Below are 57671 nucleotides of genomic sequence, written 5' to 3'. Positions count from 1 at the left end.
GACAAAACCGTAGAAGGCTTTGGCGAGGAATTCCGTCGCCTGTCCGCCGCCGAGATCGGATCTTCGACCGTGCAGTCACGGGCGATGGCGGGGATGGCGAACCATACGGTGATTTTCTGCCTGCCCGGCTCGACCGGTGCCTGCCGCACCGGCTGGGAAGGCATTCTCCTCAGTCAACTGGACAGCCGTCACACGCCGTGCAATTTCTCGGGCCTGGTCTTACGCAAACCCGAGAAGCCCATGCAGCGGCTCAACGAAGTGATTGGACAGCGCGCCAAGCGCTGAGGCGAGAAGACATCCTGACCGGAGTTCAGAATTGATGGCCAACCCAAACCTCACGCCCCTGGAAAATGCATTGGACCACCTGTTGTCGGAAGCACCGGTGGTTACGCAGATTGAAACCGTCGCCCTGGCCGACTCCCTGGGCCGGGTTCTTGCCGAGAACCACTATGTTCCGGCAGACGTGCCGCCGGCAGATAACAGTGCGGTGGACGGATACGCCCTGCGCAAACAGGATCTTCATGGCGATCAGCCCATACCGGTCTCGGCGCGGATTCCGGCCGGTGAAGCGCCGAAGCCCCTGGAGCCCGGCACTGCCGCGCGCATTTTTACCGGCTCAGAGATTCCCGAGGGTGCCGACTCGGTGGTGATGCAAGAGCGGATTGAGGTGACGGACGGCGGAATTCTTGTCCAGGCAGAGGTAGACCAAGGCCAGAATATTCGCCGACGGGGCCAGGATCTGACCCGGGGCGACCTTGCGCTGGCAAAAGGCACACAGGTGCGCCCGAACGAGATGGGGCTGCTGGCGTCCATGGGCGTTGCCCGGGTTGCCGTTCTGGCGCGGCTGAAAGTCGCCATTCTCTCCACCGGAGATGAGCTGGTGGACCCTGGCACGCCCCTCGGGCCGGGACAGATCTACAACAGTAACCGCTTCACTCTGATGGGGCTGCTCACCGAAGCCGGTTGCAACGTCGTGCTGTGCGAGACACTGAAGGACAAACGCGAGGCCACCCGGGAAACGCTGTTGCGTGCGGCGGAGTCTGCCGATCTGATTATCACCAGCGGGGGCGTTTCCGTGGGTGAGGAAGATCATGTACGAGCGGTGCTGGAGGAGTCCGGCAGCCTGTCGCTCTGGAAAATGGCGATCAAACCCGGCAAACCCGTGGCTTTTGGTGCCATCGGCGGAACGCCGGTGCTGGGACTGCCCGGCAATCCCGGATCCGTGCTGGTCACTTTCCTGATGGTGGGCATGCCCTACATCCGGAAACGCCAGGGGCGCAACCCGAAACCTCTCTCGGGCGAGCGGATACCCGCAGACTTTTCCATTTCCTCGGCATCGGTGCGCCGGGAGTTTGTCAGGGCCCGGAAGGAAAGCCGGGGATCCGGGCCGGTAGTAGCCGCATACCCCAATCAGAGCTCGGGCATCCTGAGCTCCACCTGCTGGGCGGACGGACTGGCCGTGGTGCCCGAAAACACCACAGTAAGCCCCGGTGACCTGCTAACCTACTATTCGTTTGCGGAACTGTTGAGCTGACCATGAGTGATAACACGATTACGGTACGTTTCTTTGCCCGCCTGCGCGAGGAGCTGAAAACCGACCAACTGGCCGTAGACGCCAGGCCCGGCCTGACCGCTGGCGATGTGCTGGCAGAGCTGGCCAGCCAGGGCGGCCCCTGGAGCCAGTTGCAGGGCGACCAGCCAGTGATGATTGCGATCAACCAGGCCATGGCGAAACCCGGTTCCGAGATAAAAGCCGGCGATGAGCTGGCCTTTTTCCCGCCGGTCACCGGAGGTTGAGATGATTTCGGTCCAGTCTGAAGATTTTGATGTTGCCACCGAGTACGCCGCGCTTCGTGACAACGGTGCCGGCACCGGCGCCATTGCGACGTTCACCGGCCTGGTAAGGGACAGCGGCGACCTGCAGGGCGTCACGGGACTTTACCTGGAGCACTACCCCCGGATGACGGAACAGGTGATCCAGGGGCTTCTTGATGAGGCCTCAAAACGCTGGGATGTGCGCAAGGTCCGAGTCATTCACCGGGTCGGGCGACTGGCGTTGTGCGACCAGATTGTCTTCGTGGGGGTGTGTAGTGCCCACCGGGGGGACGCGTTCGCGGCCTGCGAATTCATCATGGACGCCCTGAAGACCTCGGCGCCGTTCTGGAAGAAAGAAATCACCTCAGACGGAGAGCACTGGGTGGAACAGAAAGAATCCGATCTGGCGCGCTCTGGGGACTGGAAGTAACTGGCCATAAAAAAACCGCCCCTGAGCCTCGACTCAGGAGCGGTTTCTGGTGGCCCGACTGCAATCAGAGATTGCTGTCCAGGAAGGCCGCCAGCTGAGATTTGGAGAGTGCGCCGACCTTGGTGGCGTCCACATTGCCGTTCTTGAACAGCATCAGGGTGGGGATACCACGGATGTTGAACTTCGGCGGGGTCTGCTCGTTTTCGTCAATGTTGAGCTTGCAGACTTTCAGTTTGCCGTCGTATTCGTCGGCAATCTCTTCAAGCACCGGCGCAATCATCTTGCAGGGACCGCACCACTCGGCCCAGTAGTCCACCAATACGGGGACGTCGGACTGCAGTACATCCTGCTCAAAAGAAGCGTCGGTTACATTTACGATATTTCCGCTCATTACCTTTTCCTGATTCATGCACTACTGCTGCACATCGGCATGTCCCTGGTGGGATTACCATACCGGGCACAGGTGCTGTTGACTGTCGCTGAAGGCTGCCCGGGTTTGCAGACAACCTTTCACCCAAATCACGGTACGACATACTTTACGCGATTGATCAGCCGGATGTGAAGCGGTAGATCCACTACCATGGATCGATCTACGCCTGACCCCGGTCAAACACCGGGTTTTCCGGTTACTGACAGGCCTGAGGGATTTCGCTTATAGTACCCGGCACGTTCATATCAAAAGGATTCCGACCACGTGACGGCCGCATCCACCGCCGAAAACGCTGCCGCCTCACCCGAGGTTCTCGCAGCCATCGACATGGGCTCGAACAGCTTCCACATGGTGGTTGCCCGACTAGTGCATGGGGAAATCCGGACCCTCGAGAAGATGGGAGAAAAGGTACAGCTCGGCGCCGGGCTGGATCAGTATAACCGGCTGACCGAAGAGGCCCAGGAGCGGGCCCTGGCCTGCCTGGGCCGGTTCGCACAGCGGCTCAAGGGGATGCCCCCGGAAGCGGTGCAGATTGTTGGCACCAACGCGCTGCGCGTCGCCCGAAATGCCCATCAATTCATGACCCGGGCGGAAGAGGTGCTGGGTTATCCGGTGGAGATCATTGCCGGCCGCGAGGAAGCACGCCTGATCTACCTGGGCGTCTCCCACACTCTGTCTGACGACATCGGACGCCGGCTGGTGATCGATATCGGCGGTGGCAGCACCGAGTTCATCATCGGCCAGCGGTTCGAGCCCCAGGAGCTTGAAAGCCTGCACATGGGCTGCGTCTCCTTCCGGAACCGGTATTTCCCGGACGGCAAGATCACCAAGCGGCAGATGGACAAGGCAGTGACCCATGCCGAGCAGGAACTGCTCAATATTCGTCAGCACTACCGTTCCGTGGGCTGGCAGAGCGCGGTCGGCTCATCCGGCTCGATCAAGGCCATTGCCAGCATACTGGCGACCCTGAAAATCACCGACGGCACCATTACCCTTGCCGCCATGCAGGAGCTTCGCAAGCGTCTGGTGGATATGGGCAAAACTGAAAAGCTGGGGGACCTGGGCGTACGTTCGGATCGCCAGAGCATCTTTCCGGCGGGCTTTGCCATTCTGATGGGGGCATTCCAGTCTCTTGGCATCCGGGACATGGCTTTCGCCGACGGCGCACTGCGGGAAGGCCTGCTCTACGACATTGTCGGGCGCATCCAGCACGAAGATGTGAGAGAGAGAACCATTTCCGCCCTTCAGGAACGTTACCACGTTGACCAGGAACACGGTGCCGCCGTCGAGGAAACAGCCGTGGCCGCCTGGCAACAGGTGGCTGATGCCTGGGGCCTGAACACAGCGGCCGACGAAGAGGTCCTGCGCTGGGCCTGCCGGCTGCACGAGATCGGACTGACCATTTCCCACAGCCAATACCACAAACACGGTGCCTACCTGTTGCGCTACTCGGACCTGCCCGGCTTTACGCAGCAGTTCCAGCGGGACCTTGCCACACTGGTGCGCGGCCACCGGCGCAAATTCGCCTCCGCCATTTTTGAGGGGCTGGATCCGGAAGATATCGCAAGGTTGCGGTACCTCTGCGTATTGGTTCGCCTGGCGGTTCTGATTCAACACCCGCGCAATATGGAACAACCTCCGGCCTTCACCCTCACTGCTCACAAAGACAAGCTGGTGCTGGAGTTTCCGTCGGGTTGGCTGGATGACAGGCCACTGACCCTGGCCGACCTGGAAAACGAGCGGGACTATCTCGCCAAACAGGATTTTGTTCTGGAACTGAACGGCGGCTGACGGCATTCAGCCGCTCAGCTCTGCCTCCAGGGATTCCACCTCTTCACTGACTTCAAGCCACTGGGCCTCCACCTCTTCCAGGCGGGCGGTTGCGGTGGCCTGCTCGCCCAGCAGCTCTTTCAGACGCGCTTTGCCGCTGTCGTCATAAAGACCCGGATCGGACAGCTGTTCCTCCAGAGCTGACAACGCCTGCTGAAGCTGCTCCATTTCCTTTTCCAGAGCAGTCTGCTTTTTACGATAGGGACTGAGTTTCTGGCGCACGGCCGCCTCTGCCCGCTTGCGTGCCTTCCGGTCTTCGGCACTCTCACCCACGTCAGCAGTCTCTTCCGCAGCCTGCTGTCCGGCCGGCATTCGTCTGGGCGCTTCGGTATCATCTTTCCGGCGGTCGGCCAGCCAGCGCTCGTAGTCCTCAAGATCACCCTGGTATTCCGTCACCCGGCCGTCATTGACCAGCCAGAACTCGTCCACCGTGTTTCTCAGCAGGTGCCGGTCGTGGGAGACCACCACAATGGCGCCTTCAAAGTTCTGCAGTGCCATGGTCAGGGCTTGGCGCATTTCCAGATCCAGGTGGTTGGTGGGCTCGTCCAGCAGGAGTAGGTTCGGTTTCTGCCAGGCAATAACGGCAAGCGCCACCCGGGCCTTTTCCCCGCCGGAAAATGACCGGACGGCGCTCAAAGCCTCATCGCCGTGAAAATCAAACCCACCGAGGAAGTTCCGGATACTCTGCTCTGACGCTTTCGGCGCCAGCCTCTGCAAATGCAGAAACGGGCTGGCATCCAGATCCAGTGATTCCAGCTGATGCTGGGCGAAAGAACCGATGGCCAGATGCTCGCCACAGGTTCGATCCCCGGACAACAAGGTACCCTCACCGCGAAGCGCATCCATCAGCGTGGACTTGCCGGCGCCATTGGGGCCAAGCAGGCCAATCCGGCTGCCGGGCAGCAAGGTCAGATTGATACCCTTGAGGATCGGGGTATCGCCGTGGCCCGCCGTGCCATTGCGTATCGACAACAATGGGTTGGAGACCTTTTCCGCCACTGGAAACTCGAAACTGAAGGGCGAGTCGATATGGGCTGGGGCAATGCGTTCCATCCGCTCCAGGGCCTTGACCCGACTCTGGGCCTGGCGGGCCTTGGTGGCCTTGGCCTTGAACCGGTCGATGAAGCGCTGAATTTCAGCGATCCTGGCCTGCTGGCGCTCAAAACCGGCCTGCTGCTGGGCCAGACGTTCACTGCGCTGGCCTTCAAAGGCTGAGTAATTACCCGTATACAACTCCAGTTTTCGCCGATCGAAATGCACCACATGGGTGGCGACCCGATCCATAAAATCCCGGTCGTGAGAGATAAACAGCAGGGTTCCGGGATAGCGGCGCAGCCAGTTCTCCAGCCACAGGCAGGCATCCAGATCCAGGTGGTTGGTTGGCTCATCCAGAAGCAGCAGATCCGAAGGTCGCATCAGGGCCTGAGCCAGGTTAAGCCGGATCCGCCAGCCACCGGAAAACGCCGACACCGGCCGGTCGGCGTCCTCGTCAGTGAATCCCAGCCCCCGCAACAATGCCTCGGCCCTGCGGGCTGCAGACCAGGCCTCGTGCACATCCAGTTCCCCGTGTATGCGGGCAATGGCATGGTCATCACCGGCGCCTTCTGCCCTGGCAAGCTCCGCTTCAAGGCGACGCAGATCCAGATCGCCATCAAGGACAAAATCCCGGGCACTGCGGTCGGTTGCTTCGACTTCCTGTGCCATGTGGGCAATGCGACAACCACCGGGTAGGGAGACCGCTCCCTGCTCCGGCGCCAACTGGCCCAGCAAGAGCTGGAAAAGACTGGATTTGCCGGCACCATTGGCACCGACGATGGCGACACGCTGACCGGGCTGCACGGTAAGGTTGACGGATTCTAGCAACCAGACGCCGCCCCGTTGTAAACTGAGATCGGTTATCGTTAACATGTTTTCATTTTATCAACGTAAAGTGTTCAGGGAAGGCACAGCGCCTATGTCGGTCGGCTCGGCTACCATCCCGGATTTCTCGACACCGCCGCTGGAATTGCCGGCAGATCTGGAACCGGAGAACCCACTCTGGCGTTTTGCATTGGCGTTCTGGAAATATCCGGACGTTCAGAACAGCTGTCTGGCGCTTCAGAATCAGGGCTGGAGCGTGACGCGGATTCTCAGTGCGGCCTGGCTAGCATTCTCCGGCAGGATCTTCGCCGGGGTCGAGGACGCTACGGTAACAGAGTGGCGCAACCGTGTAACCGTCGCGCTGCGCAGTGCGAGAAAATCGCTGCCCGGCAATGCCGACAACTGTCAAAAGCTCCGTACCGGCATCGCTGGCCTGGAGCTTGAAGCCGAACAGATCGAACTGGCCCTGAGCTGGCGAACGCTAATGACCAACAACCCGGAACACGCTGACATGCAGGGACGCGACGCACTGATCATCACCAATCTGGTTGCGGCCGCACCGACATCATTCGTTGATGACAGTGCCAGGCCCCTGCTGAATACACTGGCCGAAACCCTGGCCCACTTTCCCAAGGGAGACCACCAGCCATGATGATGAAATGGCTAATACGGCTCTCATTTCCGGCTCTCGGATTGCTGTTATTGCTCATCTTCTTCGGCCTGAACGATCCGGAGCAGGTATCCGAGCCAGTGGCAGAAGAGGAACAGCCGGAAATTCCCGCCTTCGAAGGCCTGGTGCCCTCACCGATTCCCACCGAGGGCCCCGAGATCGTGTTCAAGTGGCAGGATACCGACGGCAACTGGCACTATGCTGACCAGCCGCCGGAACAGGGCCGCTGGAACACCCTCGCCATCGAACGGCGGGACAAGGCCTTTCCGCGCCTCCAGCCCCAGGAACCGGAAACAGATTGGCGATCCCCCTATAACGCCCCTTTTTCTCTGGGACCATCCGCCGCCGGTACCAACGGCAGCTGAGCTGACACGTCCGCTTTCTTAACACATGTTCAGTGGCATCTGACGCCGGAACCCGTTACCTTCTGCGTTCTGACAAACACAACGCGGGGCCCTGCCCCGAGCACCGACGTTAAAGGATAATGCAATGAAGAAAACGCTCCTTGCACTGGCAGTGACCGGACTTGTTGCCGGCTGTTCCACTCCGCCCGAAGCCCCGGAACAACCGAAACTGGAATCCACCGACCAGAAGGTCAGTTATGGAATGGGCCTGGTATTGGGTGAGCGCATGGGTAACGACCTGCCGAACCTGCAGATGGATCAGTTCCTCCAGGGCATCCAGCACGGCCACGCTGGCGATGATGAAGCCAAGCGCATGAGCCGCGAGGAAATCCAGCAGGCCCTGATGACCTACCAGCAGCAGCTGCAGGAGGAGCAGGGCAAGCAGATGGAAGAGCTGGCCCAGAAGAATCTGGATGCCGGAGAGGCCTTCCTGGCAGAGAATGCCGAGCGTGAAGGTGTGGAAACCACCGACTCAGGCCTTCAGTATGAAGTGCTTGAGCAGGGTGACGGCGAAAAGCCGGCAGCAACCGACACGGTTCAGGTGCACTACACTGGTGAACTGCTGTCCGGTGAGGTGTTCGACAGCTCCCGCGAGCGCGGCGAGCCGGTAACCTTCGCCCTTAACCAGGTGATTCCCGGCTGGACCGAAGGCCTTCAGTTGATGAGTGAAGGTGCCCGCTACAAGCTCTACATTCCTTCCGACCTGGCTTACGGCCCGGGTGGTAACCGGGCAATCGGACCGAACGAGACTCTCGTGTTTGATGTCGAGCTGCTCGAGATCAATCCCGGCTCTGGAGACTAAGCTCCAGGCAGGCGGCGGCCAGTTCTGGCGCAGCCATAAAAAAGCCCCAGCCCGGCGTTACCGGCTGGGGCTTTTTTGATTCAGGCGTATTCTCAGGCAGAGGCCACTTTGCCGGCATGGGCATTGTGAAGGTGCTCGATGAGGAAATCCTCCATCTCGAACCGGGTCTCCAGGGTTTCACCCAGCTTCGACAACTCACCGAACAGCTCTTTGACATCCTCTTCCGACAATTCCCGGCCATCCAGACGGTCATTGAAGTTAAGGGCGACCTCAGTGGTCTGCTCAATCCGGGGGTAAACCTTGGCCGCCAATTCGAGGCCGCCATCGTTGAATTCCCTGGCTTCGCGAACCAGTTGCTCATAAATCTCAAAATGGCCGGTAGATACGTAATCCACCAGCACCTCACACAGGCGCACGAACTTTTCTCTCAGCGCTTCCGTCTGCGAGAAGTCATTCTCCCCGGACAGGTCGCAGTAATGCACCAGCAGCTCCTGACGCTCCTTGAGCCAGCGATCAATCAGTTCGCTGACGCCACCCCAGCGCTCCCTGGCATTTCGGCAATTTTCCAACATGACGCCTGTTCTCCGCTTGTCTTCGGTACTTCTGTTTCGGTTTTGATTTTTATTAGGTTTGGATCAAGTTACCCCATGGCTGCTGTCCCCCGCAACCGTTTCAGCTCCGAATCCACTCCCGGGGTTTTTGCCGGCGAAACATCAGAACCAGACCGGTAATAACCAGCAGAGAGAAAAACACGGCAGTCCAGCCAGGGATGCTCAAACCCAGGAACCGCCAGACCACTTCGGCACAGTCCCCCGTACCCTGCAGCGCAGTAGACAAGACTTCAAACCAGGGCAGGACATCAAGCATGTAATCAACTGAGGGCCCACACGCTGGCACCTGGTCTGCCGGCAGACTCTGCAGCCACAACTGCCGTCCGGCGACGCCCAGACCGGCTCCGGCGGTCAACACCAGCAGGAAACCGTAGATCCGAGCGCCGAATCCGGTGGGACCCTGGAGGAAGGCCAGGAAACTCACCAGACCGGCCCCCATAAAGCCGAACCGCTGTAACCAGCAAAGCGGGCAGGGCTCCAGCCCCATCACATGCTCCATATAAAACGCCACACCCAGAAGCGCGGCACATACAAGGAAAATAAGCCCGAAAACCCATCTGCTGGTCAAAAGAACACCTCGAATCGTGAATTGAAACTGCAAGCGGCCACTGGGCCTGCTATTCTCGTCACTTAACCCTAAACCACGATCAACTTCAAGCCTATGACACGCCAGCCAAAATCCGTTCTGACGCTTCTGTTTCTGTTGTTTGCAATGATGCCCTTACCCGCCGTTTCCCAGGATGAGGAAAATACCGAAGAGGAAGTGGCTGAGGAAGAAAGCGGCGTTACCGATTACATCAGTATGGATCCGCCTTTTGTGACTCACGTGGGCACGCCTGGCAACAAGCCGACCTACCTGAAGGCCGCCGTGACACTGCGGGCCCGGAATACAAGCACCCGGCCAGCGCTGGAAGCCCACATGCCTCGCCTGAGACACGAACTGGTGATGCTGTTTGGCGAGCAGACTGACACAGAACGCCTCACCTCAATGGAAGGGCAGGAGGCGTTGCGAGAGGAAGCCAAACAGCGAATAAATGCGGTTCTGGAGGAGCAGCAGACCGGCGAGAGCATCGCCGGTGTATTGTTTACAGAATTCGTGGTGCAGAAATAAGGCTGGACCCGACCAAGGAATCAGGCGATCCGTGAGAACAGATCGTCTGCCTGGTCCCGGTCATCCCGGGCTACCTGATCGGCATCGTCCCAACCGGCTTCCCAGGCAGCAATGACAACCTCACCCCGATAGGGGCAGCGGGCTTTGTCCATACCCATGTTGGCAGCCATGTAGCCCTGACGGTAAGCCTTGTTGAGCGCTTCCACATCCCAGCCGAGTTTGATATCCCTTGCCATCGCCGTCTCTCCCGATCCTGATGTTACAAAAATTAACAGCCGGACCGGAGGGAGACAAATCTTTGTTCGGTTTCTGTGCGTCAGGTCCGCAGACTTCTGCGACAGTGGCCCAACTTACCGTTCAGGAGCGCAGATACTGTTCCAAAAACTCGCTGAACGGCAGGGTATCGGCACGCTCCATCTGCGCCTGCTCGGCCAGGGAATCTGCCGTCATGGCATTAAACGCCTGGCGCACACTGGCATCGAGGCCTTCCTGCCTGAGGGTTTGCTGGTGCTGCTGCGCCATTTCCATGCCCCACTCCCGATGCCCCAGGCCTGAGGAGCGCATGGCGTCCAGAACCCGGGCAGACGGAACCGTCCACTCACCATTCAAGGTCTCGCGCTGGGCAGCCAGGGCGCGACGGTAGGTGTCATCCCCCCGCCAGCTATCGAGCAACTCGGCGAGCGGTTCCAGTTGCGCCAGGATATCGGTTGCGGCCTCTGAAACCGGAGTGCGCTCCCCGGCACGGCATAGCTTCAACTCACGGTAACGCCCGTTGGACACCACATCCTTGTAGTTGTCATCGAGACGCTCGCACTCTTCATCGCCAATACGGGGCGAGTCCGATAGCAGGCAATCCAGAAGGAACAGGTCCAGGAAATCGATCTGAGCCTCATTCACGCCCACCGGTGAGAAGGGATCAAGATCCAGACACCGCACCTCGATGTATTCCACACCCCGGGCCTCAAGCGCCTGGATGGGCTTTTCTTCCCGCTGCGTGGTGCGTTTGGGGCGCACGGCGCTGTAATACTCGTTTTCGATCTGCAGGACGCTGGTATTGATCTGGATGAACTGGTCGCCCCGGCGGGTGCCGATTTCCTCATAGGCCGGCCAGGTTGTGTGGATAGCCCGATCCAGAGTCTGGGTGTAGGTGCTGAGCTCATTGAAACAGATATTCAGGGAGGCCTGGGCATTGTTGTGGTAACCCAGATCCCCCATCCGCAGGGAGGTGGCGTGCTCACCGTACCAGGTGCGTTCGTCAAACTGGTTGAGGTCGTGGCTGACATCGGCAACGAAGCTGGCATCCAGCGCCGGCGAGGCGCCGAACAGCAACATCAGCAGCCAGCTACGGCGACGGAAATTCCGAATCAGCCAGAAATACTGGTCCGATTTGAAGTCTTTCAGGCTTTGCTCATTTCCGAGCAATTCCTGCCACTTCTGCCAGAAGCTATCGGGTAGCGACAGGTTGTAGTGGGCGCCAGCGATGCTCTGCATCATACGCCCGTAACGCACCGCCAGACCCTGCCGGTAAACGTGCTTGAGCTGGCCAATGTTTGAGCTGCCGTATTCGGCAATGGGGATGCTCGGATCGCCATCCAGTTCACAGGGCATGCTCGCCGCCCAGAAGACCTCGTCGCCAAGGTTCTGCTGCACGTAGGTGTGGATATCCCGCAGGGATTTCAGCATGCCCCCGGTGCTGTTGAACACCGGTGTGATCAGCTCCAGCAAGGCCTCCGAATAGTCCGTGGTGATCCTCGGGTGGGTCAGTGCCGAACCCAGGGCTTCGGGATGCGGGGTCTGGGCAATGAAGCCGTTGCGATCCACCCGCAGCCCTTCTTTTTCGACACCCTTGAGGAAACCATCCCAGTCGCTGGCGGCGAACTGACGAAATACGGAATGGCGGGATTCAGCCATGGTCGACTCCTGCTGCGGCCGGTTTGCTCTTTTGCACAACCGGCCGATGAAAAGATTGTATGCCCGTCAGCTGTCCTTGCGCGCCGAGGCCAATGCCTGGGCCAGCGCGCCAGCCATGGCGCCCTGCGGGGATTTCTGACCGGAAGCGCCACTGCCGGCGTTCCGGTTACCGCCCTTGCGGCTGGCCCCGGCGCGGTTGGCAGCCATTGGCTTGCCTTCGTTTTTCTCGCCAGGCTGATCGTCCATACGCATGGTCAGGGCAATTCGCTTGCGCGGGATATCCACGTCCATCACCTTGACCTTGACGATATCCCCGGCCTTGACCACTTCCCGGGGATCCTTGACGAAGGTGTGGGACAGCGCGGAAATGTGCACCAGGCCATCCTGATGCACACCAATATCCACAAACGCGCCAAAGTTGGTCACGTTGGTCACCGAGCCTTCCAGCACCATGCCGGGTTTGAGATCGCTCAGGGTTTCGACCCCTTCCTCAAAACTTGCGAACCTGAATTCCGGTCGCGGATCCCGCCCCGGTTTCTCCAGTTCCGAGATGATGTCCTTGATAGTCGGCAAACCGAACTGTTCTGTTACGTAATCCTGGGGATTCAGACCACGCAGGAACGAGGAGTCGCCGATGATATCGCCCACTTCGCGATTATTTTTCCGGGCGATGGCCTCGACCACGCCATAGGCTTCAGGGTGCACGGAGGACCGGTCCAGGGGGTTCTCACCGCCGGCAATACGCAGAAAACCCGCCGCCTGCTCGAACGTGCGGTCCCCGAGACGGGTGACCTTGAGCAGCTGCTTGCGGTTGCGGAACATGCCGTTCTGGTTGCGGAACTCAATGATGTTCTGGGCGATGGTCTGGTTCAGGCCCGAGACCCTTGCCAGCAGTGGCGCTGACGCCGTGTTCAGATCCACACCCACGCCGTTTACGCAGTCTTCCACTACGGCATCCAGACTGCGGGACAGTTGAACCTGGGAGACATCGTGCTGGTACTGCCCCACCCCGATCGATTTCGGCTCGATTTTCACCAGCTCGGCCAGCGGATCCTGCAATCGACGGGCAATGGAGACCGCACCCCGAATGGTGACATCCAGATCTGGCAATTCCTTGGAAGCAAACTCTGAGGCTGAGTAGACCGAAGCGCCAGACTCACTGACCACGATCCGGGCCAGCTTCAATTCGGGGTAACGCTTGCTGAGATCGCCGACCAGCTTCTCCGTTTCCCGGGAAGCGGTGCCATTGCCAATGGCCACCAGTTCGATCTTGTACTCCCGACACCAGGCCGCCAGCTGCTCGATGGAACGGTCCCATTGGTTCTGGGGCGCATGGGGGAAGATGGCACCGTGGCCGGCCACCTGGCCAGTGCCATCGATAACAGCCACTTTCACCCCCGTGCGTAGCCCTGGATCCAGGCCCAGGGTCGGACGTGGACCAGCCGGCGCGAGCAGCAGGAGATCCTTGAGGTTGGCAGCAAAGACGTTGATGGCTTCGGTTTCCGCTGCTTCGCGGACCTGTGCCATAAGATCGGTTTCAATCTGGGTGGACAACTTCACCCGCCAGGTCCAGCGCACAACTTCCGAAAGCCATTTGTCGGCAGCGCGGCCGTTGTCCCGGATGTTCCAGCGTGCGGCAATACGCTGCTCGGCCGGATGGGGCGCGCGACGGTCGTCGTCGGCATCACCGACCACGATGGTGTAACCAAGAACACCCTCGTTCCGTCCCCGAAGAATGGCCAGGGCGCGGTGGGACGGCACTTTTTTCAGGGGCTCGACGTGGTCGAAATAATCCCGGAACTTGGCCCCCTCGTTCTCCTTGCCTTCCACCACGGTGACTTTCAGCTGGCCTTCCTGCCAGATGAAGTCCCGCAGGCTGCCCAGCAGCTCGGCGTCCTCGGCAAACCGCTCCATCAGTATGTACCGGGCGCCATCTAGCGCAGCCTTGGTATCTTCCACGCCGGCTTCTTTGTTCAGGTAGCCCTGGGCAGTGGTTTCGGGATCCAGAGTCGGATCATCGTAGAGGGCATCAGCCAGCGACTCCAGACCCGCTTCCCGTGCAATCTGGGCCTTGGTCCGGCGCTTGGGCTTGTAGGGCAGGTAAAGATCTTCCAGACGGTTCTTGGCATCCGCTTCGTTAATGCTGGCCTTGAGCTCGTCGGTCAGCTTGCCCTGCTCCTCGATGCTCTTGAGGATGGTGGCACGACGGTCTTCCAGTTCCCGCAGATAGCGCAGGCGTTCTTCCAGGTTCCTTAGCTGGCTGTCATCCAGTGAGCCTGTGACCTCTTTCCGGTAGCGGGCGATAAACGGAACGGTCGCGCCCTCGTCGAGCAGTTCGACGGTGGCATTAACCTGTTGCTCGCGGACACCGAGTTCCTCGGCGATACGCCTGGAGATACTGTTCATGCAACCTCTGTCTGATGCTTTGCCAATAAACCAGCAAAGGTACAGCGGCTTACTGCTGCAGGCAAGCGGCCTGACCCCGCTTGTTCAGGAATTGCACAAGATCTGCCCAGGGCATGGGCCGGGCGTAATAATAGCCCTGGATTTCATCGCAATGCTGCTGGCGCAGAAACTCCAGTTGCCCCTCGGTTTCCACACCTTCGGCGACCACGCTGATCTGCAGGCTGTGGGCCAGGCTGATGATGGCCCGAATGATGTGTTCGGCGTCTGCCGAATTGCCCAACTCCTGCACGAACGACTTGTCGATCTTCACCAGCGAGATCGGCAAATGCTGAAGATTACTCAACGATGAAAAGCCGGTTCCGAAATCGTCCAGGGCAAAACTGATCCCCAGCTGGTTCAATTCCCGCAGGCAGCGCTGGGCATACTCCGGGTCGTGCATCATGGCACTCTCGGTCAGCTCCAGCTCCAGCAGACTGGTATCCACGTTGGCGTTAAAGATGATGCGAAAAATGGTTTCAGTCATCTTGCGATCGTGAAACTGCCGGAATGACAGATTGACCGCGAACACCAGCCCGGGGAAACCGAGTTCAGCAGATTCCTGCAAACGCTTACAGGCCTGTTCGATGACCCAGTAACCAATGGGCACGATCAACCCACTGCGCTCGGCCACCGGAATGAATTCGTCCGGCCCCACCAGCCCACGCTCCGGATGATTCCAGCGCAACAGGCATTCCACGCCCCGAACCTCCTCGGTGGCCAGATCAATCCTGGGCTGGTAGTAAAGCTCCAGCTCCTTGCCTCTCAGGGCGTTGCGGAGGTCCGCCTCCAGACGAAGCTGATAACCGGCGGAAATGTGCAGCTGGCGGTCATAGAAACGGTAGCTGGTGCCCGGGTCCCGTTTTGCTTCGAACATGGCACGGTTGGCCCGGCGCAACAGATTTTCGGCGCTGTCGCCGGCTTCCGGGTAGGTTGCAACGCCAAGGCTGGCACTGACCACTACGGTCTGGCCATCAATGGTAACCGGCTCATCAAGGGCGTTGACCACCTTGCGGATAATCTGGGTGATATCCAGGGAGTCCTCGACCTTTTCGACAATAATGGCCAGCTCGTCGCCCCCGATACGCATCAGCGAATCCACCCGCCGGAGCGAATGACGAAGCCGCTCTGCCAGCTTCATCATCAACTGGTCGCTTTTCTGGTAGCCAAACGATTCGTTGATGCTGCGGAAGTCATCAATGTTGAGGTGCAGTAAAGCCAGCCGATGGCCGGCCCGCTCGGCCCGTAGCAAGGCCTGTTGGAGACGATCGAAGAAAAGGTCCCGGTTGATAAAACCGGTGGCGACTTCGCGGCCGAGTTGACCGTGGGCGGACTCGGACAACTGATCCCGATACCAGAGGCATTTCACAGCCCGCCGGAAATTCCAGTGGTCCAGGTTCTGGCGACTGAGATAATCAGCGGCGCCCGAAGCAAGCAATTCGGGCGCCCGCTCCCCGGGAGGCTCGGCACTCAGAGCAAGCACGGGCTTTTCATTGCTGGCAACCGCCAGGTACTGAAGGAAAGATGCCTCTGAGCCACCATGAAACACGCAGTCCCAAACGATGACATCAAAACTGGCGTTGCGGATCAGATCATCACAATCCACCAGGTCCGGGCACCAGGTTGCGTCCGCACTGATTTCGACGTCGCCCGCCAGAAGAGCATTCAGCCAGAGAAAATCAGCGTAATCTGGTGTCAGAACCAACAGGCGCAACTGTCCGGGCCTCATGGTTTCCAGTGGCAATGTCATCAAGCAGGATCCATTTATGCGTGAACAACCGAGTCCGTTCTGTTAATCATAGTCGATAGATCCCCAAGGTACAGTAACTCTGTCTGGTGTAGAATAAGCCCACGTCCGTTATCCCCATTTCGTTCCATTCTGGCCATTTATTTGTGAACAAGCTCAACCCGAGACAAAGCGAAGCAGTCCGCTATGCTGATGGCCCGATGCTGGTGCTCGCCGGTGCCGGCAGCGGCAAGACCAGCGTGATCACCCGCAAGATTGCCTACCTGATCGAGCAGCTAGGAATCCCGGGGCGTCATATTGCCGCAGTCACCTTCACCAACAAGGCTGCCCGGGAAATGAAGGAGAGGGTTGGCCGAATCGTCGACAGGAAGCTGACCCGGGGCCTGATTGTATCCACTTTTCATAATCTTGGCCTCAATATGATCCGGGAAGAGCACACGCATCTCGGTTACCACCCCGGTTTTTCCATCTTCGATGCCGAGGATGCCAAGGCCCTGTTACAGGATCTGATGCTCCGGGAAGCCAGTGCCGAGGCCGGGGACGAGCTCAATGACATCCAGATGACCATTTCATCCTGGAAAAACGCCATGCGGGGGCCGGCCGAAGCCCTGAGCAAAGCCGCGGATGAGCGCGAACAGCGCATTGCGATCATCTACAGGAAATACAACGAGTACCTTAAGGCTTACAACGCGGTCGATTTTGATGATCTGATCCTGCTTCCCGTGATGCTGTTCCGCTCGAATCCAGACGTGCTCGCGAAATGGCGGCGGAAGATTCGCTACATGCTGGTGGATGAATACCAGGACACCAACGTGTGCCAGTACGAACTGGTCAAACTCCTGGTGGCAGAGCGGGCCGCGTTTACCGTGGTTGGCGACGACGACCAGTCGATCTACGCCTGGCGCGGTGCCCGGCCGGAAAACCTGGCCCAGCTCAAGGAAGACTTCCCAAGCCTGAAAATCGTCAAGCTTGAGCAGAATTACCGGTCCACCGCACGGATCCTGCGCAGCGCTAACACCGTGATCGCCAACAACCCCCACGTGTTCGAGAAGGCTCTGTGGAGTGATCACACTATCGGCGAAGAAATCCGGATTGTCCGGTGCCGCAACGAAGACGCGGAAACCGACCGGGTGGCCACCGAGATTCTCGATCAGAAGCTGAAAAAAGGCCTCGATTTCCGGGACTTCGCCGTGCTGTACCGTGGCAACCACCAGGCACGCCTGCTGGAAATGAAGCTGCAGGCCTACCAAATCCCCTACCGCATCTCCGGCGGCCAGTCCTTTTTCTCAAAGAACGAGATCAAGGACGCCATGTCCTACCTGCGGCTGTTGATCAACCCGGACGACGACGCCGCGTTCCTGCGGGTGGTCAACGTGCCCCGCCGGGAAATCGGTCCACGCACCCTGGAGCAGCTCAGCCACTACGCCCGCTCCCGCAATGTCAGCCTGTTCAAGGCCCTGGGTGACATGGGCGCAGAGACCCACGTAACCGAGAAGGGGCTGGATCGTCTCCGGAGGTTTGCTCACTGGGTAGATGCCACCTGCGAGCGGCTGCACAGCGAAAACCCGATACCCGTGATCAAGCAGCTGTTCACGGACATCGAGTACGAAGAATGGCTGCACCAGCACTCAGGCACGCCCAAGCAGGCCGAGCGAAGGATGGAAAATATCTGGTACCTGGTGGAATCCATCCAGCGCATGCTCGATGACGGCAAGGGCACGGCCGATGAGCTCGGCATCGAAGATGCCATTACCAAACTGATCCTTCGGGACATGATGGAACAGCGGGAAGAGGACGACGACAGCGACAAGGTTCAGCTGCTCACGCTGCACGCTTCCAAGGGTCTGGAATTCCCCCATGTGTTCATCATGGGTCTTGAAGAGGAAATCCTGCCCCATCGAAGCAGCATCGAGGAAGGCAACATTGAGGAGGAACGGCGGCTGATGTACGTAGGCATTACCCGCGCCCGGGAAACACTGACGCTGACCTATGCGGCTACCCGAAAACAGTACGGGGAAAAGCTGGAAACCATCCCGAGCCGTTTTCTTGATGAACTGCCCGAAGAAGATCTCAAGTGGGAAGGCACTGGCGACCTTGATGTGGAAGCCAACCAGAAGAAGGGAAAAGCGACTCTGAGCGCGCTTCTGGGCGATCTCGGCCTGTAGATTTCACTTTTTTTCACAAATACTGCAACTTTTGACGCCCCTGATCCGTTCCTGCAAGCGGGAGACCAGATCCCACTTCGACAACAACAAGATCAGGAGAGCTTCATGTCCACACATCGCAATCGATTGTGTCAGCTTACCGGTTCGTTTTTGCTCATTGCGGCGGGGTCCACGACCGCCAGCGCGGGTCTGCTGGGCGGACTCCTCGGGACCTCTAACGAGGATTCATCGAGCCAGACGACTCTGGCAGAGGATTACTCAGAGAAGGGACGTTTCAGCGAACCTTTTGCGGAACCCACCATCATCGTCGACGGTGAGGCTGTTGAAACCGACGAAAAATGCATCACCCGGGCCGATGGCATGGATGAATGCAAACCGGCAGCAGGCACCATGGCCCTGCTGAAAGACGGTCGCCTGCTCTATTTGAACGCGCTGGAAGGCACTGAGAATGTTGAGCTATCGATCGTCGCCGAATTTGGCGAGGTTTCAGTCAATGACCAGACACGGGTACTTTCGCTGGATGAAAACGACAACCCGTCGTGGCTCAAACCCTCTCCGCTGGATGCCGGTGCCAACCCGGACGGCAATGACAGCGAAACCCTGCTCAACGGCACCGAACTTGACGGCTTGATTGATACTGCAGATAACACCAGCAAAAACGACGGAGCCCTGTTCTGCTCGGATGTTATTGGCCTTGCAAATGGCGATGTCATGGCCGTCGGCGGCACGGACTATTACTCGGAGCCCGGCATTGACGGCCTACCCCTGGGTGTCGCGGAACTGGAGGGCATCAAGAATTCCCGGATTTTCGATGAGGCAACCAACACCTGGCGCCAGAGCGGTGACATGACCTACGGCCGCTGGTACCCGTCGCTGGTCACCCTGGGCAATGGCGACGTTTTTGTTGCCAGTGGCGTCACCAAACTCCTGAAACCGGTCTACCCGGATGAACCGCTGAATAGCGGTCGTAACGTGGTTCAAACGGAAACCTACAACCCTTGCGCGGGGTCGTGGACAGAGAATCCCTCTACCGCAGACAGGTCTTTGCCGTTGTACCCGCGCATGCATCTGCTGCCCAACGGTCACGTGCTCTACAATGCCGGAGGCCAGGCATTCAATCCCTTTGGCCAGGGTTATGACCAAGCCTTATGGAACATTGTCGCGAGCTACAATCCCGCAACCCAGCGCTGGAACGACATCGGCTATGCCGGACTGCCCCTGAGACTGGATGAAATCGGGCTGGGCCAGCTCAGCAGCACAATGAATATCACCAATCTTTCCCTGGACCAGGTCGGCTCGCTTCTGGGCGATGTGCTGGAAGCTCCATCTGATCTGCTGGAAAGCGGCGCAGAGCTGGGCATTTCAGAAGAAGACCTGCGAATGGCCATTGCCGGCGGCATGCGCGGTTCCACCTCTTCAACCATGCTGCCGCTGAAACCGAATGCCAACGGCGAATACACGGACGTGGAGCTGTTGACTGCCGGTGGCGTGCCCAGTTACGCCCTGCTGACCAATCCCGGCGGCTACCTGCCCACGGACCAGAGCCGTATCGACCGAATCACCACGAATGGTAATGACATCGGCTACGAATCCCGTCTCACTGGCCCGCTCAACCAGCCACGCTGGTATGGCACCAATGTTGTGATGCCGGACGGCAGCGTCATGGTGTTCAGCGGTGGGAACCGTGATGGCGTTGTCGTGCCCGGCCTTGAAGGGCCGATTCGCACGGCTGAGCGTTTTGATCCGGAAACGGGCACCTGGACTGAAATGGCAACAGGCCACCGGGCACGGACTTACCACAACACGGCGGTACTGATGGAAGACGGTCGTGTGATGATTGCCGGGCATTCGCCGATCAACACCGCCTACCTGACCTTCGTCGATCTTCAGGACTTCGGCTTGGCGCCGTATGACGGAAGGGATCCCAGCTTTGAAATCTACACACCACCCTATGCCATGCGTGACGACCGCCCGGAAATCCTGAGCGCGCCGCGCAACCTGACCATTGGGGATCGCTTCAATATAAAGGTTGACCAGGCAGACCAGATCGACAAGGCGCTGCTGATTCGCCGGACGGTCATGACCCATGTAATTGATGGCGACCAGCGCGCCATTGAGCTAATCATGGAAAGAGGCAACGGCAACAAGCTGACCCTGAAAATGCCAGACAACCACAACGTGGTCCCCGCCGGCGAATACATGCTGTTCGTAAGCAAAGAGACGGCTGAGGGAAGGGTGCCGTCAATATCGGCTCCCATCACCGTGGTCAACGAGAATCTCGAATGCATGGCGCCAACCCAGGTGGCGGGCGACACCACGACCGCCGACGGAATTATCGAATCAACACTTGAGATTCTGTAACCAGGTAACGGGAGTACATTATGAAAAACGGACGGATCAGTACTGGCGGGTTGCCACTGGTTTTGTTCGGCCTGCTGCCCCTGGTGGCCTCTGCGCCAGCAGGGGCGCACGGGGCACCCGACGCAGAGGGCGCTCCCTCTGAGATCGTGCAGGCCCGCATTACCGAGCAGCCGAACATTCAGGGATTGAACGCCATGATTCTGGATGCCCCACGCCCGGGCATCCTGTTGAGCTACCGGGGCGACACCCCTCTGACAGTATTGGGAGCCCAAGACGAGGCTTTTCTCAGGTTTACTGGCAAGACCGTTATGGTCAATACCGACAGCCCGAGCTGGCGGTCTCTGCCAAACGCCCCAACTCTCTCGGGAACGCCCGTTGAGGAGAGTGACAGATGGGCAGTGCTGTCACAAAGTGCCAGTTTTGGCTGGCTGGACCCACGCCTGGCAGCGATGGAGAGCATGCATCACCAGGAACCAGAACATCAGAGCTGGTCGATCACCCTGCAAACCGCCACCGGCGAAACAGCGATGATAGTCGGCGAGCTGAGGCGTAAACCGCTCCCCTGATCGCTAAAACCGGAAGGCCGAAAGGCCATAAGAAAAAGCCCCCGAATGTCGGGGGCTTTTCTTTTACTCAAAATAGCCTTACTGGCTTTCTGCCACCAGGTGCTCGACAGCCGCCTGAATTTCTTCATCTGGACAGTTTGCACAACCGCCCTTGGCCGGCATGGCATTAAAGCCATTGATCGCGTGACTGACCAGGGTGTCCAGCCCCTTGTCGATGCGAGGAGCCCAGGCATCGGCATCACCAATCACAGGTGCGCCAGCAGCACCGGTGGTGTGACAGGCCATGCAAACCGCGTCGTATACTTCGCTACCTGAACGAGGGCCGGAGCTGGCTGTCTCGGTCGGAGCAGCCGCGCTGCCGCACTCTTCACCCTGCATGCAAACTTCGCCTACCGGCTGGATGCGCGCACGGATTTCATCTTCGACACTTGCCATTACGGCGCCCGCTGTCAGGCCAGCAACGACCAGTACAGCAGCCAGGACTCTCTTCATCTTCACAATGCACCTCGCATTTGAGCGTTATAATCTTCGGTCGCCGCATTATAGCGACTGAAACCTGGCAAAAAAACCAAACAGCAAAATCATAAATTGATTTCAACCATTTTAATTGCGATTTCGTAAGTCAGAGGGTGTTTCGCGAACAATCCGGTTACCATGGTGTTCGCCGACGTTTTACCATTCAGGACCTGTTTCCATGACCAATACGGAACCGACTTTGCCTCACCCATTGCGCAAACCACTGCTGATTGCCGAATTCACGGCACTGGCTGTTTTGCTTGCTTCCATGGGGTGGTTTTCCAGTCAGACCAGTGACGGCCAGACGATCAGTGCCGGCTGGCTGCTCATCCCTGCCTTCGCCAGCCTGGGGGTTTTCCTCAGCTTCATTGGGCTTATGTACCTGCGCTGGGTTGCCTCCGCAGAAAGCGGCAACCGATTCAAGCACAAGCTTATTTTCTCGCTTCTGGCCGTCACTCTCATCGGCGTCTGGATCTATGGTATTGCCAACACCTGGTTCAGCCTGACTGCCAGCTAGGAGATCTCCCGATGACACCCCCACATCTGCTGGCGCGATCGACGGCTTTCATTACTGTCTCTGTGCTGTCGGTTCCGTCGACGGTAGCGGCTCAGACTGAGACGGCACCCTCGATTGACTCGCCGGAACAATGCGCGCTGATTGACGACGGGATCAAGCGACTGGCCTGCTTTGACAACCTCTACAAACCGAAAGAGCGCCAGGCCCAGGCCTCTGAAAGCGCCAAAGAGCAAGCCGAGGAAAGCGCGGAACAACTGGCGCCCAATGGCGAGGACCTTGATGCAGTCGCTGGCAATGCCCTGGAAGGCGATTCCGATGCAGGTGTGATGTCGGCACTGGTAGACCGGTATGTAGAGGCTGAAAAGGCCGTTTTCTCATTTTCCGGCAGTTTCGTGGGCCACCGCCCCACCTATATCCTGCCCGTCAGTTGGGTGAAAGACCCGAACGAATCGCCATCGAGCCCCAGGCTAGGTTCTATCGGCTATGACTACGACCTGGAACGGGAAGAGGCCAAGTACCAGATCAGCTTCAAGGTGCCGTTGCTGACGGGGATTCTGGATGACCGCACCACACTCTGGTTTGGCTACACCCAGACCTCGTTCTGGCAGGTGTACAACCAGGACGACTCAGCGCCTTTCCGGGAGACCAACTACGAGCCCGAGATATTCGCCCGATACCAGACCGACTGGGATATCGGACCGGGCCGGCTGAATGGGGTGACCCTGGGGTTCAACCATCAGTCCAACGGCCAGTCGGAACCTCGGTCCCGCAGCTGGAATCGCATCATGGGGTCAGCGGCCTACAGTTATGATCGCTGGCTCTTTATGGTCCAGCCCTGGTATCGGATTCCGGAGGACAATGACGATGACAATGCGGATATCCAGCGCTACCTGGGGTATGCCAATTACCATGCAGTATACAAGCTGACCGAGGATCGGACGTTTTCGTTGCGGCTGATGAATAATCTGCGGTCGGATGACAACAAGACGTCGGTGGAGTTCGGATACAGCTTCCCGATGGGGGATACGGTTAAGGGGTTCTTCCAGTACTACAACGGATATGGGGAGAGTCTGATTGACTACAACCATCGGATTCAGCGGTTCGGTATCGGGATTATGCTGAACGACTGGCTCTGACTTGCCTTGACGCTTCGGTGCAAGACCGCTCGTCACGGTGTCCTTTCCTGAAACACGCTCCTTACGGCACATCCATGTGGCGCTTGAGCTCCGCCATCCATGGCTCCGCACAGTTTCAGGAAAGGACCCCGCGCCAATCGGCCCCAAGCTGTAGCGCTAACCCTCTTCGTTCAATCTCTGCATTTCAGCCAGCAGTTCTTCCGTCTTCTCTTCCATCAACGGAATATTCGCCCTTGATTCCACATTGAGGCGAACAACCGGCTCGGTGTTGGACATCCGGAGGTTGAAGCGCCAGTCGTCGAATTCGATGCTTACGCCGTCCACGTGGCTGACGCTTTTGGCGCCGACGCTGTATTTGGCTTCAATCGCGGCGATGACCTTGGGGGGATCGGCGATGGTGCGGTTGATCTCGCCGCTGGCCGGGTAGGCTTCGATTCGGGCGTCGATCAACGACGACAGGGTCTGGCCGGACTGGCAGAGGCGTTCGGCGACCAGCAGCCAGGGGATCATGCCGCTGTCGCAGTAGGCGAAGTCGCGGAAGTAGTGATGGGCGCTCATTTCGCCGCCGTAGACTGCGTCTTCGTCACGCATTCTCTGTTTGATGAAGGCGTGGCCGGTTTTGCTTTCGATGGCTTCGCCGCCAGCAGCTTCGACCAGGTCGAGGGTATTCCAGGTCAGGCGTGGGTCGTGAATGACTTTGCCGCCCCCGGTTTTGCGCAGGAACTGGTCGGCGAGCAAGCCGACGATGTAGTAGCCCTCAATGAAGCGGCCATTTTCGTCGAAGAAGAAGCAGCGGTCGTAGTCGCCATCCCAGGCGATGCCCATGGCCGCGCCTTCTGCGATAACGGCATCTGCGGTGGCTGCACGGTTTTCCGGCAGGATCGGGTTGGGGACGCCGTTGGGAAAATGGCCGTCGGGTTCATGGTGTACTTTTACGAATTCAAAGGGCAGGTGCTGTTCGAGTTCGTCGATCACCAGGCCTGCGCCGCCGTTACCGGCGTTGACGGCAATGGTCATTGGCGTGAGCGCGGCCGCGTCAACGTAGCCCAAAAGGTGATCGATGTATGCGCTCATGACTTCCAGGGGCTCGTAACGCCCTTGCTCAGGAGCATCGCCAAAAGGCTCCAGAACCCTGTCGCGAATGTCGTTCAGCCCGTTGTCGGAGCTGATCGGCCGGGATTCGGGGCCGACCATTTTCATGCCGTTGTGGTCTTTCGGGTTGTGGCTGGCAGTTACCATGATGCCACCGTCCATCTTGTAGTGACTGGTGGCAAAATACACTTGCTCGGTGCCGCACAGGCCGATATCGAACACATCCGCACCGGCTGCCATGAGGCCGGAGCTCAGGGCTTCGGCGATGTCCGGACTTGAGAGGCGGATGTCGTAGCCAACGATCACTTTTTTGGCGCCGGTGATTTCCACATAGGCGCGCCCGATTTTCTCGGCCAAGGCCGGATTCAACTGATCCGGCACTCGGCCACGCAGGTCGTAGGCTTTAAAACAGGACAGGTCCATTGTCTCGTATTACTCCGCAGAGGATGACTGAAGCTGGATGTAGTTCTGGATTCCCATCTGGGAAATCATTTCCAGTTGAGTTTCCAGCCAGTCGATATGCTCTTCCTCACTGTCCAGAATGCTTCGGAACAGCTGACGACTGGTGTAATCCTGGATCTCTTCGCAATAGGCGATGGCTTCTTTCAGATCAGCGTGGGCAATTTCTTCCAGCTTCAGATCGCAGGAGATCATCTCTTCGACGTTCTCGCCGATCAGCAGCTTATTGAGATCTTGCAGATTGGGAAGACCTTCGAGAAAAAGGATCCTCTCGATAAGCTGGTCCGCGTGCTTCATCTCGTCGATGGATTCTTCGTATTCCTTGGCCGCCAGCTTGGTAATACCCCAATCCTTGTACATGCGGGAATGGAGGAAGTACTGGTTGATCGCGGTCAGCTCGTTGCCGAGGACCTTGTTCAGATGCTGGATGACCTTTTTATCGCCTTTCATAGTCGGGCTCCCTGATGGCCGAATGAATCAGCCTCTAAGGATAGCCCCTTATCGGACAGGAGAAAAATAGAGCCAGACAATCGCGCCTGTCAGGCAGGCTGCGCGAGCATATTGGCCATGGCAAGGTAATCCGGTGAGCGGCTCTCACGCAGTATTTCGCGGGCTGTGCAAGCGCAGCGCCCGCATTGGGTACCAACACCCAGTTCCTTGCCAAGCTGGCGCATGGAAGAAATGCCGTTGTCGGCAGCTTCGCGAATTTCCCGGTCAGTTACGCCGTGGCAAAGGCAAACGTACATAGCAGTGACTCACCCATGACAATAAAAGTTAGTGATAATTATTGTCATTGGCATCTCGAAATGCAAGCCTCCTGGCTTAAATTTGTGCAACTTTTTGTGTTGAGAGACTCACGAATCCCGGGTCAGATTCCGGTAGCCGGCGTCAGTAACCACAACGTTGTCCTCGATCCGGATGCCACCACAGCCTCTCAGCCTGTCGATCAGGTCCCGGTTCAGGTATTGCCCCAACTCCCCTTTCAGCAAGGGGTCCAGCAACGAGGGAATGAAATAGAGCCCCGGCTCGATGGTTACTACCATGCCGGGCTCCAGCCTGCGGGTCAGGCGCAGGAACGGAGCATCTTCTGGAGGGGGCGTCGGTTTGCCGGCCACATCATGGACTTGCACGCCCAGGAAATGACCAATGCCATGGGGAAAGAAAACCCGGGTAATACCTTTGTCGACGATGGCCTCGTCGTCCAGGCCCGAGACCAGGCCGGTCGCTGACAGCAACGCCGCAACCCCCTGATGGGCCTTGCGATGAATATCGATGTAATCCACGCCCGGCGCCACCATGCCGCACAATCTCAGCTGGAGTCGCTCAAGCCCGTGAATCAGGGCGGCAAAGTGAGACTCCTCCGGTCCCGCCGTGGTGCGAGTGATGTCGGAGCAATAGCCACGATAACGAACGCCGGCATCGATCAGCAGACTGCGTGGCTGCCCCGGAGGCTGCGTATCGTAATACTGGTAGTGCAGCGTACCTGCGTGCTCATTCAGGCCGATGATGCTGTGATAAGGCGCCTCGACTTCCCGCTGGCGGGTCGCCTGCTGGTGGGCCAGGTTGATGCCGAACTCGCTTTCACCGGCCAGGAATGCTTCCCGGGCAGCAGCATGGCCCGCCAGAGCCAGCCTGTTGGCCTGGGCAAGACACTCGATTTCATAGGCAGTTTTGCGCACGCGGGTTTCGTCCAGGTCCCGGAGCAGATCGTCCGGGTTTGCGTCCCCGGGGACATTACTGATCAATGCCGGATCACCAATCACCGCCAGGCTGCCGGGGTCATCCAGCAAGGGCGCCTTGGGTGAGGCACTGCTGCGAACCTCGATAAACTCCTGCCAGGGCTCTTCCGGCAACGCCGGGTTGGCATGCCAGAAATCCACCGGCTCGAACAACCAGAGCACAGGCCTGTGCCCCGCCCGGATCCAGAGCCAGCAGTGTTCGCGACCGGCCAGCCCGGTCCAGTGCAGAAACGGACCATAACCCTGGAAATGCCAGGCCTGGTCATCTCCATAACGCAAAGGCGCGGCGCCGGAAGCAATGAGCAGGCTGTCGTAGCCATGCTCCGCCAGGGCCGATTCGTATCGGGCCTGCAGTTCTTTCAGGTGATCGGTCTGCAGCGACAACAGCGCATCATCAGGCATGGCCATCTTCCAGTGTTTTCCAGAGCGTTAAGAGATCGTCCGATCGGGTATCCCGCAATCGGATCAAGCGGATTTCCAGGGGCACGTCCCAGCTTTCATCGCCAGCACGCACGAGGCTGCCGAACTGTTCGCTTTTTTCCGTCATGCGCCGGGGCAACCACCCCATGCCGAAACCCTGCTTCACCAGCGCCTTGATGCTGGCGGACTGGGTGTTCTCGTTCAGAGGTAACAGATTGGCCGTCAACCTGTTGCGGGCAAGATGGCCCTCAATCGCCGATTGCAGGAAACCACGACTGTGATAAGCGATCAGCGGTACCGGCTGTTCCGGGCTGCCCGGCAGGGCAAACCGGGGGTGCCCGTGATCGTCAGCAACGCTGACCGGCACCAGGGACTCGCGAGCCAGCACCAGCCAGTCGTAACCGTCTGCTGTCAGCCTTCCACCCCAGGGCAGATCCGGATGCCAGTAACACAGCACCAGATCACACTCACCACTGTCCAGCGCTTCCAGAAACTGCTCCCCCACCCAGCTGGTGGCGTTCAGGTTCAGCTGCAGACGTTCGGCAATACCCACGTCCTGGGCCCAGCCCTGATAAAAGTGTGAAAACAGACCCTGCGTGGAACCCACACTGATCCTGGCAGACACCTCGGCTTCAAGGGCGCTGATTCGATCGCGGGTATCCCGGACATCCCGGGTGATCCGCTCGCACAGCTCCCGGAATATCTCGCCAGCGGGCGTCAGCGAGAGCGGCAGCGTCTGGCGGTTGACCAGCGTGCTGCCCATGGCTTCTTCCAATAATTTGATCCGGCGGCTGAACGTAGGCTGGCTCACGTGCTGCAACTCGGCAGCACGTGAGAAATGGCGCGTTCGGGCCAGCGCCAGGAAATCTTCCAACCAGCGTACTTCCATGGAATCCCCTGAGGGTCTGTCGTTGTATCGGTGCGCGTTCTGCTGCTGGCATCATAGCCTATCGCAGCGGCGCCGTTACAACCGGCCCTCTTCCACCGCGTGGCAGGCCACCTGGGTGCCGCCATCCGTGGTGATCAGTTGCGGGATTTCCTGCCGGCAGCGCTCGTTGGCGTAGGGACAGCGACCGTGGAATACACAGCCCGACGGCAGATTCACGGGGGTGGGTACCTCCCCTTTCAGCCGGATGTGATTGGGGCGGTCGTCCTCCAGTTTCGGAATCGCGGACAAGAGAGCCTGGGTATACGGGTGCCGGGGCGCGGAGAACAGGGTTTTTGTATCCGCAAGCTCACAGACCCTCCCAAGGTACATCACCGCCACCCGGGTGCCGAAATGCTCCACCACTGCCAGGTCGTGAGTGATAAACAGATAGGTCAGTCCGCGGCTTTCCTGAGCGTCCATCAACAGGTTCAGCACCTGGGCCTGGATGGACACGTCCAGGGCCGAGATGGGCTCGTCGGCCACGATGAATTCGGGATCCACCGCCAGGGCGCGAGCAATGGCGATTCGCTGGCGCTGGCCACCGGAAAACTCATGGCCAAAGCGGCTGCCCCAATCCGGATCAATGCCCACCGAATGCATCACTTCGTGGATCTTGTCCCGCACCTGGACCTGGGACCAGTCCGGATGGTGGAACCGGATCGGCTCCTCCAGGGTCTGCTGGATGGTCATGCGCGGGTTCAGGGAAGCGTAGGGGTTCTGGAAGATCATCTGCATCTTGCGACGGTAGGGCAGAGAATCCTTGCGCTCGAGATTATCGATACGCTGACCGTCGTAATGGATCTCGCCGGCGCTGGGCGAAAGCAAGCCCATAACGGTTCGGGCCACAGTGGACTTGCCACAGCCGGATTCGCCCACCACGCACAGGGCTTCGCCCTTCTGCACTTCCAGATCCACGCCGTTGATGGCATGAACCGCCTCCTGTTTGCGGCGAAAACGCCCCCCTTCAAAGGTGATCTGCTCCAGCAGGCTGCCGGACAGGTCAAAGCGTTTCTCGAGACCGCGGATACTTACCAACGGGGAGGTCATGATTCGGCCTCCTGCATGCGTTTCTCCTGCTCAATCAGGTTGGCGACTTCGTAACAGGCCACATTCACATTGCCCGAGCGCACATACTCCGGCATCGCCTGCTTGCACTGCTCGGTGGCGAACTTGCAACGAGGGTGGAACGGACAGCCCGCGGGCACGTTCTTCAGCGACGGCATTGAGCCGGGAATCTGGAACAGGCGCTCGCCGGGCTCCCCCATCTGGGGCAGCGCGTTGATCAGCCCCTGGGTGTACGGATGCTGGGCATCGTTGATGATTTCCCGGGTCGGCCCCTGCTCGATGATGCGGCCGGAGTACATAACCAGCATCCGCTGGGTCACCTGGGAAACCACGCCCAGATCATGGGTAATCAGCATCAGCGCCACATTCTCCTGCTCGCACAGGTTCAGCAGCAGGTCCATGATCTCCGCCTGGATGGTCACGTCCAGGGCCGTGGTGGGCTCATCGGCAATGATGATTTCCGGGTCCAGCAGCAGGGCGATGGCAATGATCACCCGCTGGCGCATGCCGCCGGATAGCTCATGGGGGTACTGATCCAGACGTTTCTCCGGCGACGGAATCTGCACCTTCTGCAGCCGGTCCAGAGCAATCGCTCGGGCTTCTTTTTTACTGATCTTCCGGTGGGCCAGGATGGCCTCCACCATCTGGGTTCCAATGGTGAGCACCGGGTTCAGGGTCATCATCGGATCCTGGAAGATCATGGCGATGCGATTGCCGCGAATTTTGCGTAGCTCCCGTTCGCTCATGGCGGCCAGATCCCTGCCTTCGAACAGGATCTGCCCACCGGCAATGTAGCCGGGCTGGGCAATCAGGTTGAGAATGGAAAAGGCGGCCACCGACTTGCCGGCGCCGGACTCCCCCACCAGACCCAGCCGCTCGCCCTTGTCCAGGCTGAAGCTGATGCCCCGCAGCGCTGTCAGGTCGCCGCCACGCACGGCGAAACGTACATCAAGATCTTTTACTTCCAACAGTGCCATGGTGTTACCCCTTGTACAGCCGTGGGTTCATCACATCCCGCAACCAGTCACCCAACAGATTGATGACCAGCACGAGCACCACCAGCACCAGGCCCGGGATCAGGGTGATCCACCAGGAACCGCTCTGGATGTAATCAAAGCCGGATTTGATCAGCGAGCCCAGCGACGGCTGGGTCTCCGGCATGCCAAGCCCCAGGAACGACAGGGCCGCCTCGGAAATAATAGCGTTGGCAATCTGGACCGTGGCGATAACGAAGATCGGCGACAGGGTGTTCGGCAGGATATGCCGGAACATGATCCGTCGGGTTCCGAAACCCATCACTTTGGCGGCGTCGACGTATTCCTTCTTTTTCTCCGCCAGCACAGAAGCACGGACGGTGCGGGCAATCTGGGGCCATTCGGCAACACCGATGATAAAGATCAGCATGTAGATGGCGATCTCACCGAACATCAGGTTGCCGAAGCTGGCCTTGAACACTGCGCCCACGATGATGGCAACCATCAGCGTGGAGAAGGACAATTGCACATCGGCAATGCGCATCAACACCGCATCCACCTTGCCACCCAGGTAGCCGGCGAGGAGGCCGAACAGAATGCCCAGAAACGCCTGCAGGACCACCGCCCCGAAACCGATCATCAGGGACACCCGGGTGCCGTACAAAATGGTCGACAGCAGATCCCGGCCCTGGGCGTCGGTGCCCAGGGGGAATGCCGGATCAGCCCCGCTCATGCCCACCGGGGGCAGCTCGGAATTCATAATATTGATCTGCGCCAGATCGTAGGGATCGGCGGGCGCCAGCAGGGGCGCGAACACCGCCGCCAGCACCATCAGCAGCAGCACGGCAAAGCTGACAATCGCCACCTTGTCGCGCTTGAAGCTGTACCAGAAGAAGGACTCGCGGAAGCGGTCCCAGCGGGAAACCGTTGCCGTTGTCATGCTTTCTTTCCTGTCAGTTTGACGGTGGGATTCACCAGACCGTAGATCAGATCCACCAGGGTATTGGTAACGACGAAAATCAGGCCCACCACCATCAGGTAAGCCACGATCAGCGGAATGTCACTGCGAGTAATGGCCTCCAGGAACATCAGGCCCACGCCCGGCCACTGGAACACGGTTTCCGTGAGGATGGTGTACGCCACCATGATGCCGATCTGCACGCCACCCACGGTGATCACCGGCAGCATGGTATTCTTGAGCGCATGCAGGAAGTTGATGCGGCCAGCACTGAGGCCCTTGGCCCGGGCGTAACGAACGTAATCGCTCTGCAGCACTTCCATCATCTCGGCCCGGATCAGCCGGATAAACAGCGGCAGCATGATCGAGGCCAGGGACACCGACGGCAGGACCAGATGCATCAGCCCGGCACCGGTGAAGAAACCGGACTCCCAGGTGCCGAACAGGTGCGTGAGCTCATCGCCTCGACCGTAGGAAGGCAGCCCGCCTTCGGTGCTGAAGAAATCGTTCAGCCACTGGCCCCAACCGGTGTCCGACGGGAACCAGTTCACCGTCACACCAATGGAGAACAGCTGAATCAGCACAATGGCCGTCAGGAACACCGGGATGGAAATACCAACGGTACTGACGCCCATAAAGAACTTGGATAACCATGCCTGGGGCCGGATCGCGGCATAGACACCAATCGGCACGGAGAGAAACACAATAATCAGACTGGCACCGATCACCAGTTCCAGGGTCGCCGGCAAATGTTCGGCGATCACCTCCAGGGTCGGCTTGCTATAGAAATAGGAGTTGCCCAGGTCACCCTGGAGCGCATTGCCCGCGAAACGCAGGTACTGCACCACCATCGGGTCGTTCAGACCGAGCTCCTCGCGAATGGCTTCCCGCTCCTCTTCGGAGACAGACATGCCCACCATTTCCTGAAGCGGATCCCCAAGGCCATCCTGAATGGCAAAGGCGATCACACTGATCACAAACATGACCAGAAACGCCTGGGAAATCCGCTGAACCAAAAACGCTAACATGGAAAGCTTCCGGATAAGGCTTGCAAACAAAAGGCCGGCGCCGGATCACTCCAGCGCCGGCCGGCCATCAAAGGCAATTACTCAACAACCAGGTCACCCAGGTACGGGAAGTTCATGACATTGAGCACCGGCTCAATCTTCACGTTCTTCTTGGAGGCCCAGGCCAGGTCCTGCCAGTGCAGAGGAACGAAGGCGGCATCGTCATACAGACGCTGCTCCACTTCCTGCAGCATGGCCGCACGCTTGTCCAGGTCGGTCTCGACGTTGGCCTGTTGTACCAGGGCGTCGATTTCCGGATTGCAGTAGTTACCGGCGTTGTACTGGCCAGCGCCGCTGTCGGCGTCCGGGCAGAAGGTCAGGAACTCATAGAAGTTGGCGGAGTCCTCGGTGTCCGCGTGCCAGCCGATCATCATCATGTCAGCGGCGCGGTTGTCATACTCCGGCCAGTACTGGGCCTTCGGCAGGGTTTTCAGATCCACCTTGATGTTGATGCGTGCCAGCATGGCAGCCACCGCCTGAGCGATCTTGTCGTCGTTCACGTAGCGGTTGTTCGGCGCCATCATGGTGATGGTGAAACCATCCTCATAACCGGCCTCTTTCATCAGCTGCTGTGCCTTGGCGACATCAAAGCGACGCGTGAGCGACTCGTTATGACCCTGATAGCCTGCCGGAGACAGCTAAGCCGCCGGGGTTGCGAAGCCCTTCATGATCTTGGCGGCAATGCCTTCCTGGTTGATGGCATAGGCAATGGCCTGGCGGACCTTCGGATTCTTGAAGGCTTCCACCCGCTCCTGGTTCATGTGGAACAGGATGATGCGGGTGCCGCTCATGGTCACCAGGTTGGCGTTCTTGTCATTGCGAATCCGCTCCAGATCATTGGGCGGAACCGGGGCGATAAAATCGACACCACCGGACAGCAAGGCAGAAACCCGGGTGTTGTTCTCCTTGATCGGCGTCAGCACGATCTTGCCGACGTTGCCCGGGGACTCGGTATCCCAGTAGTTATCAAAACGCTCGAACTCAACACGGACACCCTGCTTGCGTTCGGTCACGGTGTAAGGACCGGTGCCCGACAGGTTCTCGGATGCGAAGGAGTTGCCATGCTTGAGGATGGCACTCTTGTCCTTGCCGTCTTCGGTCTGGCCGCTGTAGAACTCACTGTCGAACGGGAAGATATAGGTGGCGGTGTTCAGCAGCAGCGGGTATGGCTCGCTGGTCACCAGCTCGAAGGTGTAATCATCGATGATGTTGATGCCGCTGAAGGGCTTGAAGATAGCCTTGAAATCCTGGCTCTGCTTCAGTCGATCGAAGGTGAACTTCACATCGGCGGCGGTCAGCTCGTTGCCAGAGTGGAACTTCACACCTTCACGGAGTTTGAAGCGCATGGTGTTTTCATCCACCCGCTCCCAGCTCTCTGCCAGACGCGGCTCGAAGCCAAGATCCTTGGTCCAGCGCAGCAGCGGATCAAAGGTCATATGGGACAGCTGCAGGATACCACCAGACAGCTGCTCATGAATGTCGAGGGTTACCGGATCGGCGTCGTACGCCATCTTCAGTTCCTTGGTCGCCTCGGCGCCCAGAGCAACTGGCGCCGAGGCCAGGGCCATGGAACCGACAAATGCTGCAATCAGTTTTTTCATCGCGTTTTCCGTCGCTGTTTTAGGAATTTTCACGGAACATCGGCGCAGAACGGCGCCGAATGCCTGGCCAACAAGCTAGTCTCGGAAAACACTTAGGGCAATCGAAATTGCGACATGGGGCTATACGCCAGGTGAATGACCTGATTTGGCGCAGACTTACAGCCGGAAAACCAGAGGCAGGATCAGGGCAGTAAACACACCGGTAAGGCCCATACCCAGGGATGCAAACGCACCGGCGGTGTGACTGATTTCGAACGCCCTCGCCGTGCCAATCGCATGGCCATTCAGGCCCAGGGCAAAGCCCAGAATCCGTTCGTCTTCAACAGGCAAAAGCCGCGCGAGCAGGTCAACGAAGAGGGTTGCCACCACGCCAGTGATCAGAAGCCCGCCCATCATCAGGGGCACCGAACCGCCCAACTGCTCGGTAATACCAATGGCAATCGGTGCAGTTACCGACTTGGGCGCCAGCGAGGCCAGCACCTCCGGCGTCGCTCCCAACGCCCAACCAATCACCACGGCGTAAACCGCCGCCATGGTGGCGGCAATCGGCAGGGTGACCACAATCGGGCGCCACATGGCACGGATATGGTGCATCTGCTGGTACAAGGGAATGCCGAGTGCGACGGTGGCAGGCCCCAGCAACACCGTCAGCCAGCGCGCGCCCTGTTGGTAATCCTGGTAATCCACCGCCAATGCGATGAAGACGGATAAAAGACACGCAGACAAAACAACCGGCGGCAGCCAGTTAGGCCGGCCAATGCGGGAAAACAGCCAGTTGCCGGCAAAGAAGGCACCGAGGGTCAAACCGATCGCAAGAATCGGGGTGGCGGCAAGCGACTCCGGCAGGGCCTGGAAGCGCGCGAAGAGCTCACTCACCATCGCCAACTCCTCTCGTCGTCACCGCCCTCATCAACAACAAGGTAGTCAGCACACTGAGAAAAGTGCCCAGCAGCAATGCCGCCGCAACCGCCAACCACTGCCCCGAGAACTGGTCGGCCGTGAAAAACACACCCACCACCCCCGGCATGATCAAGAGCACCAGCACCGATATCAGCCCCTGGCTGGCCTGAGCGAGATCATTACTGACACTGCCTTTAACCATCAGGGTGAAGGTAATGACCACCATCCCAAGCACGCCGCCACTCACTGGCAGCGCCAGAAGCAGACGAACAGACTCGCCAAGAATAAAAAACAGCACCAGAACCAGAAAACCACGCAACATCGGCATGCGCTTACACTCACCCGGGAAAGAATTGCATTACACTAGCCCAATCCACCACTTCGATACCAATGCAGGAAGCCCATGGCGCTCAAAGCAACCATCCTGAAGGCAACGCTTAACATCGCCGATATGGACCGCCACTACTACGCGGACCATCATATGACCATCGCCCAGCACCCGTCGGAAACCGACCTGCGCGTGATGATCCGGCTGCTCGCCTTTGCCCTGAACGCCAGCGACACCCTGGAATTCACCAAGGGCCTGAGCACCGATGACGAACCCGAGCTGTGGCAGAAAGACCTGACGGGCGAGATCGAATTGTGGATTGAACTTGGTCTGCCCGAGGAAGACCGAATAAGGAAGGCCTGCAACCGCGCAGAAAAAGTGATCCTGTACACTTATGGCGACCGCGCCTTCCCCGTCTGGTGGGACAAACATCATGGCAAGCTGGAGCGTTTCGACAACCTCACCATCATCCACCTGCCCGGCGACAGCACCGAGGCCCTGGCCGAGCTCGCCGACCGCTCCATGAGCTTCCAGGTGACCATTCAGGATGGTGAGGTAACCTTCAGCAACGACAACAACCTGGTAACAATTACCCCCGAGCAGCGACTGCCCCAAAACTGATGGCAGGACTTGCCCTCAGGGGCTGGACAGCGACCTGCTTCGCACGTAAGATTGCGCACTCGAAATCGGCGAGCCATCGTCGAGCTCGAAGCGCCCGTAGCTCAGCTGGATAGAGCGTTGCCCTCCGGAGGCAGAGGTCACTGAAAAAATCCGGAACCGAAGGCAACGGTCAAACATGCCAACTTTGTTGAAAACCGCCCGTAGCTCAGCTGGATAGAGCGCCGCCCTCCGGAGGCGGAGGTCAGAGGTTCGAATCCTCTCGGGCGGGCCATTTCATCGGCATTTCAGCAAGTTAGACGCCCCAGCCTTTTGAAAGCCCTACACTCTCGCAAATTTCTTCCAGTCTAATTTCAAACTACGCGATGACCGCTGCCCAGCTTCTGAAATTGTGCTGTTTGGCACACGAATTCGAGCCTGTGTCCAAATTGTGTCCATGGTGTGTCCACAGCTTTTGGCACATTTTTCGAGGCTTAAGAATTCTGACCTTTGCACTGAATCCGAAAAATACTGGCTTGGACACAGAGAACAGTCGAAAGCAATCTGTCTCTCGCGCCGTCAGGGGTCTCGTGCAATCACCATGAGCTAACAGCCCCTTGGTACCCACCAGTTCCACTCCTTAATGCTCATGCTTTGGAAAGCCCGCTAAGAACCTCTCTAAAGCTGTTCAATCCAGCCTCCAGATTTTCAATAATCTCCCCCGCAAGGTCATCCGGTTCCGGCAGGTTATCCAGGTCGGTCAGACTTTTGTCCTTCAACCAGAAAATATCCAGGCTGGTTTTATCCCGCGCGACCAACTCCTCATAATCGTATTTGCGCCAGCGGCCGTCCGGATTGTTTTCCGGATGCCAGGCTTCCACTCGCTTGCTGGGATTCTGGGGGTTATAGCATTTAATAAAGTCAGCCAAATGCTCATATCGCATGGGCTTTTTCTTCAGGGTGTGGTGGATGTTGGTGCGGTAATCATAGAACCAGACTTCTTTCGTCCAGGCATCGGGACTAGCGGGCTTGTTATCGAAAAACAGAATGTTTGCTTTCACGCCCTGAGCGTAGAAGATCCCCGTGGGCAAACGCAGAATGGTATGCAGCGTGGTGTTTTCCAGAAGTTTCCTGCGAATGGTTTCACCGGCACCGCCCTCAAACAGTACGTTATCGGGCACAACTACAGCCGCCTTGCCTGTGGTTTTCAGCATACTGCGGATGTGTTGAACAAAGTTGAGCTGTTTATTTGACGTGGTGGCCCAGAAGTCCTGACGGTTATAGGTCAGCTCATCAGTTTCTTGCTCGCCTTCCTCATTGGTAAAACTCATGGAGCTTTTCTTCCCGAAAGGCGGATTCGCTAGCACGTAATCCACATTGACGGGGCTCGCGGCGACCAGCGCATCGTTCGGGGAAACCAAGCTATCGCCGTCGATCTCCCCGATGTTGTGCAGAAACATATTCATCAGGCACAGACGACGGGTATTTGCGACGATTTCATTGCCAAAAAACGTACTGTGTTTTAGAAACTGCTTCTGATCTTTATCGAGCTGGAAGTTTTCCGGATTGGTAAGAAAGTCGTAGGCTGCCAAGAAAAAGCCTCCGGTGCCACAGGAAGGGTCAGCAATGGTTTTACCCGGCTCCGGCCGTAAACACTCAACCATGGCGCGAATCAGTGGTCGTGGCGTGAAATACTGGCCGGCGCCGGATTTCGTGTCTTCCGCATTGCGCTCCAACAGCCCCTCGTAGATATCCCCTTTTATATCGGACCCCATCATCACCCATTGGGTGCTATCGATCATATCGATCAGCCGGTAAAGCTTGGCCGGGTCCTGTATCTTGTTTTGAGCCTTGGTAAAAATCTGCCCCAGCATACCGCTATGCTTCCCCAGCTCTCGTAGCAGCTCAACATAGAGAACCTCCAGCTCTGCCCCCTTCTTACTGGTAAGAACCGGCCAGCTGTATTTCTGCGGAATGTCAACATCACGGTTATAGGGCGGTTTGCTGTACTCGTCCGCCATTTTCAGAAAGATCAGATAAGTCAGCTGTTCCAGATAGTCGCCGTAACCCACACCGTCGTCACGCAAGGTGGTGCAGAAGCTCCAGACACGGGAAACAATGGACGAAGTATTCATTAATGACGTTCCTTGAGGGCAAGCAATTACCTGCCTGATTCAGTGATACGGTACTTTTAGGTTCGGTTTCGGAGGTCACCAACCATTTGAGTTCAAGTGAGTAAGCGTCAACCACAATTGCCGGATTCTTACTTGGGCTCTGCTTGAAACCGACTTGGTCCATTTAATTGTTCGCTGACTCGATGGACCATGTGTGTGATCAACCGCTGGGTGATTACTATACAACCACCGGCACACCAATCTGATTGGCAATTGGGGTATACAAATCAACATCAACTTCCGGAGCCCTGATGGATACCACCAGTGAGTACTTCACTGCCTGATTGTAGCGGCCCAATGCCGGCCTGGTTTTCCACCAGCCAAGGGCCGGATAAACCGCAATAACACCCCGGCTGGCCAGCTCAGCGGCGCTGCCTCTCCATGTATCAGAATGAAGCGAGCCCCTATGGCGATTACTCTTGCCAAGCAACCAGGCAGAATCGCTTTGGCCAGAACTCGAATATTCCTCGGCTTCCCTCGCGGCCACGTTGATTCGTGCCCTGAAATCGTCATCGCTCTCCAGCGGACGCTTCACATCAAAACGCAGGCCGTGGGACTCATACCGATAACGAGAAGTCACGCCACGCGCGGAAGGATTGGGCTCTATGAAGTATGAAAGAGTTACCCTCATTTCAACCTCCGTTTCGCCCAAAGCCTCAAGCTCCGCAAGCGGCCAAGGCAGGCGATGCAAATTCATATCCCTGAGTTGAGGGTCGCTCCCTTTTTTCCGTTTGAATGGGTGAAGCTTCTCCTCGCATACCATCGTTAAAGAGTTATCAACACTCCACAACGCTCTGGCCAAATCAGGTTCGCCAAATCCGCAATGTCTCACCAGACTGGCCATTTGTGCTTTGGTCGGTTTACCACGAACTGGCAAAAACATTCGCTTCATAGCATCTGTCCATTCGGCAGAATGCACAATCAGGCCGCGAATCGTCTCGGGGAGTAATTCCGCATAATCAGCCATTAATTGCGCTGCCATCCTCGCTGCCAACGCTGATGCGGCGCTCGTTGCATTAGTTGTGGTAAAGAGTCGCTCATTGATCTGAGCATTCGTCGTAAGCAAACTCAAGCTTGGCATCCATGCCGCGCCAACCCCATCCTTTGCGGCGTTTCCACCCTCGAAAACGACATCAGGCTTTAGTGGCCAGTGAGACTGCCAAGTTTGAGAGGTGGTACTAAATGGGCTGAGAGTGCCAGGTTCAGCAATAGGTTCGTAGTGGCTGGCATCTGGCTCTGTAATGTTAGCAAGGCGGGTCATCGCGCCAACAGTGAGCACATTCCATGCTTGCGCCGGATCATGAATCGCATCGGTCGAATTGCTGTCCGGGTACTCCATCCAGGCGTTTGGGTCCCGAATATTCCCGGCAGAAACGACGAACAATCTTGGTGTCTCACCCTGCTCATCGGCATCGCAGGCCAGCCTGTCCAACGTCGCAGACCAGGCCGATGGGCGACCACGATCCCGGTTATCTTCGGCGGTAATGGCCATACTGAAAACACGTTTGCGCTCCGGTGCGCGAATAGTAGTGCGCGCAACAGCCTCTGCTGTTAGATACCCATGATGTTCAGGATCACCGCCATTGGCCCCGTTTGCCGGAATCAACTTCACAGATTCGAGTCTGTGGGTGACAGTAAGCGGTTCATTACCCTCCAGGACGCCCGTAAGATTACTCATTAAGGCAATCCCGGCCATACCTGTCCCATGCCCATCGTGATCTTCTAATCCCCAGCCGGGTTCTACGCTGTGCATGTCAGAGTTTGACAATGCTCTGGCAAGTAGCGGGTGCCTATTATTCACCCCAGTATCGAACAAACAAACATGAGGAGCGTCTGCATCCTCACCCGGCAAAGTTATCCTTGCGTTCAACTCGTCCACCCACTCCCTTTGCTCGGGAGGCGGCAACGAGTCAAAAAAGTCTGCCGTTTCCTTGGCTCGCCTCAACTCGGCAATGGTGTTGAGGGTCATAACCGAGCGTTTCATTTGTTCTACCGAGCCAAAAACCAGCAACACAGTTCTCTCAGGGAAATAGAGCTCGCCGGAGGCAACTTTAAAACGCAACCCAGCTGCCATTTTCCGAAACTGGTCGATTACGGCTTGACGATTTTTACGCACGGGAAGCCAGACTTCCCACCAAAGATGTTCGTCATCAGAGGCAGGCATGGCATCAAGCGCGTCGGTCCATAGGGCCTGCAGAGTAGCAGCCCGAATCTCAGCAATCGTGTTCAGCAAATTGCTGCTTTTGGGTCCATTTTTTGTATCTTTCGATTCATCCAGATAACCAGCAACAAGCTTTTCAAAAACTTCCAGCTTACCCTCTGGCACAAAAACAGTGGCGAACACCCTGTCGTCGTCATACCTGACGTTTCGTAATTCAATACCTGACCTTTCACGCGCTAAAGACTCGAAAGCCAGCTCAACATCAGGAAAACCTTCGAACTCGATCTGTAAACCGACACCTTCCTCTATACCAGCCTGGTGTTGTTGCTCAACTGCATCTGTGAGGGTTGGGTGAAGACTCTGAAGTTTACCCAGCAAGGCATTACCGTGGGCCTGACGGTCACGATTCGGTACGGATACTCCGCCGCCGCCCTGACCCGGTGAAGTAAAGCTTTCTGACTTACCATTATTCCGCAAAATGAAATGCGAGCGGTTATTCCCCTCATTTACCGGCATGCAACATCCTTATTTTTAAAAGCTTTCACCACCCAGTCTATTCGATAGGCTCCTACGCTCTTCAAGAGACAGGCAAACATCTTTTTCAGAAATCATGTCTTTACGGTCAATCAACGCGGTCTTCAACACTTCATCCGCCGCCCTGGTGAGCTCCGCATAACTCAAGCCAACAGCCTTTGATGCCAGCCGTTTCCACGAAATATTTTTAACGGCCCGGTTTTTTAGCCTAGTTCTTAAAACGTTGGCGATGTGTTTCTCATCTGGAAGTTCGTAATGCAGAAGGTCATCAAACCTGCGGAAAAGAGCATTATCCAGAATTTCAGGATGGTTTGTGGCGCCAACTATCAGGCTATGGGATTGATCCTGCTCGATCATTTGAAGAAAGCTGTTCAGTATTCGCCGGACTTCACCCACATCATTATTCAGCCCTCGCTGTGAGCCGATGGCATCAAACTCATCGAAGAAGTAAACACCCCGCGCCTGCTGGGTTGCCTCGAAAATCTGCCGGAGCTTTGCTGCGGTTTCACCCATAAACTTAGTCATCAAACCATCCAGGCGCACTTCAAACAACGGCAGGCCCAACTCGCCGGCCAGCACTGATGCTGTCATTGTTTTACCCGTTCCCGGGGGGCCAACCAGAAGTAATTTACGCCTTGGTTGTAGACCGTGAGACAGAATTTCAGCCGCATGACGCTGTTCCCGAATAATGCGCTCAAGCTGTTGCTCCAGATCATCCGCCAACACCATGTCGACCAGACGATTTTTCGGATAGCTGACCGTTAACAGATTGGCCAACTCACCGCGCGGCTTGCTTATGGGTACGGTCCTGGATTCTGATGACGTGACTTGGCGAGACTTCGCCTGATCAATCAGTGTACGAAGTTCCTCGGCGAGCTTTCCGTGGCCCATCTTGGCCTCGCGGGCCGCCACCTGCATCGCAATGGAATAGAAGCGGGTGTCGTCACCCTCTAGATGGGAACGGAGTAGCGCTTTGAGTTGATCTGCACTGGCCATTAGATAGCACCTCTTATCGGAGCACTATTGTACGCAGCAGGCCAAGGAAGCTGAAACATAAACATCAGGTCGCCTCCCGGAGGCTCGAACCATAGGGTTGCGCCGAGGCTCTTCCTGTCTGTTTTCCCTTCTGTTTCTCTGCCCTGATTCGATCCAGTAGTTCGCTGGCCGGCTCGTCGTCGGGATCTTGAGGGACCAGTTGGCCGGAGAAAGCTTTTTTCAGGATGGATTGACGGAGGGTTTCCGACTTTGAAAGCTGGCGTTCAATTTCAATTGATAAAAAATCCAGATTGGAAAGCTTTTCTTCAATCCTACTTACTATTTCGTACTGCTCTTCCATAGAGGGCACAGGAATAGGCAACTCTCTACAAATTTCTAAAGTAAGATTAAATTGTCCTGCAGTTGCTTTCGACTGAGCCATCATGAAATTTACAGTTTTTTCAAATAAAAGGAATTCCGACAAATACTTTGGCTTTAATATTTTACTACGATATATAGCAATTGCCTGGTTTATATTCCATTCCTTAAAGCTATCGGGAACTATAGAGACCTTCCCTAGTGGCGGGCCTACGATATTCATTAGCACATCACCAGGGAAGACTTTTGAGCGGCACAGAAACCGTTGATGAACATCATTAGTGACGTATGTTGGGTCTATCGTAAAGTCTAGTCTTCCACTTTTCGTGAGATTATAAACTTTTATAAATGGAACATCTCCTTCGCCACTAAAAAGCTCAGATTTCGCAGGTGTTGTTCCTTTAGTAATGAAGTCGCAAAGGTGCCTAGCCTTGATACATACCCATTCTTTCGGCATATCGGCCAAGTAATGACCCAGAGGCAACTTAATTGCTTCTGGCACATCCAGCTTTTTAGGGGAGCCTGGCTTTCTTCCTAGCTTGCCATTCGCTTTCCAAAGTTCGACTGCAGCCTTCCAATCCTCCGACTGCTGCTGATAACGGGCCTCACGCTCCCACTGAATACGGGCCACAATGTGTTGCGGGTATTCCAGCTTGCCAGCATTCTTCTCCCGCCATTTGGCGGTGAGCTTGCCCTCAAAAGCGTGTTTGAGCACGGCCTGTCGATAGACTTTGAGCTGTTTGCGGGCGGTTTTCAGCGCGGAGATTCCGTTGTCCAGTTCGGAGTAGATTTCTTCGATTTTCGAAACAATGCGCTTTTGCTGATCTATAGAAGGAACGGGAATCCGGTACCCAACAAGGTAAGCGGCAGGAACACGCTTTTGCCCAACGGCTCCACTCATGTTGTGCTCGGCATCAAACCTGACTTGCTTGGAAGAGACAAAGTAGTAAAGAAATTTCGAATCGAGATTCGGCCCAGGCCTTAATACATGGAACTCTGTAGAGCCAAAACCAACACCATTTTTCATCGCTGGCACGACAGCCATTTTTCCGTTTTCCATGCAAGGTGTAATCTTTGCGAAGAGCACATCACCTTCAAGAAACCCAGTGTAGCCTTTCTTCACTTGCCCAAAACAACGGACCCCAGATGCGTCGATAAAGCCAGTTTCTGCCTCAACGGCAGGCATCGGGATAAAAGTGACCTCAAGATCATCAGCGATACCTCGCTTATCAAATTTTGGATTGACTTCAGCCACTTCAGAGATTGGCAATAGCTCCCAATTTGGCGGTAGCTCTGAATCAAAAAACGACGTCACGCCACCAACTCCCGATTCAACTCACCCATCACCCAGTCCATCCGCTCCCCAAACAACTGGTACATCCGCCCCAACCCACCCTGGGCATCAAACGGAGCCATATCCAGATCATCCCGCTCGACGTGGAATGAGCTGGCAATGTGGTCGCGGATCAGGTGCAGCCAGGCCATTTGCTGTTCGTTGAATTTGTCGCTACCACCGGCGTGGTATTTCATGACCCAGTCCTGAAAGTTCTTTCTGACAGTGCTGCCAAAGGTTCTGATTCCCGGGTCGATGCCGCATACGCGGCGTATCAGTGCCACCAGGGCGGTGAGCTCACTCAATGGATTCTCGCCTTTGTAATTGTCCAGGTGGGCATAAGCCTGCCAGACGCGCAATGGCGCGAGCTTTGGCCGTTCCTGCCTGAGCTGTTCCAACAGGGCTTTGATTTGGGGGTAAGTCACTTCGCTGCGCCTGGCAGGGGTATGGAAGTAGATGCTCAAAGCGTCAATGTTGTCTGACTGCCCCTGAAGGTAGTCGGCAAACTCCTGCGCCAGGGCTTTGGCATTGTCGGTGGTTTCACCAGCCCATTCGGCGGTGATTATATTATCCAGGTCGTCGTGGACAATGGTTTGTTCCTTATCTCGGCGGATGCTATCGATCAGGTCGATCAAATCGCCGCTGAACACATTGGCAGCCTGTCTTACCAGTTCTTTCTGGGCCTGATCACGGGCGCTGTCGCCGGGGTCTGTTCCCGCTGGCTGGCTGACAATTTCCAAGGCTTTTTGTTCTACCCGGTCGCCATCAATGGCATTGAACAGTTCACCTACAATCGTCAACAGGGGTATACCGCCCGCTTTCCCGGCGATGCGGGCACGCTCTTTGTCGTCCAGCTGTTTGTCCAGTCTTGCCAAACGTCCAGCCAGGGAAGATACCGTATCCGTATCGCTGGCGCCCATCATTACGCCCATGGCCAGGTCTTTCATAGGAACGCTAGGTTTAGTGATCAGTGGTTGGCTAGCGGTTTTCAGGGATTTAGTCACGCCGATGGCGTCCACAATCACGTAGTGGGTTTTGGCGCCTTGCGCAGATGGCGTGACCTTTTTCAAACTATCTTTATCCAGAGTTCGGGTGCCCCGACCTTTCATTTGTTCGAAGTAGTTCTTGCTCTTCACATCCCGCATGAACAGCAGGCATTCTAGCGCTTTAACATCTGTACCAGTGGCGATCATATCCACTGTCACGGCGATCCGCGGGTAGTAGTCATTACGAAACTGGGCGAGTACGGATTTAGGGTCTTCGCCTTTTTCGATCACGTTGCCGTCAGCATCCAGTTTGTCGTTGGCCACCCGATAGGTGACCTTTCTGCAGAACTGATTGCTCTCACCAAATTCCTCTCGCACCGTCTGAATAATGTCGTCGGCGTGGCTGTCGGTTTTGGCGAAAATCAGCGTTTTCGGGACTTCGTCTCGGCCTGGAAAAATGCTGGGCAAGGCATCCCTGAAGGCACGAAGCACAGTGCGAATCTGGTCGGGGTTAACAATATTCCGGTCCAGTTGCTTGGCGGTGTAGGTTTCGTCCTCATCCTGGGTTTCCCAGCGCCTGCGGCGGGTGCTACGTTCGCGCCTTTCCACCTGCTGTTTGGCGGTAATCTCGCCGCCTTTCTGAGTTTTCTCGGTTTCAATCACATAAACTTCGTTGCCAACGTTAACGCCATCCGCCACGGCGTTTTCGTGGTCGTACTCGCTAACCACGTTTTTGCGGAAGAAACCAAAGGTGCGGTTATCGGGTGTGGCGGTCAGCCCTACCAGATAGGCATCGAAATATTCCAACACCTGACGCCACAGGTTGTAGATGGAGCGGTGACATTCATCAATGATGATAACGTCGAAAAACTCGGGGGGAATCTTGTCGTTATAGACCACCGGCAAGGGTTCTTTAGGCCGGGTGAATTGCTCCGCCGGGTTCTGCTCTTCCAGTGATTCTTCCAACGGTTCGCCCCTGAGAATGGAGTACATACGCTGAATAGTACTGATACACACCTGGGCATCTTTGACAATGAACTGGTTTTTCAGGCGCTGGACCGTGTAGAGCTCGGTGAACTTCCGGTTATCGTCGTTAGGCAAAAAGCTCATGAATTCCTGTTCGGCTTGTTCGCCCAGGTTTTTGGTGTCTACCAGAAACAGGATTCGGTTGGCACTGACCGGCTCTCTCAATAAACGGTAGCTGGAAGTAATAGCGGTAAAGGTTTTTCCCGAGCCCGTGGCCATCTGTACCAGAGCGCGGGGTTTATCCTGCTTTAACGATTCTTCAAGATTGGTTATAGCAGTAATCTGGCAGTCCCGCAGGCCGGTGGTGTTCAGCGGCGGAAAATCCTGTAATCGGGCACGAAGGCTTTTGGGTTCATGTACCCATTTTGCCAATGTTTCGGGGCGATGGAAGTTGAACACTTCCCGTGAACGCGGGTGTGGGTCGTTGCCATCGGTAAAACGGGTAATCACGCCGGTGCTTTCATACACAAAGCGCAGAGGCTGGCTGTTGTTGACCCACTTCAGCGTGGCGTTAGCGTAGCCCTGGGACTGGTCTTCGACGATGGTGATTTTCTCACCCCAGGCCTCCGGCTTGGCTTCGATTACACCAACGGCTTGTTTTTCCACGAAGAGAACATAGTCGGCCGGACCAACGTCAGTTTGGTACTCGCGCACAGCCACCCCAAGTGAGGCAGAAAAATCGATCTTTTTCTTGTCCTGCACAGCCCAGCCAGCCTTTGCGAGGAGCTGATCTATCTCGTCTCGGGCTTTTTGTTCCGGATTTTGATTGACCATGCGTACTTCCTTATTTACTTATCCTTGCCGAGCCCTATCATTGTGAGCGTGGCTCGCGCGCTACTCCAGCTGTACTTATTCGAGCGACGCATCTGCCATTTCTGGCCAGATAGCTGCGAATACAAGCTCTGAAAACAGAGCGTCACTCTTCAATGAAATAGTCGGTATCGACCTGTTTGACCTCGTAAACATCCTTCACATTGACGCCCAGGTTGTTCTCGATCATGAGCTGAGCCAGTTCGCGCCCATCGATGAGAACAACCTTCATATCCAGTCCAGCGGCCGCATCGCGAGCACCAGATGAAAAATCGGATGTGGTCAGGAAAACACCTTTTCGGGCACGTTGCCGGGTAAGAGCACCAATGAACTTGTCAATTTCTGGGCGATGGACCGTATTCGTCCAGCGTTTGGCTTGAAGGTAGATGGTATCCAAGCCAAGTTTGTCTTCCTTTATAATGCCGTCAATTCCATCATCGTTGGTCGTTTGTGTGGCCTGCCCTGCCTCTTTCCTGGAGCCGCCATAGCCCATGGAGATCATTAGGTCGACGACCAGCTTTTCGAAAAAAGATGGTGATGCTTTGCGGATGCTATCCAGCACTTCGTCGGCAAGGTTTTCCATCAAAGACTGGTGCGCAGAGGCAAGCTGCTCGTCAGGCGTAGCCTCTTCAATGGTGTCGTCCAATGGCTTCAAGGAATCGCTGACAGGTTTTGGTTTCTGGGTATGGAAATCATGGAACTCGGGAAACTGTTTTAACCATGCAACACTGATGCGCTCGGGTCCATTGCATAACGCATCCTGGCCGCGCTCGGTGATCTGCACCATGCCTCTTTCCGGAATTGTAAGAAGTCCGGCTTTATTGAGGTATGTCCTTGCCCAACCCACCCGGTTGTTGATTACCGTCTGATTGCCGGATGGCAGACGCTCTTTCCGCTCTTCCTCTGACAGCTCAAAAGCTTCTTTCACGGCCTCGCGCACATCGGCCAACGCTCGGGCCTGCCCGTCGCTAACTGTTTGAAGAACCGGACGCATGACTGACTGAAAATCAGGTATCGCCATTGCCTGTACTACTCCCTGCCAGAACTTTGCTTACTGCTCGTCTACAAACTCGAACAAATCACCAACGTCACAGCCCAGATATCGGCACAGGGCTTCAATAGTTTCGAGCTCCACACGACTCGCTGTCTCGTGATAAAGCCGGGTGACCGTGCCCCGGTTAACCCCAGTTTCTCTCGCCACATCGACAATCTTAAGTTTCTTCTCGCCCATCAGCTTAGACAGATGGCACTTAATCATTTGGCCCACCAAAGAACAAATTAACCCACAGGAGATCAAAAAGACTTGCAAAAGGTCTTTATGAGTGCATAATGATCTACAGGAGGACATTTTGAGGCGCTAGTCATGCGGTATGTCCTCCAGCACTGAACGATAGCAGAGGTGAAAAGCTATGTCACAGGAGTATCTGACTACCGAAGAACTGTCCCAGCGAATCAAATATGACGCTCGCACGATCCGCGAGCGTTTGAAGGATAGCGTGCTGCTAGAGGGCATTCACTACATCCGTCCTTTCGGTGGGCGAAAAATTCTCTATATCTGGGAGCGGGTGGAAAAAGACATGTACGACCAAGCAAGTAATGCTGCTTTTGCTGTGCCAATGGCTCGGGGAGGGGTGTGCCGTGGGTAAGATTGTTACGAGGCCTGAAACCGGCAAGCTTTGCTTCGACTTCCGATTCCAGGGAAAACGCTGCAGGGAACAGACTGCTCTGCCAGACACCCCCAAGAACCGGAAACAGCTCGAAAAGATCCTTGCAAGGATTGAGGCTGAAATCACTCTCGGGTCATTTGAGTACGGAAACTACTTTCCGAACAGTCCCAACATAGAGAAGTTTGCAACTGCCTTCCGCAACGCCGCTGTGGGGTATCAAGAAACGACGCTGTTCCGGGATTTCTCCGGTGATTGGCTGAACGAGATGAAAATCCAGTGGCGCCAGTCACACATCGAGACTGTGGAGGGAACACTGAAAAACTACCTCAACCCCTATTTCGGGGAAAAAGAGGTTGGCCGCATCACCAAGAAAGACATTCTTGATTTCCGGGCCTCACTCGCCAAAGTTACAACCCGGAGCGGAAACAGTCTTTCAGCCAGTCGTATCAACCGAATCATGACGCCTTTGCGCATGATCCTTAGCGAAGCGGCCAACCGCTTTGAGTTTAGCTCACCCTATCATGGGATTAAATCACTGAAGGTGCCGCGGACGGATGTGGAGCCGTTCAGTATCGATGAAGTGAAACAGATCATTGAGACGGTCCGGCCTGATTTCAGGAACTACTATACCGTTCGCTTCTTCACCGGGATGCGCACCGGTGAAATCGACGGGCTCCAGTGGGACCACGTGGATTTCAAGCGTCGCCAGATTCTGGTTCGCCAGGCCCTGGTCCAAGGGCGTCTGGAGTACACCAAAAATGATGGCTCCTTCCGCACGATTGAAATGTCTCAGCTGGCCATAGATGCGCTGAACGATCAGAAGAAAGCAACGGGGAACATGGACTTTGTTTTCTGTACCCGAACGGGCGGCCCGCTGAATCACAACAATGTCACCAAGCGGGTCTGGTATCCCCTGCTCCGCCACCTTGGTTTGCGGAAGCGGCGTCCTTACCAAACACGGCATACGGCTGCCACGTTGTGGTTGGCCGCAGGCGAGAATCCGGAGTGGATTGCACGCCAGATGGGTCATACAACGACAGAAATGCTGTTCCGGGTGTACTCGCGTTACGTGCCCAACCTGACTCGACGAGACGGATCTGCTTTTGAGCGACTGCTTGCCAGAGAGATGGTAAACAGCACCGAGTCTGAATTACTGATCGAGGAGGACCAGACATGAGCAGCCACCCAGCTATGTACGTCTCCGAGCACTGCCAACTGCCACCTCGCGCTGTATTGGGTCGACTCGCCAGGGCACTGCAGGCTTGCCTGCGTATCCCTCAGGATGACTCCCTGGTCTGTTTCCTCGGCTTTGGCTGGGAAAGGAATAACACCCAAGCGCTGGAGACCTGGATCAAGAACACCCTGATGACACCTGATGACGAAGGCGTCCGACTTTTGCTGCCCTGGCTGCTGGATCGCCTTGAGCGTGAACTGCTACGTATGGAGGCCAACCTATGACAGGTCTTAACTCTGTGGAGACAAAGCAGGGGCTGAGCACCTTTATCGGCACCATTACAGAGGTGGCCATTCTGGAGGCGAACTTTGGTCGAGCCACCTTGAAAATGTCTCTGCAAAACCGCTACGAAGAAATTGATGCAATCTTTGAACCGGGCAGCCAGGGTGATCCGCTTCCGGATATCAGCTGGGGAGCCGTTCAACTGGTGTTCGAGCCACCCCAGTCATCGGTGGGGGAGCCCGTTAAGGGGTGCAAGCTCAACCGTTTAAATTCTCTGGATACATTGGATCACCTGCCGGGCTCGCACCTGGCGAGGCCAGACCTCGTTGATGATGCAGAGACCTGGGTCAGGACGTGTCCCATCCCAGTCCTGAGACAGTTCACGTGGCAGGTCCTGGGACGTCCCGACATCGGCATTCCCTTTTTTCGCGCCCGAGCAAGTGCAGACCATCATCATGCCTTTTTGGGAGGACTTGCCGAACACAGCCTGGCGGTGGCGAAACTGACTCTGCAGGCCCTGCCCGATATGGATGATCGAGAGGCGTGGCTGTGTGCTATAGCCGGGTTGATGCACGACATCGGCAAGATCCGCTGTTTCGATGAAGACGGTAAAACCGCTGCCGGGTTTGTTCTGAGACATGAACAGTGGACGCTGGAAATCCTGGCAGAGGCCTTGGCGTGGCTGGATGGTCAGTGGCCGGATGGGGCGCTGGCAATCCGGTACCTGCTGAGTTCACCGGCCATACCGGAAGGCCAGCGGCCTCTGCTGCCGGGCCTTATGGCGATTTCCTATGCCGACCGTATGAATTCTGCGCTTCAGGTTCGGGCCCGGGTTTTTTCAGAGCGCCCACACTGGCAGCGTTTCGCCAAAACGAAGGGATTCGGCCCACCAAGCCGCTTCTGGCTACCAAGCCGGGTTTCGTTGTGACCCACCACCGTCGGACACAGTCAGGCCCCAAGTCCTGACTGTGTCCCAGAACCGTCCTGTGACATGTCCCATTACATAAAGAGAACCCTATTCAAATGAAAGATGAATACCTTTACGTTCAAGAAGCCGCCAAAATCGCAGGTTGCAGCGCAAAAACGCTTTATCGGCGCATGAACGATGGGCAGCTACCGTACAAGACAGGTAAAAACCACCGGCGACTTATCCGAAAAATGGATGCACTCTCAGTCAGCACGAACATTAGCGTTGACGCTGGCCCAAAGCAGCCGCTGAACGATGAGCGGCTGAAGCGCATTGAACAGAAGCTCGACGAGCTTTTTGCCATGCAAGAGAGGCTACTGGCCCTGTATCGGCCTGGGTCACTTAGCGCCTTGGTGAGCAAACACAAACGTTCATAGAACCCACCCTCTGTCTCAGGCACGGCTATCAGAGCAACCGCCTCTTACAGTCAATTTCCAATTCCCCTTCGAAAACAACCGCGGCAGCAAACATTGCGAACCTGACGGTACTCATCGTCATCTGTCTGCATGCATCACCAAGCCGAACATCCGGGATAATCTCGATTTGACTAACACCCCACTCTCTCCGGTCGCTTCTGGCTCGCTCATTTAGCAGGAGAACCCGAGCCTGACTAACACCGAACTCCTCAGACCAATGTTGCTTCAAGTCTGTCATTGTGAAATTCCGATTAGGGGGAGCCTTGACACGCACTCGAATCAATCGACACAGTTGCGCTTCCCGGAGCAATTGCCGATATCGCTTTTTATTAACGTCGGAGCGAAAGGAAATCTGTTGATGGCTCCGTTGCATAGCGTTCTGAACCGCGTTCATAGCCGCACTAAATGCTTTCGGCTCTGATTCGGACCAAGACACTAACCGATCAAAGATGATTTCACAGTATTCCTGAGCGATATGGGGTGTCGGTGGCGCAGGGCACTGATTCAATTCTGGACGTGTAGTACCAAGTTTTGGGGAGTTCTCGAAAAATGGGTTTGGTGTTTGATCTTGATGATGTGCCGACCAACGCCGGTGAATGCAGTTAGCTACGACGTCTCTCCCAGACTCAATAGTGTGATCGATGAAGGCCTTTTTATCGGACGGGTCGTTCATCATTTTCATGGCCCTACGATGCCATTTCGTCACTGCCTCCAAGTTCTGACCATAGTACGCGGCAGCTTTCTCTATGGCCTCCGTCTCGCTCTTTCCACGAGCTTGAAGGACACCGATTTTTTGGAAAATGTTGTAGAGCTGCATCGCGGAAATGCGAGGCTTTACAATTTCATCCAATACGTGACTCGGAACCGCTGGAGTTCGATAGATTTTTAGTTTGCAGGTCCTCGATTTTCGACAACCATCGGGCCACTGAGCATTTGCTGCATAAAGCAAATCGCTGGCATTCGTCGGCCCTTTCATCGCTTTTCGGGACCTGAATCTGGAAACAGATTGAAGGCTGATACCTAGCAAATAGGCCTGCTGTGGAAGGCTGAGTTGTGTCTCCTCGACAGCTAGACGTCCTTGGTAGCTCACCCAGTCGATCAAATGAATATAAGTTCTTAGTGTTTCGCCAGGTGTGACGTGACCACACCATTGCCCTAGCAACCAGAGACGCTTTCCTGTTGCTGTACCGGCTGACGCCAGTTCAGCCAACGCAGAAAAATCCTCGCCCCAGTGCGGCATCACGATTTCACCCTCATCATCCATTGCCCATTCTTCGCGCATTAATGCTCCGGGAGCAGACTCCAACAATCGCAGGCCAGTAAACGTCGCGAATGAATGCCTCAGGTGATGGAACCTCAGGACCGCACCAGACGCTGCGCGCATTGCCTCCTGAATCGGCGCGAACAATTCCGACGATGACAAAACCCGATGGGATTGATGACGCTCACAAAACAGCAGTTCCATCGGCCGGGGCGACGTCTGTTCTGACAGGCGCTGTTGGGTCCAATAGCGCAGCTCTCTCAACTCATTTGGGGTCAACAAGACAGTCAGCGGCAATTTTCTTATGCCCGCATTGGTCTTTACGCTCCCGAATGCACTGGGGCGAATCAATAACTGAGGATAATCAAGTTCAGGCTCACAGACCCCGGGAAGGTCTCGGAGCTGAATCTTTTGAACTTCACCGCGTCGGAGCCCGCATCGAAACCCTAGAATAAGTACAAGTCTTTGAATCCTCATCAACCGGGGGCAAGTGGTGTGTAAACGAAGAAGATGCAGAGCCCTCATATACTCTGCCGGCGTCAACATCTCCGCATCGACGCGCCGATTCTCTCCTGAGACGCGCTCTATATATGCTTCTGGCAACGCAAAACGATCAACCAAAAACTGATGGAACTGTTGTACGACAATGGCCCTATTCAGTTGGTGAGTCCGGGATTTGGTGGTCGAAATCAACTCCCCATACAAATACTCCCAATCGTCTTCTTCTAGTTCGTTGAGATCCTTGGTGCCCGCAAGCGTTACTGCGAGTGGCGGCCCGATCCTCGAGAGATAGGTTCGCACTGAACTCACCTTCAGTTTCTTCTTCCCGTTTGTCTGATGGCGGTTAATCAGAGCTCGACACCATAGGCTGAGTACTCGCACGATCGGCGCCAATCGCTTATTTTCCGCGACTTCAGATAGAGCTTTAGTGATCATTTTTCTACTGCGAGTCTTGCCGTTCTCTGTTGGGCGCAGAGCTTTTTGGACGCGCTGCAATCTGGCCAGACCATCTTCTGTGCACTCTCCCACGAGCTCCAAGGCATCCACGCTGGGTGTACAAGATGACAAGCGAATTGGCTCGCGGGGTGCACCATCGGCGCCATGAGGAACTCTCTTAGTTATAAGCCGCCACCATGCAGTCTCGGGCAACGATACGTTGGCGTTCCGTGTCGTTTGGTAATTGTAGATAAACCCGAATTGATCGATGCTAGAGGCCGTTGCAGCAGTATTCAGCAAGAAGTCCAAACTGACCGGCACAGCCATCGCGGAATCGGTTACTGATGCCAGAAACACTTTAAGCAATTGCTCGAGTGAAGCATCAGGCCACTGCCGCTCCCATCGACGGCACCATCGTCGAATGAGAAGAGCACTGATGGGATCCGGAAACCAACGCCGTAGCGTTACCCCACTATGAAGATCGATCCAGACCGATTGTTCGTGACCCTCCACCCCTTGAGGAAGTCTATCCACCGCAGCCTGCAACCAATGGCTATGATGTAGCCCACCCCGACTGATCATGGAGAAAAGGAGTTGGCCTGCCTCATACTGCCGAAGCTTTTCGTCGAGCTGGTTGGGAGCAGGTGTCGGGGCCATCAGCGACTCCATAAACACCTCGTCCAGTGCTCGGTATGGTCGGAGCCTTGCGAACGATTCCGGATGCGCGATGGCCTTCACCCCCTGCTCCATGAGAGCGTAACCTGGGATGTTGAGGATCCAGTTGTGGTTTCTTACCTTATCTCGGAGAAGTTTCACCAGTGTATTATGCCGAACGCGCTTTTCCTGGCCGGGCAAGTCACCGCAGGCCGCCTTAAACAGGGCGTCAACGAGCGTGTCTGGCACGACCTTGTTTTCTGTTGGCGTAAAGATCTCCGGAAATTCTCGCTGCACCACCTCTATTGCCGCATTTTTTTCACGGGCTTTTTTATCCGGCGTGAATCTATTGAGCTTGCGATACTCATCACCAAAAGGGTCAGAGCTGATAGGTATCTTCAGCTTCGCGCTCATACCTCACCTCCAATACCTTCAACTGGCTCCCACCCCATCTCAGCTAGTATATTTTCCATAACTGGGACGACCTGACGACGGTAATCCCGATAGGAAAAGCTCGAGAAATGGCCATGCGGTTCTTGGCCGTTGGACCAGTGCCCCATGAACACATCGACCAACTCACCCGGCACACCACGGGCACGAAGCTCACTGCGCAGGAAATGACGATTGCTATTAAGCGGCAAATCAAATGCCCACTGGGCATGAGCCCGGATTGTCGTCGGAGTGACTGGGGCTATCGAGTTATTCCGCCTATTTAGGAAGAACAGGAAATGTGAGGGAGCTTGCTGTTTGTAAAGTCCCCAGAGTCGGCGAATTAGTGCTTCACGATGACGTTGATATTGGCGAAGATGATTGATTACTGTTGGCGCCAGCGGCACCAATCGTGAATGGCTCATGTCATCGCCAATTTTATCAGCGATCACTAAGAAACCAGTTTCCCAGTCGATATCGGTCTCTCGCGAAACAGGAAATTTAACACTCCGATACCCCGTAGCAAAAGCCAGAAAGAATAATGTGTAGATAACGTAGCTGTTATGAAAATCTGCCAGTGATTGCCGTGAGGGTGGCGTAAATCTATGCCTCTGCAGATTCCCTTTCAGGTCGCTGACCAAGTCGGGTAGCCGGTCAGGTCGGGGACAAAACGGAGACCCAATCGCTTCCTCTCGCAAGGAGCTCTGTCGCATGGACTCTCCAGCCAGGCTCTGCAACCCCGGAATGCGAGCCATTGCATCCAGGTAAACACTTTCGAGATGACTACAGTCAGCATTGTAGTAATAGGTTGCGCTGGATTGACCGAATGGTGGCAGAATACCGGTTATGAGAGTCGCATCAGCCACATCGCCACGACCATTTGTCAGAACATTGAATAGATGCCGTTGCAATCGAGTCACGGTTAACCCGATGTCAGAGCGTTTTGTTGCATCAAGCAATGCTTGTTTCGCGTTTAATGTTACTGAGGTGCGCTGAGATTTGGTAAATAAGTTGCCAGTCCAATTTCTCGGGGTATGCCCCAGTTTCTGAAGTAACGCATCCCACAACAAATCCGGGATCGGCAATACCAGGTTTTCCGTTGTAGCAACCAGATTTTTATGCCAGCTAGCTCGAATGGGACGCTTCCTATCGGGCATTGGAGGTCCGGATATCCAGATTTTGGACTCCAGTGATATCGAGATGTGAGCACCCGAATGAGACATTGGAATCTGCGCGTCTCTGCTATAAAGCCTAGTACTCGTCACAACATCCAAAGATCTACCCGTGACAAAACTTATCAACAACGCCAGTGCGGAAGGATCAGATGATCGCTCTACCCACTGTAAAAAAACAACAATGTCCAGTTCGCCCAATTGCTCCCAGCGACCCGATAACAGTTGGGCCTGCCGTTTGATCTGATTCGATACCGCTCGCTGCCGGTATAGTCCGTGCACAGAATTCAAGCCTCTTCCTACCGGATATCGTGTGTCCGAGCATCGAATCGTGTGCACACTGATGACATCAGAGGCGGGGAGGCCTTCGTTGACGGCTTCATGCAAAGTCGCCTCATCTGAACCGGCAAATGCTGAAAGGCTCAGCGCGCCTTCCGAGCGGAGTCCGTCGTCACGATCTATTCCACTTTCATCAGATCGCCAGGACACATCAATAAATGAGCGGGGGCCATTGGCTTGTCTGTTGCGCTTCTCCGGGTGTTCCACGCCTTTTGCCAAGCCAATGACGCGACGGATGTTGCGGAAACGCGCCAAAATTGTTTGGGGAACACCTGGAGGGCATGACCTGATGAATGCTTCCAAACCGGTATAGAAGCAGTCCCGGTCATAGGGAACATCACCAAATAGCGCAAGGAACTTTTCGGGCAATAATCGGATTTCGCGACAAGCAGCCAAAACATTATGATCTGGGATTGGTCGGAAGTCGCCAGACGCCGGAGGTTTTGGCTGGCCTAAGTACACGGCAAGCATTACGTGCGCTGACAATACCACTCGAGCGACTGAATAATTAGCACGTTTTGAGACGTGCTCTAGAGCGGCGTAGACGGGATACTCGGTGATGAATGAGCCGCGAGGAAAGCCCGTCTTCTCATGCCATTCAGCCGGCATGTCAGCTCCTGCTCGCTCAATGACCTTGCAAAGCTCAATCATCGAATCCAATCGGCCTGCAAGGTCACCCAGCCCCAACAAAGGCAATGGCATTGATCGCATAACATCCAGTATTTCAGCTGCCAGTGGCGCGACCTTAGTGATACTGCGGCAGTCTTGCGGTGGATGAATTAGTCCATGCAATAGACGGGATTCCTCTGTAATGACGGTCTGCGAATCAGGCATCATGCATCCCCCCGCCCAGAGAATTTTGATTCAAGCTGAGGCAGGCCTCCTATTACAGAAAACTTTCTGCGATTTACCGAGAGAAACCTCGCCAGCTTTTGCTTGGTTCGGATAAAGGAAGGGCAGCTATCCCGTTTTTGAAGCTGCAGCCAGAGAGCCAATGCCGTTTGTGCAAAGTTAGATGGATCAAACGCATCGAAGGCCAGCTTTCCAAACTCCCATGCCACAACCATTTCAGCCAGTTGCTCTCGCGGGATCTCTTCGTGCACCAAAACCGATACTTTTTCTTTGTGGTCCAGATAGGCAAGAAGGTCCACAGACCGGAGGTTGGCAATCGCATGAAAAACACGACCATGCTTAAGCACCACAGGTGGATGCAATTCCACGTACTGAACAATTTTCTCATTTGGCACCCTGCAAAGATCTCTGACTCTATAACGGCGGTCAGCGAAAAGATTTTTGAGACCTACCGACAAGCCAGGAGCAATGACAATGCTCCTGGCCCGAACCCGGCGATATTTCAGATTGTTACGTTCCATTGTGTCCCTCAAAGCTAGGAATAATGACCTTTGGTCACATTCATTATCATGAAACTCAAATGCTTTAAGGCGCATAACGCACGTGTGTTTTGAGGGGTTTATTGCAGAGGGCCGGGTACTGGCTGAGGGAAATTTCGAGTTTAAAGATCTGTTTGCGTCGGCTGCAGATTCATAGCAATCTGTATGATGGTAAAGGTTCTGTTCTTTGTGATGCACGCTCAACGATAAGGATTGCTGTGAAATCTCCCTCGCGCATCAACACGACCGAGCTTGGCCTCGATCCGAACATCTTCAACAACCCCGCTCGATTTATTGCCATTCTCCAGCAGGGCGTATCGGGTAAGGTTCTTAGGCGGGCATTGGATCAATTTGATGAACAGAGCCTGTTTGAGCATGCGATGGGCACGGATATTTCTGGCCTCGAGGAATACTGCAGCGATACGTCGCTTAACCGCCAAAGCTCAGAGATCCTTTTGGACACCATTCGTGCTCTGGACCGGATTTGCCAAGTCTGGGAGTCTGCTGAATTAGCAAAACAATGGCTTCACTCCAGCTTGCCAACGCTAGGCGGAGCAAAACCCATAGATTTATTCGATACGTATGAAGGGCGTCGCTGGGTGAAAAGTTTGGCAGACAAAATTGAATTTGGTGACTTCAGCTAAAGAGTCGAACACCGAATTATTCGGATCCCACAAGCAGCAGCCACCCTGGATATTCCGAGTCTTCGTGAGCTTGGTCAGGTTAGCTAATCATGGTTTGCAAGTCGAAGAAGGCCTCATTCTTTAGAGCTTCTCTTTTCACAATATCGGGAATAAAGACACCAGCCAGTGAGAACTGCGCCTCCCAGCACTCCGATTGCCATAGAGACTAACACGCCGGTTTCTAAAGTCATTATCTGCCTCCCAGTCCTCTAAAACCCTCACTTCGATATGTATAGGCGGCGGTAGTGAAAACCACCTTCAGGATTAACACCGACCACTATGTAATGTCTATGAATTGAATCCAATCAATGGAAACCTTTCAAAAGGTGCCACCCACATCGACTGATCTGAACTCGACAGCCAACTAACAAACCCTCCTATTGTCGTACGAACTGCGAAAAACTTGAATCAGCGGTTCAAGTTGCCTCGGTAATCCCCCCATTTTTAGCGGGGTTCAAAAGTAGACCTCAG

Annotated in this window: 51 protein-coding genes, 1 tRNA gene and 1 pseudogene (1 of these 53 running past the window's edge); 22 read left to right on the top strand and 31 right to left on the bottom strand. The window is 56.1% G+C overall.

Annotation, left to right across the window (positions count from 1 at the left end; translation table 11 throughout):
• The 4 genes in view from moaB to A8B84_RS19355 are tightly spaced (at most 34 nt apart) and all read left to right on the top strand, a layout consistent with a single transcriptional unit that may run on beyond the window.
• Positions 1–285, top strand: the final stretch of a protein-coding gene (gene moaB / locus A8B84_RS19370) for a molybdenum cofactor biosynthesis protein B (protein WP_064228450.1). Its footprint begins 288 nt before the window's first position; only the last 285 of its 573 coding nucleotides appear in the window; its start codon lies off the left edge, out of view; its stop codon occupies positions 283–285.
• A 34-nt stretch (positions 286–319) separates the two neighbouring features.
• Positions 320–1534: a gephyrin-like molybdotransferase Glp gene (gene glp, locus A8B84_RS19365; protein WP_064228451.1), complete on the top strand. Its 1215-nt coding sequence runs from the start codon at positions 320–322 to the stop codon at positions 1532–1534.
• Positions 1535–1536: 2 nt separating this feature from the next.
• Positions 1537–1797 (top strand): MoaD/ThiS family protein, encoded by a 261-nt coding sequence (locus A8B84_RS19360; RefSeq protein WP_064228452.1) that lies wholly within the window; start codon positions 1537–1539, stop codon positions 1795–1797.
• 1 nt (position 1798) lies between these two features.
• Positions 1799–2245 carry a molybdenum cofactor biosynthesis protein MoaE gene (locus tag A8B84_RS19355; RefSeq protein ID WP_064228453.1) on the top strand — a complete coding sequence of 149 codons (447 nt, stop codon included), beginning with the start codon at positions 1799–1801 and terminating at the stop codon, positions 2243–2245.
• 64 nt (positions 2246–2309) lie between these two features.
• On the opposite strand, the gene trxA is transcribed toward A8B84_RS19355, so the two are convergent.
• Complete coding sequence (gene trxA / locus A8B84_RS19350) at positions 2310–2636, bottom strand: thioredoxin TrxA (RefSeq protein WP_008169901.1); 327 nt, start codon at positions 2634–2636, stop codon at positions 2310–2312.
• A 303-nt stretch (positions 2637–2939) separates the two neighbouring features.
• On the opposite strand from trxA, the gene ppx reads away from it, so the two are divergent.
• A complete protein-coding gene (gene ppx, locus A8B84_RS19345) occupies positions 2940–4466 on the top strand; it encodes an exopolyphosphatase (RefSeq protein WP_064228454.1) in 1527 nt (508 codons plus the stop codon).
• 6 nt (positions 4467–4472) lie between these two features.
• Here the strand turns inward: ppx and A8B84_RS19340 are convergent, their stop codons facing one another.
• Entirely contained in the window at positions 4473–6413 is a 1941-nt protein-coding gene (locus A8B84_RS19340) for an ATP-binding cassette domain-containing protein (RefSeq protein WP_064228455.1), read from the bottom strand.
• Positions 6414–6459: 46 nt separating this feature from the next.
• Here A8B84_RS19340 and A8B84_RS19335 point away from each other — a divergent pair, with 46 nt between their 5' ends.
• The 3 genes from A8B84_RS19335 (at position 6460) to A8B84_RS19325 (ending at position 8241) form a co-directional block, all read left to right on the top strand.
• Complete coding sequence (locus A8B84_RS19335) at positions 6460–7017, top strand: TIGR02444 family protein (RefSeq protein ID WP_064228456.1); 558 nt, start codon at positions 6460–6462, stop codon at positions 7015–7017.
• A complete protein-coding gene (locus A8B84_RS19330; RefSeq protein ID WP_064228457.1) occupies positions 7014–7400 on the top strand; it encodes a DUF4124 domain-containing protein in 387 nt (128 codons plus the stop codon). Before A8B84_RS19335 ends, A8B84_RS19330 begins: the two co-directional genes overlap by 4 nt.
• Before the next feature lie 124 nt (positions 7401–7524).
• Entirely contained in the window at positions 7525–8241 is a 717-nt protein-coding gene (locus A8B84_RS19325; protein ID WP_064228458.1) for an FKBP-type peptidyl-prolyl cis-trans isomerase, read from the top strand.
• 92 nt (positions 8242–8333) lie between these two features.
• On the opposite strand, the gene A8B84_RS19320 is transcribed toward A8B84_RS19325, so the two are convergent.
• Complete coding sequence (locus A8B84_RS19320; RefSeq protein WP_064228459.1) at positions 8334–8813, bottom strand: Rsd/AlgQ family anti-sigma factor; 480 nt, start codon at positions 8811–8813, stop codon at positions 8334–8336.
• 100 nt (positions 8814–8913) lie between these two features.
• On the bottom strand, positions 8914–9420 hold the full coding sequence (locus A8B84_RS19315; protein WP_201257918.1) for a disulfide bond formation protein B: 507 nt from the start codon (positions 9418–9420) through the stop codon (positions 8914–8916).
• Positions 9421–9513: 93 nt separating this feature from the next.
• Here A8B84_RS19315 and A8B84_RS19310 point away from each other — a divergent pair, with 93 nt between their 5' ends.
• Entirely contained in the window at positions 9514–9963 is a 450-nt protein-coding gene (locus A8B84_RS19310; RefSeq protein ID WP_064228461.1) for a flagellar basal body-associated FliL family protein, read from the top strand.
• 20 nt (positions 9964–9983) lie between these two features.
• Here A8B84_RS19310 and rmf read toward each other — a convergent pair whose 3' ends face one another.
• The 4 genes from rmf to A8B84_RS19290 form a co-directional block, all read right to left on the bottom strand.
• Complete coding sequence (rmf, locus tag A8B84_RS19305; RefSeq protein ID WP_064228462.1) at positions 9984–10199, bottom strand: ribosome modulation factor; 216 nt, start codon at positions 10197–10199, stop codon at positions 9984–9986.
• Positions 10200–10320: 121 nt separating this feature from the next.
• On the bottom strand, positions 10321–11874 hold the full coding sequence (gshA, locus tag A8B84_RS19300; RefSeq protein WP_064228463.1) for a glutamate--cysteine ligase: 1554 nt from the start codon (positions 11872–11874) through the stop codon (positions 10321–10323).
• 66 nt (positions 11875–11940) lie between these two features.
• Entirely contained in the window at positions 11941–14280 is a 2340-nt protein-coding gene (locus A8B84_RS19295; RefSeq protein ID WP_064228464.1) for a Tex family protein, read from the bottom strand.
• A 49-nt stretch (positions 14281–14329) separates the two neighbouring features.
• Positions 14330–16066, bottom strand: coding sequence for a putative bifunctional diguanylate cyclase/phosphodiesterase (locus tag A8B84_RS19290; protein ID WP_064228465.1), 1737 nt, complete (start codon positions 16064–16066; stop codon positions 14330–14332).
• A gap of 143 nt (positions 16067–16209) precedes the next feature.
• Between A8B84_RS19290 and rep the strand changes: the two genes are divergently transcribed.
• The 3 genes from rep (at position 16210) to A8B84_RS19275 (ending at position 21155) form a co-directional block, all read left to right on the top strand.
• Positions 16210–18228 carry a DNA helicase Rep gene (rep, locus tag A8B84_RS19285; protein ID WP_064228466.1) on the top strand — a complete coding sequence of 673 codons (2019 nt, stop codon included), beginning with the start codon at positions 16210–16212 and terminating at the stop codon, positions 18226–18228.
• A 105-nt stretch (positions 18229–18333) separates the two neighbouring features.
• The gene (locus A8B84_RS19280) at positions 18334–20589 is read left to right on the top strand and encodes a galactose oxidase-like domain-containing protein (RefSeq protein ID WP_064228467.1); all 2256 of its coding nucleotides are present in this window, start codon (positions 18334–18336) and stop codon (positions 20587–20589) included.
• Positions 20590–20609: 20 nt separating this feature from the next.
• On the top strand, positions 20610–21155 hold the full coding sequence (locus A8B84_RS19275) for a hypothetical protein (RefSeq protein ID WP_064228468.1): 546 nt from the start codon (positions 20610–20612) through the stop codon (positions 21153–21155).
• 78 nt (positions 21156–21233) lie between these two features.
• Here the strand turns inward: A8B84_RS19275 and A8B84_RS19270 are convergent, their stop codons facing one another.
• The gene (locus A8B84_RS19270) at positions 21234–21647 is read right to left on the bottom strand and encodes a c-type cytochrome (RefSeq protein ID WP_064228469.1); all 414 of its coding nucleotides are present in this window, start codon (positions 21645–21647) and stop codon (positions 21234–21236) included.
• 202 nt (positions 21648–21849) lie between these two features.
• Between A8B84_RS19270 and A8B84_RS19265 the strand changes: the two genes are divergently transcribed.
• Positions 21850–22188: a hypothetical protein gene (locus A8B84_RS19265; protein WP_064228470.1), complete on the top strand. Its 339-nt coding sequence runs from the start codon at positions 21850–21852 to the stop codon at positions 22186–22188.
• A gap of 11 nt (positions 22189–22199) precedes the next feature.
• Positions 22200–23324 (top strand): phospholipase A, encoded by a 1125-nt coding sequence (locus tag A8B84_RS19260; protein WP_138103116.1) that lies wholly within the window; start codon positions 22200–22202, stop codon positions 23322–23324.
• Positions 23325–23480: 156 nt separating this feature from the next.
• On the opposite strand, the gene A8B84_RS19255 is transcribed toward A8B84_RS19260, so the two are convergent.
• The 12 genes and pseudogenes from A8B84_RS19255 to A8B84_RS19200 form a co-directional block, all read right to left on the bottom strand.
• Entirely contained in the window at positions 23481–24839 is a 1359-nt protein-coding gene (locus tag A8B84_RS19255; protein WP_064228471.1) for a phosphomannomutase/phosphoglucomutase, read from the bottom strand.
• Positions 24840–24848: 9 nt separating this feature from the next.
• The gene (gene bfr, locus A8B84_RS19250) at positions 24849–25325 is read right to left on the bottom strand and encodes a bacterioferritin (protein ID WP_064228472.1); all 477 of its coding nucleotides are present in this window, start codon (positions 25323–25325) and stop codon (positions 24849–24851) included.
• An 89-nt stretch (positions 25326–25414) separates the two neighbouring features.
• Positions 25415–25621, bottom strand: coding sequence for a bacterioferritin-associated ferredoxin (locus A8B84_RS19245; protein ID WP_064228473.1), 207 nt, complete (start codon positions 25619–25621; stop codon positions 25415–25417).
• A gap of 108 nt (positions 25622–25729) precedes the next feature.
• Positions 25730–27016 (bottom strand): Xaa-Pro dipeptidase, encoded by a 1287-nt coding sequence (pepQ, locus tag A8B84_RS19240; RefSeq protein WP_064228494.1) that lies wholly within the window; start codon positions 27014–27016, stop codon positions 25730–25732.
• Complete coding sequence (locus A8B84_RS19235) at positions 27009–27923, bottom strand: LysR family transcriptional regulator (protein ID WP_064228474.1); 915 nt, start codon at positions 27921–27923, stop codon at positions 27009–27011. Before A8B84_RS19235 ends, pepQ begins: the two co-directional genes overlap by 8 nt.
• Before the next feature lie 75 nt (positions 27924–27998).
• On the bottom strand, positions 27999–29009 hold the full coding sequence (locus A8B84_RS19230; RefSeq protein WP_064228475.1) for an ABC transporter ATP-binding protein: 1011 nt from the start codon (positions 29007–29009) through the stop codon (positions 27999–28001).
• Positions 29006–30004, bottom strand: a complete 999-nt coding sequence (locus A8B84_RS19225) for an ABC transporter ATP-binding protein (RefSeq protein ID WP_064228476.1) — start codon at positions 30002–30004, stop codon at positions 29006–29008. Before A8B84_RS19225 ends, A8B84_RS19230 begins: the two co-directional genes overlap by 4 nt.
• Positions 30005–30008: 4 nt before the next feature.
• On the bottom strand, positions 30009–30941 hold the full coding sequence (locus A8B84_RS19220) for an ABC transporter permease (protein WP_014575818.1): 933 nt from the start codon (positions 30939–30941) through the stop codon (positions 30009–30011).
• Entirely contained in the window at positions 30938–31987 is a 1050-nt protein-coding gene (locus A8B84_RS19215) for an ABC transporter permease (RefSeq protein WP_064228477.1), read from the bottom strand. The genes A8B84_RS19220 and A8B84_RS19215 overlap by 4 nt, the downstream gene beginning before the upstream one ends.
• Positions 31988–32064: 77 nt before the next feature.
• Positions 32065–33462, bottom strand: a pseudogene (locus A8B84_RS19210) (ABC transporter substrate-binding protein).
• Between the two features lie 321 nt (positions 33463–33783).
• Positions 33784–34506: an LrgB family protein gene (locus A8B84_RS19205; protein ID WP_064228478.1), complete on the bottom strand. Its 723-nt coding sequence runs from the start codon at positions 34504–34506 to the stop codon at positions 33784–33786.
• Positions 34496–34855, bottom strand: coding sequence for a CidA/LrgA family protein (locus tag A8B84_RS19200; RefSeq protein ID WP_064228479.1), 360 nt, complete (start codon positions 34853–34855; stop codon positions 34496–34498). Before A8B84_RS19200 ends, A8B84_RS19205 begins: the two co-directional genes overlap by 11 nt.
• 75 nt (positions 34856–34930) lie before the next feature.
• Between A8B84_RS19200 and A8B84_RS19195 the strand changes: the two genes are divergently transcribed.
• Positions 34931–35476, top strand: a complete 546-nt coding sequence (locus tag A8B84_RS19195) for a YaeQ family protein (protein WP_064228480.1) — start codon at positions 34931–34933, stop codon at positions 35474–35476.
• 194 nt (positions 35477–35670) lie between these two features.
• Positions 35671–35747: transfer RNA gene (locus A8B84_RS19190), tRNA-Arg, on the top strand.
• 352 nt (positions 35748–36099) lie between these two features.
• Here the strand turns inward: A8B84_RS19190 and A8B84_RS19185 are convergent.
• The 7 genes from A8B84_RS19185 to A8B84_RS19155 form a co-directional block, all read right to left on the bottom strand.
• A complete protein-coding gene (locus A8B84_RS19185) occupies positions 36100–37587 on the bottom strand; it encodes a class I SAM-dependent DNA methyltransferase (RefSeq protein WP_064228481.1) in 1488 nt (495 codons plus the stop codon).
• 217 nt (positions 37588–37804) lie between these two features.
• A complete protein-coding gene (locus A8B84_RS19180; protein ID WP_064228482.1) occupies positions 37805–40303 on the bottom strand; it encodes a S8 family peptidase in 2499 nt (832 codons plus the stop codon).
• A 15-nt stretch (positions 40304–40318) separates the two neighbouring features.
• Entirely contained in the window at positions 40319–41317 is a 999-nt protein-coding gene (locus tag A8B84_RS19175; RefSeq protein ID WP_064228483.1) for an AAA family ATPase, read from the bottom strand.
• Positions 41318–41381: 64 nt separating this feature from the next.
• Positions 41382–42989, bottom strand: a complete 1608-nt coding sequence (locus A8B84_RS19170) for a restriction endonuclease subunit S (RefSeq protein ID WP_064228484.1) — start codon at positions 42987–42989, stop codon at positions 41382–41384.
• Positions 42986–45793, bottom strand: coding sequence for a DEAD/DEAH box helicase family protein (locus A8B84_RS19165; protein ID WP_064232344.1), 2808 nt, complete (start codon positions 45791–45793; stop codon positions 42986–42988). The genes A8B84_RS19170 and A8B84_RS19165 overlap by 4 nt, the downstream gene beginning before the upstream one ends.
• A gap of 142 nt (positions 45794–45935) precedes the next feature.
• Positions 45936–46850, bottom strand: coding sequence for a restriction endonuclease (locus A8B84_RS19160; RefSeq protein WP_064229039.1), 915 nt, complete (start codon positions 46848–46850; stop codon positions 45936–45938).
• Positions 46851–46880: 30 nt separating this feature from the next.
• Positions 46881–47087, bottom strand: coding sequence for a helix-turn-helix domain-containing protein (locus A8B84_RS19155; RefSeq protein WP_064229038.1), 207 nt, complete (start codon positions 47085–47087; stop codon positions 46881–46883).
• Between the two features lie 151 nt (positions 47088–47238).
• On the opposite strand from A8B84_RS19155, the gene A8B84_RS19150 reads away from it, so the two are divergent.
• From A8B84_RS19150 to A8B84_RS19130, 5 genes are all read left to right on the top strand, one after another.
• Positions 47239–47475: a hypothetical protein gene (locus A8B84_RS19150; protein WP_064229037.1), complete on the top strand. Its 237-nt coding sequence runs from the start codon at positions 47239–47241 to the stop codon at positions 47473–47475.
• Positions 47468–48673, top strand: a complete 1206-nt coding sequence (locus A8B84_RS19145) for an Arm DNA-binding domain-containing protein (protein ID WP_064229036.1) — start codon at positions 47468–47470, stop codon at positions 48671–48673. The genes A8B84_RS19150 and A8B84_RS19145 overlap by 8 nt, the downstream gene beginning before the upstream one ends.
• On the top strand, positions 48670–48954 hold the full coding sequence (locus A8B84_RS19140; protein ID WP_064229035.1) for a hypothetical protein: 285 nt from the start codon (positions 48670–48672) through the stop codon (positions 48952–48954). Before A8B84_RS19145 ends, A8B84_RS19140 begins: the two co-directional genes overlap by 4 nt.
• The gene (locus A8B84_RS19135) at positions 48951–49880 is read left to right on the top strand and encodes an HD domain-containing protein (RefSeq protein WP_064229034.1); all 930 of its coding nucleotides are present in this window, start codon (positions 48951–48953) and stop codon (positions 49878–49880) included. The genes A8B84_RS19140 and A8B84_RS19135 overlap by 4 nt, the downstream gene beginning before the upstream one ends.
• Positions 49881–49975: 95 nt before the next feature.
• Positions 49976–50296: a helix-turn-helix domain-containing protein gene (locus A8B84_RS19130; protein ID WP_064229033.1), complete on the top strand. Its 321-nt coding sequence runs from the start codon at positions 49976–49978 to the stop codon at positions 50294–50296.
• 28 nt (positions 50297–50324) lie between these two features.
• On the opposite strand, the gene A8B84_RS19125 is transcribed toward A8B84_RS19130, so the two are convergent.
• Genes A8B84_RS19125 through A8B84_RS19115 form a run of 3 tightly spaced genes read right to left on the bottom strand, consistent with a single transcriptional unit; the run spans position 50325 to position 56499 of the window.
• Positions 50325–53600 (bottom strand): site-specific integrase, encoded by a 3276-nt coding sequence (locus tag A8B84_RS19125; protein WP_064229032.1) that lies wholly within the window; start codon positions 53598–53600, stop codon positions 50325–50327.
• A complete protein-coding gene (locus A8B84_RS19120; RefSeq protein ID WP_064229031.1) occupies positions 53597–55963 on the bottom strand; it encodes a site-specific integrase in 2367 nt (788 codons plus the stop codon). Before A8B84_RS19120 ends, A8B84_RS19125 begins: the two co-directional genes overlap by 4 nt.
• Complete coding sequence (locus A8B84_RS19115) at positions 55960–56499, bottom strand: hypothetical protein (RefSeq protein WP_064229030.1); 540 nt, start codon at positions 56497–56499, stop codon at positions 55960–55962. The genes A8B84_RS19120 and A8B84_RS19115 overlap by 4 nt, the downstream gene beginning before the upstream one ends.
• 152 nt (positions 56500–56651) lie before the next feature.
• On the opposite strand from A8B84_RS19115, the gene A8B84_RS19110 reads away from it, so the two are divergent.
• Positions 56652–57161, top strand: a complete 510-nt coding sequence (locus tag A8B84_RS19110; RefSeq protein WP_138103151.1) for an antitoxin Xre/MbcA/ParS toxin-binding domain-containing protein — start codon at positions 56652–56654, stop codon at positions 57159–57161.
• Positions 57162–57671 lie beyond the last annotated feature (510 nt).

Origin of the sequence: Marinobacter sp. EhC06, from assembly GCF_001650915.1 — a bacterium.
GTDB lineage: Bacteria > Pseudomonadota > Gammaproteobacteria > Pseudomonadales > Oleiphilaceae > Marinobacter.
Note: the sequence above shows the minus strand (reverse complement) of the source record. Positions and strands in the feature narration are given on the sequence as shown.

Excerpts from the sequence above, each read along its gene's own strand:
- glp (WP_064228451.1), top strand. The coding sequence starts at position 320 with ATGGCCAACCCAAACCTCACGCCCCTGGAAAATGCATTGGACCACCTG.
- A8B84_RS19360 (WP_064228452.1), top strand. The coding sequence starts at position 1,537 with ATGAGTGATAACACGATTACGGTACGTTTCTTTGCCCGCCTGCGCGAG.
- A8B84_RS19355 (WP_064228453.1), top strand. The coding sequence starts at position 1,799 with ATGATTTCGGTCCAGTCTGAAGATTTTGATGTTGCCACCGAGTACGCC.
- trxA (WP_008169901.1), bottom strand. The coding sequence starts at position 2,636 with ATGAGCGGAAATATCGTAAATGTAACCGACGCTTCTTTTGAGCAGGAT.
- A8B84_RS19340 (WP_064228455.1), bottom strand. The coding sequence starts at position 6,413 with ATGTTAACGATAACCGATCTCAGTTTACAACGGGGCGGCGTCTGGTTG.
- A8B84_RS19335 (WP_064228456.1), top strand. The coding sequence starts at position 6,460 with ATGTCGGTCGGCTCGGCTACCATCCCGGATTTCTCGACACCGCCGCTG.
- A8B84_RS19330 (WP_064228457.1), top strand. The coding sequence starts at position 7,014 with ATGATGATGAAATGGCTAATACGGCTCTCATTTCCGGCTCTCGGATTG.
- A8B84_RS19325 (WP_064228458.1), top strand. The coding sequence starts at position 7,525 with ATGAAGAAAACGCTCCTTGCACTGGCAGTGACCGGACTTGTTGCCGGC.
- A8B84_RS19320 (WP_064228459.1), bottom strand. The coding sequence starts at position 8,813 with ATGTTGGAAAATTGCCGAAATGCCAGGGAGCGCTGGGGTGGCGTCAGC.
- A8B84_RS19310 (WP_064228461.1), top strand. The coding sequence starts at position 9,514 with ATGACACGCCAGCCAAAATCCGTTCTGACGCTTCTGTTTCTGTTGTTT.
- rmf (WP_064228462.1), bottom strand. The coding sequence starts at position 10,199 with ATGGCAAGGGATATCAAACTCGGCTGGGATGTGGAAGCGCTCAACAAG.
- gshA (WP_064228463.1), bottom strand. The coding sequence starts at position 11,874 with ATGGCTGAATCCCGCCATTCCGTATTTCGTCAGTTCGCCGCCAGCGAC.
- A8B84_RS19295 (WP_064228464.1), bottom strand. The coding sequence starts at position 14,280 with ATGAACAGTATCTCCAGGCGTATCGCCGAGGAACTCGGTGTCCGCGAG.
- A8B84_RS19290 (WP_064228465.1), bottom strand. The coding sequence starts at position 16,066 with ATGACATTGCCACTGGAAACCATGAGGCCCGGACAGTTGCGCCTGTTG.
- A8B84_RS19280 (WP_064228467.1), top strand. The coding sequence starts at position 18,334 with ATGTCCACACATCGCAATCGATTGTGTCAGCTTACCGGTTCGTTTTTG.
- A8B84_RS19275 (WP_064228468.1), top strand. The coding sequence starts at position 20,610 with ATGAAAAACGGACGGATCAGTACTGGCGGGTTGCCACTGGTTTTGTTC.
- A8B84_RS19270 (WP_064228469.1), bottom strand. The coding sequence starts at position 21,647 with ATGAAGAGAGTCCTGGCTGCTGTACTGGTCGTTGCTGGCCTGACAGCG.
- A8B84_RS19265 (WP_064228470.1), top strand. The coding sequence starts at position 21,850 with ATGACCAATACGGAACCGACTTTGCCTCACCCATTGCGCAAACCACTG.
- A8B84_RS19260 (WP_138103116.1), top strand. The coding sequence starts at position 22,200 with ATGACACCCCCACATCTGCTGGCGCGATCGACGGCTTTCATTACTGTC.
- A8B84_RS19255 (WP_064228471.1), bottom strand. The coding sequence starts at position 24,839 with ATGGACCTGTCCTGTTTTAAAGCCTACGACCTGCGTGGCCGAGTGCCG.
- bfr (WP_064228472.1), bottom strand. The coding sequence starts at position 25,325 with ATGAAAGGCGATAAAAAGGTCATCCAGCATCTGAACAAGGTCCTCGGC.
- A8B84_RS19245 (WP_064228473.1), bottom strand. The coding sequence starts at position 25,621 with ATGTACGTTTGCCTTTGCCACGGCGTAACTGACCGGGAAATTCGCGAA.
- pepQ (WP_064228494.1), bottom strand. The coding sequence starts at position 27,016 with ATGCCTGATGATGCGCTGTTGTCGCTGCAGACCGATCACCTGAAAGAA.
- A8B84_RS19235 (WP_064228474.1), bottom strand. The coding sequence starts at position 27,923 with ATGGAAGTACGCTGGTTGGAAGATTTCCTGGCGCTGGCCCGAACGCGC.
- A8B84_RS19230 (WP_064228475.1), bottom strand. The coding sequence starts at position 29,009 with ATGACCTCCCCGTTGGTAAGTATCCGCGGTCTCGAGAAACGCTTTGAC.
- A8B84_RS19225 (WP_064228476.1), bottom strand. The coding sequence starts at position 30,004 with ATGGCACTGTTGGAAGTAAAAGATCTTGATGTACGTTTCGCCGTGCGT.
- A8B84_RS19220 (WP_014575818.1), bottom strand. The coding sequence starts at position 30,941 with ATGACAACGGCAACGGTTTCCCGCTGGGACCGCTTCCGCGAGTCCTTC.
- A8B84_RS19215 (WP_064228477.1), bottom strand. The coding sequence starts at position 31,987 with ATGTTAGCGTTTTTGGTTCAGCGGATTTCCCAGGCGTTTCTGGTCATG.
- A8B84_RS19205 (WP_064228478.1), bottom strand. The coding sequence starts at position 34,506 with ATGGTGAGTGAGCTCTTCGCGCGCTTCCAGGCCCTGCCGGAGTCGCTT.
- A8B84_RS19200 (WP_064228479.1), bottom strand. The coding sequence starts at position 34,855 with ATGCCGATGTTGCGTGGTTTTCTGGTTCTGGTGCTGTTTTTTATTCTT.
- A8B84_RS19195 (WP_064228480.1), top strand. The coding sequence starts at position 34,931 with ATGGCGCTCAAAGCAACCATCCTGAAGGCAACGCTTAACATCGCCGAT.
- A8B84_RS19185 (WP_064228481.1), bottom strand. The coding sequence starts at position 37,587 with ATGAATACTTCGTCCATTGTTTCCCGTGTCTGGAGCTTCTGCACCACC.
- A8B84_RS19180 (WP_064228482.1), bottom strand. The coding sequence starts at position 40,303 with ATGCCGGTAAATGAGGGGAATAACCGCTCGCATTTCATTTTGCGGAAT.
- A8B84_RS19175 (WP_064228483.1), bottom strand. The coding sequence starts at position 41,317 with ATGGCCAGTGCAGATCAACTCAAAGCGCTACTCCGTTCCCATCTAGAG.
- A8B84_RS19165 (WP_064232344.1), bottom strand. The coding sequence starts at position 45,793 with ATGGTCAATCAAAATCCGGAACAAAAAGCCCGAGACGAGATAGATCAG.
- A8B84_RS19160 (WP_064229039.1), bottom strand. The coding sequence starts at position 46,850 with ATGGCGATACCTGATTTTCAGTCAGTCATGCGTCCGGTTCTTCAAACA.
- A8B84_RS19155 (WP_064229038.1), bottom strand. The coding sequence starts at position 47,087 with ATGATTAAGTGCCATCTGTCTAAGCTGATGGGCGAGAAGAAACTTAAG.
- A8B84_RS19150 (WP_064229037.1), top strand. The coding sequence starts at position 47,239 with ATGTCACAGGAGTATCTGACTACCGAAGAACTGTCCCAGCGAATCAAA.
- A8B84_RS19140 (WP_064229035.1), top strand. The coding sequence starts at position 48,670 with ATGAGCAGCCACCCAGCTATGTACGTCTCCGAGCACTGCCAACTGCCA.
- A8B84_RS19135 (WP_064229034.1), top strand. The coding sequence starts at position 48,951 with ATGACAGGTCTTAACTCTGTGGAGACAAAGCAGGGGCTGAGCACCTTT.
- A8B84_RS19130 (WP_064229033.1), top strand. The coding sequence starts at position 49,976 with ATGAAAGATGAATACCTTTACGTTCAAGAAGCCGCCAAAATCGCAGGT.
- A8B84_RS19125 (WP_064229032.1), bottom strand. The coding sequence starts at position 53,600 with ATGAGCGCGAAGCTGAAGATACCTATCAGCTCTGACCCTTTTGGTGAT.
- A8B84_RS19120 (WP_064229031.1), bottom strand. The coding sequence starts at position 55,963 with ATGATGCCTGATTCGCAGACCGTCATTACAGAGGAATCCCGTCTATTG.
- A8B84_RS19115 (WP_064229030.1), bottom strand. The coding sequence starts at position 56,499 with ATGGAACGTAACAATCTGAAATATCGCCGGGTTCGGGCCAGGAGCATT.